General features: G+C 37.5%; 44 protein-coding genes, 3 tRNA genes and 1 pseudogene (1 of these 48 cut by a window edge). 29 read left to right on the top strand and 19 right to left on the bottom strand.

Annotation, left to right across the window (positions count from 1 at the left end; all coding sequences use genetic code 11):
• Positions 1 to 443: 443 nt before the first annotated feature.
• From BMX01_RS06735 to BMX01_RS06675, 13 genes are all read right to left on the bottom strand, one after another.
• Positions 444 to 863 carry a F0F1 ATP synthase subunit epsilon gene (locus tag BMX01_RS06735; protein ID WP_064082429.1) on the bottom strand — a complete coding sequence of 140 codons (420 nt, stop codon included), beginning with the start codon at positions 861 to 863 and terminating at the stop codon, positions 444 to 446.
• A gap of 39 nt (positions 864 to 902) precedes the next feature.
• Entirely contained in the window at positions 903 to 2,276 is a 1,374-nt protein-coding gene (gene atpD, locus BMX01_RS06730; protein ID WP_074647995.1) for a F0F1 ATP synthase subunit beta, read from the bottom strand.
• 15 nt (positions 2,277 to 2,291) lie between these two features.
• On the bottom strand, positions 2,292 to 3,158 hold the full coding sequence (gene atpG / locus BMX01_RS06725; RefSeq protein WP_064082431.1) for a F0F1 ATP synthase subunit gamma: 867 nt from the start codon (positions 3,156 to 3,158) through the stop codon (positions 2,292 to 2,294).
• Positions 3,159 to 3,181: 23 nt separating this feature from the next.
• The gene (gene atpA, locus BMX01_RS06720) at positions 3,182 to 4,723 is read right to left on the bottom strand and encodes a F0F1 ATP synthase subunit alpha (RefSeq protein ID WP_064082432.1); all 1,542 of its coding nucleotides are present in this window, start codon (positions 4,721 to 4,723) and stop codon (positions 3,182 to 3,184) included.
• Between the two features lie 12 nt (positions 4,724 to 4,735).
• Positions 4,736 to 5,269, bottom strand: a complete 534-nt coding sequence (gene atpH, locus BMX01_RS06715) for a F0F1 ATP synthase subunit delta (protein WP_064082433.1) — start codon at positions 5,267 to 5,269, stop codon at positions 4,736 to 4,738.
• A 13-nt stretch (positions 5,270 to 5,282) separates the two neighbouring features.
• Complete coding sequence (gene atpF / locus BMX01_RS06710; protein WP_064082434.1) at positions 5,283 to 5,753, bottom strand: F0F1 ATP synthase subunit B; 471 nt, start codon at positions 5,751 to 5,753, stop codon at positions 5,283 to 5,285.
• Between the two features lie 53 nt (positions 5,754 to 5,806).
• Positions 5,807 to 6,061 (bottom strand): F0F1 ATP synthase subunit C, encoded by a 255-nt coding sequence (atpE, locus tag BMX01_RS06705; protein WP_010944083.1) that lies wholly within the window; start codon positions 6,059 to 6,061, stop codon positions 5,807 to 5,809.
• Between the two features lie 120 nt (positions 6,062 to 6,181).
• Entirely contained in the window at positions 6,182 to 6,970 is a 789-nt protein-coding gene (gene atpB / locus BMX01_RS06700; protein ID WP_064082435.1) for a F0F1 ATP synthase subunit A, read from the bottom strand.
• A 25-nt stretch (positions 6,971 to 6,995) separates the two neighbouring features.
• Positions 6,996 to 7,379 (bottom strand): ATP synthase subunit I, encoded by a 384-nt coding sequence (locus BMX01_RS06695; RefSeq protein WP_064082436.1) that lies wholly within the window; start codon positions 7,377 to 7,379, stop codon positions 6,996 to 6,998.
• A 315-nt stretch (positions 7,380 to 7,694) separates the two neighbouring features.
• Positions 7,695 to 8,306 (bottom strand): 16S rRNA (guanine(527)-N(7))-methyltransferase RsmG, encoded by a 612-nt coding sequence (rsmG, locus tag BMX01_RS06690; protein WP_064082437.1) that lies wholly within the window; start codon positions 8,304 to 8,306, stop codon positions 7,695 to 7,697.
• Between the two features lie 104 nt (positions 8,307 to 8,410).
• Positions 8,411 to 10,303, bottom strand: a complete 1,893-nt coding sequence (mnmG, locus tag BMX01_RS06685; RefSeq protein ID WP_064083377.1) for a tRNA uridine-5-carboxymethylaminomethyl(34) synthesis enzyme MnmG — start codon at positions 10,301 to 10,303, stop codon at positions 8,411 to 8,413.
• Between the two features lie 544 nt (positions 10,304 to 10,847).
• Positions 10,848 to 11,360: a hypothetical protein gene (locus BMX01_RS06680; protein WP_064082439.1), complete on the bottom strand. Its 513-nt coding sequence runs from the start codon at positions 11,358 to 11,360 to the stop codon at positions 10,848 to 10,850.
• A 444-nt stretch (positions 11,361 to 11,804) separates the two neighbouring features.
• Complete coding sequence (locus tag BMX01_RS06675) at positions 11,805 to 12,569, bottom strand: hypothetical protein (protein ID WP_074647993.1); 765 nt, start codon at positions 12,567 to 12,569, stop codon at positions 11,805 to 11,807.
• 255 nt (positions 12,570 to 12,824) lie between these two features.
• Here BMX01_RS06675 and BMX01_RS06670 point away from each other — a divergent pair, with 255 nt between their 5' ends.
• From BMX01_RS06670 to BMX01_RS06650, 6 genes and pseudogenes are all read left to right on the top strand, one after another.
• Entirely contained in the window at positions 12,825 to 13,607 is a 783-nt protein-coding gene (locus BMX01_RS06670; protein ID WP_064082440.1) for an amino acid ABC transporter substrate-binding protein, read from the top strand.
• A gap of 137 nt (positions 13,608 to 13,744) precedes the next feature.
• On the top strand, positions 13,745 to 14,461 hold the full coding sequence (locus tag BMX01_RS06665; RefSeq protein WP_064082441.1) for an amino acid ABC transporter permease: 717 nt from the start codon (positions 13,745 to 13,747) through the stop codon (positions 14,459 to 14,461).
• Between the two features lie 33 nt (positions 14,462 to 14,494).
• Positions 14,495 to 15,253, top strand: a pseudogene (locus tag BMX01_RS06660) (amino acid ABC transporter ATP-binding protein).
• A gap of 136 nt (positions 15,254 to 15,389) precedes the next feature.
• Positions 15,390 to 15,533, top strand: coding sequence for a hypothetical protein (locus tag BMX01_RS07830; RefSeq protein ID WP_158077650.1), 144 nt, complete (start codon positions 15,390 to 15,392; stop codon positions 15,531 to 15,533).
• On the top strand, positions 15,530 to 17,131 hold the full coding sequence (locus BMX01_RS06655; protein ID WP_064083376.1) for a sigma factor-like helix-turn-helix DNA-binding protein: 1,602 nt from the start codon (positions 15,530 to 15,532) through the stop codon (positions 17,129 to 17,131). Before BMX01_RS07830 ends, BMX01_RS06655 begins: the two co-directional genes overlap by 4 nt.
• Positions 17,132 to 17,193: 62 nt before the next feature.
• Positions 17,194 to 17,496 carry a hypothetical protein gene (locus BMX01_RS06650; RefSeq protein WP_064082443.1) on the top strand — a complete coding sequence of 101 codons (303 nt, stop codon included), beginning with the start codon at positions 17,194 to 17,196 and terminating at the stop codon, positions 17,494 to 17,496.
• A gap of 51 nt (positions 17,497 to 17,547) precedes the next feature.
• Here the strand turns inward: BMX01_RS06650 and fmt are convergent, their stop codons facing one another.
• A complete protein-coding gene (fmt, locus tag BMX01_RS06645) occupies positions 17,548 to 18,498 on the bottom strand; it encodes a methionyl-tRNA formyltransferase (RefSeq protein WP_064082444.1) in 951 nt (316 codons plus the stop codon).
• Between the two features lie 155 nt (positions 18,499 to 18,653).
• Between fmt and BMX01_RS06640 the strand changes: the two genes are divergently transcribed.
• The 15 genes from BMX01_RS06640 to BMX01_RS06575 all read left to right on the top strand — a co-directional run bounded on the left by BMX01_RS06640 (position 18,654) and on the right by BMX01_RS06575 (position 35,472).
• Complete coding sequence (locus BMX01_RS06640; RefSeq protein ID WP_064082445.1) at positions 18,654 to 20,114, top strand: potassium transporter TrkG; 1,461 nt, start codon at positions 18,654 to 18,656, stop codon at positions 20,112 to 20,114.
• A 107-nt stretch (positions 20,115 to 20,221) separates the two neighbouring features.
• Positions 20,222 to 20,623 carry a large-conductance mechanosensitive channel protein MscL gene (mscL, locus tag BMX01_RS06635; RefSeq protein ID WP_064082446.1) on the top strand — a complete coding sequence of 134 codons (402 nt, stop codon included), beginning with the start codon at positions 20,222 to 20,224 and terminating at the stop codon, positions 20,621 to 20,623.
• A gap of 250 nt (positions 20,624 to 20,873) precedes the next feature.
• Entirely contained in the window at positions 20,874 to 23,789 is a 2,916-nt protein-coding gene (gene hgbA / locus BMX01_RS06630) for a TonB-dependent hemoglobin receptor HgbA (protein WP_074647992.1), read from the top strand.
• Positions 23,790 to 23,922: 133 nt separating this feature from the next.
• Positions 23,923 to 26,523, top strand: coding sequence for a DNA mismatch repair protein MutS (mutS, locus tag BMX01_RS06625; RefSeq protein ID WP_064082448.1), 2,601 nt, complete (start codon positions 23,923 to 23,925; stop codon positions 26,521 to 26,523).
• Positions 26,524 to 26,666: 143 nt separating this feature from the next.
• The gene (gene rsfS / locus BMX01_RS06620) at positions 26,667 to 26,981 is read left to right on the top strand and encodes a ribosome silencing factor (RefSeq protein ID WP_064082449.1); all 315 of its coding nucleotides are present in this window, start codon (positions 26,667 to 26,669) and stop codon (positions 26,979 to 26,981) included.
• 40 nt (positions 26,982 to 27,021) lie between these two features.
• Positions 27,022 to 27,489 carry a 23S rRNA (pseudouridine(1915)-N(3))-methyltransferase RlmH gene (gene rlmH, locus BMX01_RS06615; protein WP_064082450.1) on the top strand — a complete coding sequence of 156 codons (468 nt, stop codon included), beginning with the start codon at positions 27,022 to 27,024 and terminating at the stop codon, positions 27,487 to 27,489.
• A gap of 16 nt (positions 27,490 to 27,505) precedes the next feature.
• The gene (gene mrdA, locus BMX01_RS06610) at positions 27,506 to 29,467 is read left to right on the top strand and encodes a penicillin-binding protein 2 (protein ID WP_064082451.1); all 1,962 of its coding nucleotides are present in this window, start codon (positions 27,506 to 27,508) and stop codon (positions 29,465 to 29,467) included.
• The gene (rodA, locus tag BMX01_RS06605; RefSeq protein WP_064082452.1) at positions 29,460 to 30,584 is read left to right on the top strand and encodes a rod shape-determining protein RodA; all 1,125 of its coding nucleotides are present in this window, start codon (positions 29,460 to 29,462) and stop codon (positions 30,582 to 30,584) included. Before mrdA ends, rodA begins: the two co-directional genes overlap by 8 nt.
• Positions 30,585 to 30,715: 131 nt before the next feature.
• A complete protein-coding gene (locus tag BMX01_RS06600) occupies positions 30,716 to 31,270 on the top strand; it encodes a septal ring lytic transglycosylase RlpA family protein (RefSeq protein ID WP_064082453.1) in 555 nt (184 codons plus the stop codon).
• A 94-nt stretch (positions 31,271 to 31,364) separates the two neighbouring features.
• On the top strand, positions 31,365 to 32,546 hold the full coding sequence (locus BMX01_RS06595) for a serine hydrolase (RefSeq protein WP_064082454.1): 1,182 nt from the start codon (positions 31,365 to 31,367) through the stop codon (positions 32,544 to 32,546).
• Positions 32,547 to 32,661: 115 nt separating this feature from the next.
• Entirely contained in the window at positions 32,662 to 32,955 is a 294-nt protein-coding gene (ybeD, locus tag BMX01_RS06590; protein ID WP_010945745.1) for a DUF493 family protein YbeD, read from the top strand.
• A gap of 41 nt (positions 32,956 to 32,996) precedes the next feature.
• The gene (locus BMX01_RS07865; protein ID WP_010945744.1) at positions 32,997 to 33,140 is read left to right on the top strand and encodes a hypothetical protein; all 144 of its coding nucleotides are present in this window, start codon (positions 32,997 to 32,999) and stop codon (positions 33,138 to 33,140) included.
• 22 nt (positions 33,141 to 33,162) lie between these two features.
• Complete coding sequence (gene lipB / locus BMX01_RS06585; RefSeq protein WP_064082455.1) at positions 33,163 to 33,837, top strand: lipoyl(octanoyl) transferase LipB; 675 nt, start codon at positions 33,163 to 33,165, stop codon at positions 33,835 to 33,837.
• 94 nt (positions 33,838 to 33,931) lie between these two features.
• On the top strand, positions 33,932 to 34,924 hold the full coding sequence (gene lipA / locus BMX01_RS06580) for a lipoyl synthase (RefSeq protein ID WP_064083371.1): 993 nt from the start codon (positions 33,932 to 33,934) through the stop codon (positions 34,922 to 34,924).
• Positions 34,925 to 35,043: 119 nt separating this feature from the next.
• Positions 35,044 to 35,472 carry a DUF417 family protein gene (locus BMX01_RS06575; protein WP_064082457.1) on the top strand — a complete coding sequence of 143 codons (429 nt, stop codon included), beginning with the start codon at positions 35,044 to 35,046 and terminating at the stop codon, positions 35,470 to 35,472.
• Positions 35,473 to 35,576: 104 nt separating this feature from the next.
• Here the strand turns inward: BMX01_RS06575 and purL are convergent, their stop codons facing one another.
• The 3 genes from purL to hslV all read right to left on the bottom strand — a co-directional run bounded on the left by purL (position 35,577) and on the right by hslV (position 41,593).
• The gene (gene purL / locus BMX01_RS06570) at positions 35,577 to 39,473 is read right to left on the bottom strand and encodes a phosphoribosylformylglycinamidine synthase (RefSeq protein WP_064082458.1); all 3,897 of its coding nucleotides are present in this window, start codon (positions 39,471 to 39,473) and stop codon (positions 35,577 to 35,579) included.
• Between the two features lie 189 nt (positions 39,474 to 39,662).
• Positions 39,663 to 40,988 (bottom strand): HslU--HslV peptidase ATPase subunit, encoded by a 1,326-nt coding sequence (gene hslU, locus BMX01_RS06565; RefSeq protein ID WP_172592913.1) that lies wholly within the window; start codon positions 40,986 to 40,988, stop codon positions 39,663 to 39,665.
• Positions 40,989 to 41,071: 83 nt separating this feature from the next.
• Entirely contained in the window at positions 41,072 to 41,593 is a 522-nt protein-coding gene (gene hslV / locus BMX01_RS06560; protein WP_010945739.1) for an ATP-dependent protease subunit HslV, read from the bottom strand.
• A gap of 252 nt (positions 41,594 to 41,845) precedes the next feature.
• Here hslV and mutY point away from each other — a divergent pair, with 252 nt between their 5' ends.
• The 7 genes from mutY to ffh all read left to right on the top strand — a co-directional run bounded on the left by mutY (position 41,846) and on the right by ffh (position 47,546).
• On the top strand, positions 41,846 to 42,934 hold the full coding sequence (gene mutY / locus BMX01_RS06555; RefSeq protein WP_412556282.1) for an A/G-specific adenine glycosylase: 1,089 nt from the start codon (positions 41,846 to 41,848) through the stop codon (positions 42,932 to 42,934).
• Positions 42,935 to 42,937: 3 nt separating this feature from the next.
• The gene (locus tag BMX01_RS06550; protein ID WP_064082461.1) at positions 42,938 to 43,222 is read left to right on the top strand and encodes an oxidative damage protection protein; all 285 of its coding nucleotides are present in this window, start codon (positions 42,938 to 42,940) and stop codon (positions 43,220 to 43,222) included.
• A gap of 3 nt (positions 43,223 to 43,225) precedes the next feature.
• Positions 43,226 to 44,329: a membrane-bound lytic murein transglycosylase MltC gene (mltC, locus tag BMX01_RS06545; protein ID WP_064082462.1), complete on the top strand. Its 1,104-nt coding sequence runs from the start codon at positions 43,226 to 43,228 to the stop codon at positions 44,327 to 44,329.
• Positions 44,330 to 44,456: 127 nt separating this feature from the next.
• Positions 44,457 to 44,532 (top strand) — tRNA-Phe (locus tag BMX01_RS06540).
• A 5-nt stretch (positions 44,533 to 44,537) separates the two neighbouring features.
• A tRNA-Asn gene (locus BMX01_RS06535) sits at positions 44,538 to 44,613 on the top strand.
• Between the two features lie 208 nt (positions 44,614 to 44,821).
• Positions 44,822 to 46,030 carry an MFS transporter gene (locus BMX01_RS06530; RefSeq protein ID WP_064082463.1) on the top strand — a complete coding sequence of 403 codons (1,209 nt, stop codon included), beginning with the start codon at positions 44,822 to 44,824 and terminating at the stop codon, positions 46,028 to 46,030.
• 130 nt (positions 46,031 to 46,160) lie between these two features.
• Complete coding sequence (gene ffh / locus BMX01_RS06525) at positions 46,161 to 47,546, top strand: signal recognition particle protein (protein ID WP_064082464.1); 1,386 nt, start codon at positions 46,161 to 46,163, stop codon at positions 47,544 to 47,546.
• A gap of 79 nt (positions 47,547 to 47,625) precedes the next feature.
• Here ffh and mioC read toward each other — a convergent pair whose 3' ends face one another.
• Together mioC and BMX01_RS06515 are read right to left on the bottom strand one after the other, a co-directional pair.
• A complete protein-coding gene (gene mioC / locus BMX01_RS06520) occupies positions 47,626 to 48,081 on the bottom strand; it encodes an FMN-binding protein MioC (RefSeq protein WP_064082465.1) in 456 nt (151 codons plus the stop codon).
• A 116-nt stretch (positions 48,082 to 48,197) separates the two neighbouring features.
• Positions 48,198 to 48,292, bottom strand: a tRNA-Sec gene (locus tag BMX01_RS06515).
• A gap of 72 nt (positions 48,293 to 48,364) precedes the next feature.
• Here BMX01_RS06515 and selA point away from each other — a divergent pair.
• Positions 48,365 to 48,736, top strand: partial view of an L-seryl-tRNA(Sec) selenium transferase gene (selA, locus tag BMX01_RS06510; protein ID WP_064082466.1) — the beginning only. 1,011 nt of this gene lie beyond the right edge of the window; 372 of the gene's 1,383 nt are visible here — the first part of the coding sequence; its start codon is at positions 48,365 to 48,367; its stop codon lies beyond the right edge, outside the window.

Raw genomic sequence — 48,736 nt, 5'->3', positions numbered from 1 at the left:
TTCACTTGAAAGTAAAACAAAAGGAATTAAATTAATATGAATTTCTAGTTTAAGCACTTATTAAGACTTCAAGTTTTTATAAAACATATAAAATTAAGTCAATCAACAAGTGCCCACACAGATTGTCTGATTCGTTGTTAAAGAGCAAAATAAAACGACGCACCGCTCAATCTAGCTTAACAGCTCACAACGGTGCGTCGTTGTGTGTCGCCCATTATAGGATATCTTTCCCTTTTTGCAAATACTTTTTTTTGAGAAAAATTAAAAAAATTGATTGCGTGCATAAACTTACGCCATTTTGCTGCTTTTGCTAGCAAAAAATGATTATTTCCTATCAGGGTACGTTAATATAAAATAGTATTACGATATGTAGTTTCTCAATTAATGCTATAAAAAATAAAAAACCCAACTTAATTAAAAGTTGAGTTTTTTAATTAATATAATTAACGTTTTTTAGTTAATTTTGAATTTACAATTTCATAAACATGTAGTTTTGCAATTTCACGAGCAAGTTTAGCTGATAATTCCGCATTATTTGTTTTACTAAGCGTATATTCAGCTTTACGTTTTGCAGCAAGAATACGTTGTTGATCTAATTCTTCACCACGAATTGCAATATCAGCAAGAACAGTTACGATTGTAGGCTGTACTTCTAAGAAACCACCTGATACATAAATAAACTCTTCTTTATTATCTTCAAGGGTATATTTAACCATACCTGGTTTTATTGCTGTTAATAAGGGGGTATGTCCAGCATAAATACCTAATTCACCTTCAACACCACTTACACGTACGCTAACCACTTGACCATTAAAGATTTGTTTTTCCGCACTTACTATTCTAAGTTCAAATTGAGATGCCATTTTGTTCTCCTTTAGTCCCTAATTCGGTTTAGGGAACAATTACATCTTGCTCGCTCTTTCCACAACTTCGTCGATTGAACCTGCCATATAGAACGCCTGTTCTGGGATATGATCAAATTCACCTTCTAAGATGCCTTTAAAACCGCGGATAGTATCTTTTAGAGATACATATTTACCTGGTGAACCTGTAAACACTTCAGCAACAAAGAATGGCTGTGATAAGAAACGTTCGATCTTACGAGCACGGGCAACGACTAACTTATCATCTTCAGATAGTTCATCCATACCTAAAATTGCAATAATGTCTTTTAACTCTTTATAACGTTGTAATGTACCTTGTACACCACGCGCTACATTATAATGTTCTTCCCCTACTACAAGTGGGTCTAATTGACGGGAAGTAGAGTCAAGAGGATCTACAGCTGGGTAAATACCTAATGAGGCGATATTACGGCTTAATACCACTGTTGAATCTAAATGAGCAAAAGTTGTCGCTGGTGATGGATCTGTTAAGTCATCCGCAGGCACGTAAACTGCTTGTACTGCCGTGATTGAACCAGTTTTAGTTGAGGTAATACGTTCTTGTAATACACCCATTTCTTCTGCAAGGGTTGGTTGATAACCTACCGCTGATGGCATACGGCCTAATAAAGCAGAAACTTCTGTACCGGCTAAAGTATAACGATAAATATTATCTACGAAAAATAATACATCACGACCTTCATCACGGAATTTTTCAGCCATAGTTAAACCTGTTAACGCAACACGTAGGCGGTTACCTGGTGGTTCATTCATTTGACCATATACTAGTGATACTTTATCTAATACATTAGAATCCGTCATTTCATGATAAAAATCATTACCTTCACGAGTACGCTCACCTACACCAGCAAAAACCGAATAACCTGAGTGCTCAATAGCAATATTACGGATCAATTCCATCATATTAACGGTTTTACCTACACCAGCTCCACCAAATAAGCCGACTTTACCACCTTTTGCAAATGGACAAATTAAGTCAATAACTTTGATACCGGTTTCAAGTAATTCAGTACTATTTGACTGTTCTTCATAATTTGGAGCCGCACGATGAATATCCCAACGAGCTTCTTCGCTAATAGGTCCTTTTTCATCAATTGGTTCGCCTAATACATTCATAATACGGCCTAATGTTTTAGTGCCTACAGGAACTTGAATAGGGTTACCTGTATTTACAACCTTTAAGCTACGCTTTAAACCATCTGAGGTACCTAATGCGATACAACGTACTAAACCACCACCTAATTGTTGTTGAACTTCTAAGGTTAAACCTGATTCAACTTTTAAAGCATCATATACTTTTGGTACTGCATCTTGCGGGAATTCAACGTCGATTACCGCACCGATAATCTGTACAATTTTTCCTGTTGCCATTACCTATTTTCTCCATTAAATTGCAGCAGCACCTGCAACAATTTCATTTAATTCATTTGTAATACTTGCTTGACGAGCTTTGTTATACACTAATTGTAACTCATCAATTAATGCTCCCGCATTATCTGTTGCGGCCTTCATTGCTACCATTCGAGCGGCTTGTTCAGAAGCAAGGTTATCGACAACTGCTTGATATACCTGTGTTTCTAAATAACGAACAAGTAAACTATCCAATAATACTTGTGGGTTAGGCTCGTAGAGATAATCCCAAGAACCTTTTGTTTCTAATTCGTCATTTTCTAATTTAGGTAACGGTAGTAATTGTGCAATAACTGGTTTTTGTGACATTGTATTTTCAAAACGATTATAAGCAATACAAACCATATCCACTTCACCATTGCGATAAGCATTAATCATTTCATTAACTGCACCAACAATACGTTCCATTTCAGGTGAATCACCTAAACCTGTAATATGAGCCCTAACTTTTAAGCCAATAGATTGGTAAAAGCTTACTCCCTTTGAACCTACTAAGCCAAGTTCAACACTAACGTCTTTATCTTTCCACGCTTTAAATTCATTCAAGGTTGTCTTGAATAAATTGATATTAAGACCACCACATAAACCACGGTCGGTAGAGATAACTAAATAACCTACTTTTTTAATATCACGCTCAATTAAAAACGGGTGCTTATAACCAATGCTTCCTTTCGCGATATGGCTAATTACGTTACGGATCGTCTCTGAATATGGACGACCTGCTGCCATACGCTCTTGCGTTTTACGCATTTTAGAGGTAGCCACCATTTCCATTGCTTTCGTAATTTTTTGCGTATTACGAACACTTGCAATTTTGGTTCTAATCTCTTTAGCACCTGCCATAATCTCTCTCCGCTAGTTTTGGATTACCATGCACCATTCTTTTTGAAGTTTTCAACGATTGTTTTTAATTCTTGCTGAATTGAATCGTTGAAATTACCTGATTTAGCTAAATCCTTCATAAAGTCTGCATGATTACTGTTAGCGTAAGCAAGTAAAGCAGATTCAAATGAACTAATACGTTCAAGTTCTACATCATCTAAATAACCGAATTCTGCCGCAAAAAGGACTAATGCTTGTTTACTGACAGGCATTGGTGCAAATTGTTTTTGTTTTAGTAATTCAGTTACTTTTTGACCATGTGATAGCTGTTTACGCGTAGCATCATCAAGATCCGAGGCAAATTGTGCGAAAGCAGCTAATTCACGATACTGTGCTAATGCAGTCCGGATACCACCTGACAATTTTTTGATCACTTTTGTTTGTGCTGCACTTCCCACACGTGATACAGAAATACCTGGATTCACCGCAGGACGAATGCCTGAGTTAAATAAGCTTGACTCTAAGAATATTTGACCATCAGTAATTGAAATTACATTTGTTGGAACGAATGCAGATACATCACCTGCTTGAGTTTCAATAATTGGTAAAGCAGTTAAAGAACCGGTTTGACCTGTTACAGCTCCATTGGTAAAACGTTCTACATATTCAGCATTTACACGAGCCGCACGCTCAAGTAAGCGAGAATGTAAATAAAATATATCGCCTGGGAATGCTTCACGACCTGGTGGACGGCGTAATAGTAGTGAAATTTGACGATAAGCTACCGCTTGTTTAGATAAATCATCATACACAATGAGTGCGTCTTCACCACGATCACGGAAATATTCTCCCATCGCACAACCTGAATAAGGTGCAAGATATTGTAATGCTGCAGATTCAGAAGCAGATGCAACCACGACAATCGTATTTGCTAACGCACCATGCTCTTCTAATTTACACACTACGTTAGCAATAGTTGATGCTTTTTGACCAATGGCTACATAGATACATTTAATGCCTGAATCTCTTTGTGCAATGATAGCATCAATTGCTAATGCTGTTTTACCTGTTTGACGGTCACCAATGATTAATTCACGCTGACCACGACCGATTGGCACCATTGAGTCCACTGCTTTATAACCAGTTTGTACTGGTTGATCAACAGATTGACGATCAATTACACCAGGCGCAATCACTTCAACTGGTGAGTAGCCATCATTATCGATTTCTCCTTTACCATCAATTGGCTGACCTAATGTGTTTACCACGCGCCCTAATAAACCTTTACCTACAGGCACTTCTAAAATACGACCGGTACATTTAACAGTCATACCTTCAGCTAAATCAGCATAAGGCCCCATTACAACCGCACCTACAGAATCGCGTTCTAAGTTAAGTGCAATTGCATAACGATTGCCCGGTAATTCAATCATTTCGCCTTGCATAACATCAGCAAGTCCATGTATGCGAATAATACCATCGCTTACTGAAACAATTGTTCCGGTGCTTTGTGCTTCGCTTACCACATTAAACTGGGCAATGCGTTTTTTAATCAATTCACTAATTTCAGTTGAATTTAGTTGCATTTTTTATTCCTCTTACAAGCTCAACGCTTGAGTTAAGCGATTTAACTGACCGCGACTTGAGCCATCGATAACGATATCATCATATTTAATAATAATACCAGCAAGTAATGTGCTATCAATTTCGGTTGTTAAACGAACTTTTTGCCCTAAGCGTTTTTCCATCGCCTTGGCGATTTTTTCTTCTTGTGCTTGACTTAATTCGGTTGCTGAAACGACAATCACCTTTTTAATCGCTTCATACTCAGCATGTAATGCGTTAAAGCGGTTAAAAACTTCAGGTAAAATAGCTAAACGCTTATTTTCAGCCATTACGCGAATAAAATTTTGCCCATATTGATCAAGTTGGTCATCACAGATTTGAAGAAAAATTTCTGAAATCTGACTGCTTGCAAGAGATGAAGTAATATATTCTACTACTTGTTCATTTTCAGCGACTAATGCTGAAAACTGTAACATTTCTTGCCATTTATCCAACTGACCTTGCTCTAAAGCAAAATCAAAAGCTGCTTTAGCATAGGGGCGAGCTACTGTACTTAATTCTGACATCTGCCCCACCTTGTTATAATTCTGCAACGAATTTATCTATAATGTCATTATTTACTGCAGTATCTACTGAGCGACCAACAATTCTTTCTGCTCCAGCTACAGCTAATGCTGCCACTTTTTGACGAAGCTCTTCTTGAACACGCTTACGCTCACTATCTATTTCCGCATGCCCTTGTTCAATGATACGTTGGCGCTCAACTTCAGCATCTGCTTGCACAGACTCTAAAATTTCATTACGACGTTTTGTTGCTAAATCAATAATTTTTTGTGCTTCTTCTTTTGCTTTAATGATTTCTTGCTCAGCTAAAACTTTAGAATCAGCTTGTTCTTGCTTCGCTTTTTCAGCAGATGCTAAAGCATTCGCAATATTTGCTTGACGCTCTTCGATCACTTTAATAAGCGGTGGCCATACATATTTCATACAAAACGCAACAAATAGTGCGAATGCAATAAGTTGACCAATTAGTGTTGCATTTAAATTCACAACGCCCTCCTAAAAGTCGGTTAAGTTATTCAACTAAATAACGGAAGCTCGACTTATTTCAATAAATCAATGAATGGGTTCGCGAAGATGAAAAGTAAAGAAATACCAACCGCGATCATTGCGATAGCATCTAAAAGACCTGCAACGATAAACATTTTAGTTTGTAAACTACTAGCTAATTCAGGCTGACGAGATGATGATTCTAAGAATTTACCACCTAAGATAGCAAAACCAATCGCTGTACCAAGTGCAGCAAAAGCTAATAATAGTGACGCACCAATAATTGTTGCTGTGATTACTGATTCCATAATGTTCTCCATTAAGATTGAGGAATTAGCCAAAAGGCTAGGTTGTTAATAAAAAAGTAAAGTTTAAGCAGTCCATTTTTAGTAAAATTTCACAAAATAACAACCGCTTATGGGGTTCGTTTAATGATCCGCTTTATTATAAGCGATACTCAAGTAAACAATCGTTAGCATCATAAAAATAAAGGCTTGTAGAGTGATCACTAATATGTGAAAAATAGCCCAAACTAAATGCAATGGGATACCTAATGCTTGAAGTGCAAAGTTATCAGCCATATACATAACTGCAATAAGGATAAAAATTAACTCACCTGCATACATATTTCCAAATAAACGGAATGCTAAAGAGATTGGTTTTGCAAGTAATGTTACTGTTTCAAGAATAAAATTGACGGGAATAAATGCCCAATGATTAAAGGGATGAAGCGTGTATTCTTTTGCTAAACCATTAAAACCTTTAGATTTTACAGTATAGAACAAAATTAAACCAAATACACAAATAGACATACCTAAAGTGGCACTAATATCGGCTGTTGGTACGGCACGCAGGTAATGAATACCAAACATATTTGCTAATTGTGGCAAGAAATCGACCGGGACTAAGTCAATCGCATTCATAATAAAGACCCAGCAAAAAATTGTGAGTGCTAATGGTGCAATCATATGACGGGGCCCGTGGAAATTATCTTTTACTAATCCGTAAACCCATTCAACCACTATTTCCACTAAACATTGCAGTTTACCCGGTACGCCGGTGGTTGCATTTTTCGCAACGCGAGAAAATACAACTAAAAAAAGCACACCTGCAACAAGCGAAAAGAAAAGTGTATCTAAATGAACAGCCCAAAAGCCATCGCCAGAGGACAAAAAGCTTAAGTGGTGACCGATATATTCTGCCGTATTTCCAGCCATAATGTATCCTTTTTAAAATAGAAATTTAGTTAGTTCGTTTTTGTAATACAAATGGAATAACGTTGTTGAGTAACAACGCTACAAAATAACCTACAAAAAATAACACCCTATGAAGATCAGGTATCAATTTAAAAGCGGCTACCACCAATAAAATAGTCGCAAGCCATTTCAGCCCTTCACCACGATAAAAAGCGGCCATTTTTGACTGATTTTTTGCAGATTTTTTAAAGAAAATCCAATAGACAAACAAGCAATATGGTAAAAAACTAGCTAGGCAGCCTCCTAACCAAGAGAAGATTAAGGAACCTTCTAAAATCAGTAACATACAAAAAATGGCAAATAAAATGCCACTTTCAAGTTTTAATGCCATTAAATAATGCTGTTTGGCTTTATTGATTACAGCTGACATTTCAGCCCTTCTTAATTATATTTAACTAAGCACTCAGCGCTATTACATAAAAATATGTATGAAATTATACTTCACAAAAACTGAGTTTCAAAACAAAAGCACTATATATTACACTATCTTTTCAAAAAATATAAAAAAAATATTACAAAATATTACATTTAAATTAAAAGTAAAAAGATACTGAATATAATAGCAACACATTGTTATATTTTAATACAATTATTCAACAATTTCATACAAGTAAGTAATGGTTTACTCAGTATTATAAGCCTGCTTAATGCGGTAGAAAATGTGGTTAATCTTACAAAAATTAATCTATTTTGCTAATACAATTAAATGGCGCTCCCCCACTAACTGAGGAACATTAAGTTTTATTGCGTAAACTAATTTAATCGGCTTTTGAACCGCTTGCAATTCAGCGCCGTCATACACACCTTTTAACGCATAAAACTTTCCGCTATCGTTAGGTAAGGCATAACACCAATTCAACATATCATCTAATGAAGCAAACGCACGACTTAATACGCCATCAAACTGACGTGCAGTGTATTGCTCAACCCGACTAAGCACCGGTGTAACATTCGTAATGGCTAATTCACGTAATACTTGTTTGATAAAAGTAATACGTTTACCTAAGCTATCTAACAAGACAAATTGTTTATCTGGATTAGCAATCGCTAACGGAATACCCGGCAATCCCGGACCTGTACCAACATCAATAAAAGATTGCCCTTGAAGATGAACACTGACGACTAAACTATCCATAATATGCTTAACTAGCATTTCTTCTGGATCGCGCACTGAGGTCAAATTATAAGCCTTATTCCATTTATGTAATAAATGTACAAAGCCAATCAGTTGTTCTTTTTGCCTTTCAGTTAACTGAATATCTGCCTGCACAAGCAATCGGTCTAATTTTTGTTTCATTTTACAAATTCCTTCATCTTTGTTTATTTGGATAAAAACAAATAAGAACGGCTGGGCTCACTAAAAAAGTGAGCAAGCAATCCACTTACTCACTTTACTTAACATTATAGCTCGCCTCGCTTGAGCATTCCTTGCTTTTTCAAATTGACTAACAAAATTGAAATAGCAGCTGGAGTGATACCTGAAATACGGCTTGCTTGCCCTATTGAAATAGGACGATGTTGCATTAATTTAGCGCGAACTTCATTAGATAAGCTATCAACTTTATTATAATCAAATTCAGCCGGAATTAAGGTGTTTTCATGGCGTTTATGTCGCTCAATTTCACTATATTGATGTTCAATATAGCCTTGATACTTAATTGCGATTTCCACTTGTTCTGCCGCTTGCCGATCGTCTAATGCTGGAGCAAAAGCAGCTATTTCGGTCAATTTAGCATAGTTAATTTCAGGGCGACGCAATAAGTCTTCACCATTTACTTCACGGGTTAATGGTGAATTTACTAATTGATTAACCGCATCTAAATAGGCTGATTGTGGATGAATCCATATTTGTTTTAGCCGTTCACGCTCACGTTCGATATTTTCCATTTTTTGATTAAAACGTTGCCAACGCGCTTCATCAATCAGTCCTAATTGGTGTGCGATTGGTGTTAAACGAATATCTGCATTATCTTCGCGTAAGAGCAAGCGATATTCAGCCCTAGAAGTAAATACACGATAAGGTTCTTTGGTACCAAGCGTACAGAGGTCGTCAACTAATACTCCCGTATAAGCAACATCTCGAGTAGGGAACCAACTCGGCTTATCTTGTACTTGTAAGGCGGCATTAATACCCGCTAATAAGCCTTGTGCAGCGGCTTCTTCATAACCGGTAGTGCCATTAATTTGTCCCGCAAAGAATAAGCCTTCAATCGCTTTAGCTTCTAAGGTTGGCTTTAAATCACGCGGGTCAAAATAGTCATATTCAATCGCATAACCCGGTTTAATAATTCGAGTATTTTCTAAACCCTTCATTGAATTAACAATCGCCATTTGTACATCAAAAGGTAAACTTGTTGAAATACCATTTGGATACACCTCAATGGTCGTTAATCCTTCTGGCTCAAGGTAGATCTGATGTCCATTACGATCACCAAAACGCATAACCTTATCTTCAATCGATGGGCAGTAACGCGGACCGATCCCCTCAATAATTCCGGTATACATAGGGCTTCGATCTAAATTAGCCCGTATAATATCGTGTGTCTGATGATTTGTATGGGTGATATAGCAAGGAATCTGGCGCGGGTGTTGGCTAACCTCCCCCATAAAAGACATGACCGGTAAGACTTCATCTCCGGGTTGTTTGGCCAATACCTCAAAATTAATGGTACGTGCATCTAAGCGTGGTGGTGTACCGGTTTTTAAGCGATCTACACGTAAATTGAGATCGCGCAATCGATCTGCTAATCTAGTCGCAGCAGGATCGCCTGCTCGTCCCCCTGCATAATTGTCTAAACCAATATGGATCTTCCCCGCTAAAAATGTTCCAGCGGTTAAAATCACCGTTTTGGCTTTAAAAGTTAGCCCCATTTTAGTGACAACACCACTGGCGCGATGATTTTCAACTAAAATATCAACCACTTCTTGCTGAAAAATAGCTAAGTTTTGCTGATTCTCTAATGCCGTACGCACAGATTGACGATAAAGAACACGATCCGCTTGTGCACGTGTTGCTCTTACTGCCGGCCCTTTTGAACTGTTTAGTGTGCGAAATTGGATCCCTGCATGATCTGTTGCGATGGCCATCAAACCACCCATAGCATCAATCTCTTTAACTAAATGGCCTTTACCAATACCACCAATTGCAGGATTACAAGACATTTGCCCTAACGTATCCACATTATGAGTGAGTAATAATGTTTTTAATCCCATACGTGCTGGAGCAAGCGCTGCTTCTGTACCCGCGTGCCCACCGCCGACCACAATGACATCGTAATGTTCAGGATAAATCATATTTTTTGCCTATTTTTTATATATTCGGTGCCAAAAGAAAAGAGCGCTATTCTACCCTAAAAAAATAAGATCAGGGAAATCCATTTTAATGCGATCGATAAGGGCTAAAATGAAGATCTTGAGATCGCTTATCATAATATAGATCTATATTTAAAGATCTTTATTATGATTATTATAGGGAATGACATATATTGAGGATAAGTCATATTTAATAAATAAAATCAATCAGTTAAATACTAATGTTAGCTGTATAGAGCTTGCTATTTAAACCGAGCTTAATTGTGGATAAACGGTTAAGTTATCCACAGGCCTCTGGAAAGGCTAACTTATCCTTAACTAGATCTCAAGTTACTCATAACCATTTTTCATGTTATCCACAGGCCTTTTTAATTAAATAAATGGCTAATAAATTAAGCAAATGTGCTATTTATATATTAACGCATTGCTGAAAAAGATCGTTTAAAATTAGTAACAATATGGAAGTTTAGGCTTAACACATAAAAAAAGCCGCTTAACTAAGCGGCTTTTTAAAGAGGTAGGTATGTTAGAATTTGAAACCAACAGATAAACGAATTGCATCGTTGTTATACGATGATTTACCATTAATAGTATGTTTATCTTTTGTTAGTTTTTCGTAGGTGCCGTAATGATTTTTGTATAGACCCGTTCCATTATAAACGATATTTGCATGGGTTCTATAATAGCCGATTTCAGCTAACAAGTTTTTATACTCAGCACCTACCGCTAAACCATAATATAAGCCATTTTTAGCTTTTATATTAACTGGGAAAAAAATTGATTCAGGAACACCTGAACGTCCAGCATTGATATATTTTGAGTCTAATGAATAATAGGTATTTTTAATTTTATTAAAGGAATAACCTAGATCACCTTTAATATAAAGGTTTATCTCTTTATGCCCGTTAAGCTTAAAGTTTTGTTTTAATGTTAAGTAGATCGGTAATGAAGAATAACGATTTACTTTATATTGTTCATTACCCAACCAAAAACCAAAACCATTAGGTCTAGGTTTTTGGTTTTGATAAGATTCTGCCAACCAACTTTTAGCAAAGTTAAAGCCTTTACGTTTTATAAAACCAATGCCTAGCCCTAGTTCGGTATTCGGTGCGATATTACGCGTGGCTTCTAACGATAATGCTATTGATGGATTAATATTTTTAATTGGTGTTAATGTTCCAAATTGAAAAGTTGAAAAGTGAGAGTAAATATCGGTCCTACTTTACCGTAAAGGTGTACATCGTTAGTTTTTGCTAACGATAGAGCAGGGATGATTGAAAGTGCTAAGACGAGAGATTTAATTTTCATTAGAGTTCCTTTTATATTTTGTATTGTAAATACTCAATGCAAGTTTAATACCTTTTTATTCAACAGGCTAGTAAAAATGTAATTAAAGCGTCAGCTTTACAGTTGAAGCTTTAATTTTGTTGATTAATATATAAAAAAAGCCGCTTGATTAAGCGGCTTTTGGAGGGGGGAGGTATTAGAATTTGAAACCAATAGATAACCGAATAGCATTGTTGCTATAAGATGATGTTTTATTAATGTTATAGTCACGTCTTGAATCGGCTTGAGGAAACGATGGATCTATAAATTTACCATGCCCTTTATAAAAGAGTGAGACATTGGTTCTATAATAGCCGATTTCAGCTAAGAAATGTTTATACTCCGCCCCGACCGATAAACTATAGTATGAACCATTTTTCGCGTTCATATCGATTGGAGTATTGGTATATTCTTTTGGTAAATCTGAGTTATTAATAATTTCTGTGTGTAATGTATAATGGGTATTTTTAATTTTATTAAACGAATAGCCAAGATCACCTTTAACATAAAGTCTCATTTCATCATTAAGTCTAAAGTTTTGCTTTAAAATTAAGTAGATCGGTAATGAAGTGTAACGATTTATTTTATATTTTTCGTTACCTAACCATGAACCATTAGGGGTTTCAGCTTGATTATCATAAGAAGTCGCCCTCCACGTTTTAGCAAAGTTAAAATTCTTACGTTTTATAAAACCAACACCTAGCCCTAGTTCAGTATTAGGCGCGATTTTACCCGTGGCTTCTAAAGACAATGCTATTGATGGGTTAAGATTTTTAGACTGTGCGAGTGCGCCAAGTTGAAAGCTTGAAAAGTGAGAATAGATATCGGTTCCTATTTTACCGTAAAGGTGTACATTGTTAGTGTTTGCTAATGAAATAGTAGGGATGATTGAAAGTGCTAAGACGAGAGAGTTAATTTTCATTAAAGTTCCTTTTATATTTCGTGTGTAAATGCTTAGCTCAAGTTTAATCGCTTTTTATTTAGTATGCTAGTGAAATTGTAATTAATGTAAAGGGTGTTTTTTACAATATAATCGCAGTTTGGTTGATTAATAGATAAATTTAAGCGCTTACAATATTTTGCTAGTTATTATGCTTTTTAGTTATTTGAAGCGGGCTAATTTTTTGCTAATAATGCATTAAACACAACATAATTAACCACAATAAGGAGAGCGATTATGTTAAAAAAAATCGCATTCGCTACGTTTACTGCTATTAGCTTATTTACCTCAATGAATAGCTTAGCAAGCAATGATTTATTATCTAGGATTGATGCAAAAGGCACTATTAGCGTGGCTACTGAAGGCACTTACCCGCCATTCACTTACCATGATCAAACCGGTAAATTAACCGGTTATGATGTAGAAGTCACACGGGCAATTGCTGAAAAACTCGGGGTTAAGGTTGATTTTAAAGAAACACAATGGGATGCCATGTTAGCTGGTTTAAAAGCCGGGCGTTTTGATTTGGTTGCTAATCAAGTAGCATTAAGCACGCCTGAACGACAAGCAATGTTTGATTTATCCGACGCATATAGTTGGTCGGGCGCGGCATTAGTAGTTCGTGCAGATAACAGTCACGTTAAGCAACCAGCGGACATGCAAGGTATAAAAGTGGCACAATCATTAAGTTCCAATTATGGAGAATTAGCTGTTAAGAATGGAGCTAAAGTGATTTCGGTTGATGGTATGGCGCAAGCATTATTGCTTATTCAACAACAACGAGTGGAGGCTACCTTTAACAATTATTTATCCTTATTAGATTACTTTAACAAAAATCCTACGTCTTCGTTAAAAATTATTTGGCAAGATAGTGAACAATTAGGCGCTGGATTAGTGGTAAATAAAGGCAATCAAGCCGCATTAGCCAAAATAAATCAAGCTATTATGGCGTTACATCAAGATGGAACATTTAAACGATTAGGTGAACAATTCTTTGGAAAGGATATTAGCGTTAAATAATTATCCATATTATCTCAATAAGAGGTCATTTTTTCGCAAAACACTTGCAAAATATGAGCGCTTATTTTGTTTTTAGCCGTCTAGAGGTGTTTTATAATGTTATAATTGGCGAGAACTTTCGTTTTTAAGGGAAAATTGTGCTAGAAAACTTATTATTTCAACTGCCTTTTATGGACGAAGCACGGGTTAAATTAGTAATGGATGCTTTTTTGCCTATGCTACAGGCCATGGTGCTAGTTTCTATTCCATTAGCGATAGTGTCTTTTATTATTGGCATGATTATTGCGGTATTGGTGGCGTTAGTGCGTATAACCTCAGTCACAGGGATAATGCATCGCATACTATTAGTTATCATACAAGCGTATATTTCGATTATTCGCGGTACGCCAATGCTTGTGCAAATTTCGATAGTTTTTTATGGCTTACCAGCGTTGGGTTTTTATGTTGATCCTATTCCTGCCGCGATTATTGGTTTTTCATTGAATATTGGCGCTTATGCTTCTGAAACTGTTCGAGCTGCCATTTCAGCAGTCCCTAAAGGACAATGGGAAGCTGGGTATTCGATTGGTATGACTTATCTACAAACCTTCCGCCGTATCATTGCACCACAAGCAATTAGAGTGGCTATTCCTCCGCTAAGCAATACCTTTATTGGGCTATTTAAAGACACCTCATTAGCCTCCGTGGTAACGGTTACAGAAATGTTTAGAGTGGCACAGCAGATGGCAAATATGTCTTATGATTTTCTGCCTGTTTATATTGAAGCGGCGTTTATTTATTGGTGTTTCTGCTGGATACTTTTTGGTATTCAAGCACGTCTTGAACACCGTTTTGATCGCTTTATCGCTAAATAATGAACGCTTTCATCAACAACAGAGAGATGCAATATGATTAACATTAATAATATTCAGAAAAGTTTTGGTGATAATCTCATTTTACGTGGCATTGATCTTCAGATTGAAAAAGGGCAAGTCGTCGTAATCCTTGGTCCATCTGGCTCAGGTAAAACAACATGGTTACGTTGTTTAAATGCGTTAGATATGCCAGAAAAAGGCACTATTGAATTTACCAGAGAGCAACCTTTAACCGTTGATTTTACCGCTAAAGAGGTTAAACAACAGATTTTGGCATTACGGCGTAAATCAGGAATGGTTTTTCAAAACTATAATCTTTTCCCTCATAAAACCGTCTTAGAAAATGTAATGGAAGGGTCTATTTTTGTACAAGGTAAAAATTTAGCACAAGCAAAATTAGCCGCCCAACAATTGCTTGCCAAAGTCGGGTTAGCAGATAAAGCAGCGTTATATCCAAACCAACTTTCAGGCGGACAACAGCAATGGGTAGGGATTGCCCGTGCGTTGGCAATTCAGCCCGCACTAATGTTATTTGATGAACCGACTTCAGCATTGGATCCCTAGTTAGTGCAAGATGTATTAAATATAATGAAACAGTTAGCACAAGAAGGCTGGACAATGTTAGTTGTTACGCACGAAATTAAGTTTGCTTTAGAAGTGGCGGACAGGCTCGTTGTAATGGACCGAGGTGAAATTGTAGAGCAAGGTTCACCCAAAATGTTATTTGAACACCCTCAGCATGAACGAACTAAGCGCTTCTTACATCAGATTCGTAGTCATTTAGTCTTGTAAAGTAAGCTGTTTTATTAACCTCTTGCTGTGCGTATTTTCTCCCATTCACTTATAAATAAGTAGCCATTACATTATTGACAACTTTCTATTCTCAATATATAACGACAACTATGCTAAAAATTGGATCGGAGGGCTTATGTTACTGTGTGTCGATATGGCTAAAATGGCAAAAAATCAGGCGATGATCAATACCACATTATTAGAAGTAGATGGGCAAGATATTTTTGATTTTGAACCGTTGGTTACCTCATTTTTCATTCAGCAAGGTGTGCAAATGTGAGAGAGCTACTAAAACTAACATACCAACAGCTTTACTTTGAACCATCATTTTCCGCCGAAACCCTTTTTAAGACCTTTACGCAAATTAATCAATATCTTATCCATCATTTCCCAGTTACATTATTCACTCTATTTTACCCGCCTATTTTTGCAGAACGTGAAATTAAACTTACGTTAAAATACTTCACGGATTTACCGGTTCGAACTCTCAACCTTATCAAAAAACAGCCTATCAATACCGTTAAACAAGCACTTGATTTTATTTTTAGCGATTTAGCAACTTGTAAAGGAATCAGTCAAAAAACGGTAATTCACTCCCAAATTGAAGCCATTCGTCATATTCAGTTTTATAGCAATTTATCTACTCCCGATTTTGATAAGCTGATTTTTCAAGACGTTATTTTTATAGCGCCACAACCATCATTAATCGACCATTTCAAGCAAGTAATCACGCTATTTTTTACGAAAGTTTATCAAAGTAAGCATAAAGAACGCGATCGGCAAATTTTATTTCGTCGTTACGGTTTAGAAACACATTCAATTGAAACGTTAGAGCATATTGGTGATTCATTAGGCTTAACACGAGAAAGAGTTCGGCAAATTTCGAATATGTTAGAAGAACAATTGCAACTGTTTTTACGAGGGGAATATCGTATCAATAAGCCAGCCACTAAGCGCTTAGATAATTCAGTGATCGATTACTATTACCAAATTACGCAAAAATTAACTCAACACCATTTAATCACACGTTCTCAATTTCCCGAATTTTTTCAAGAACAACATTACAGTCTATTACTGATGCATATTTTGGGCTATCAACAAATTTATCGGCAGTTACATCACTATCATTTTAAGGATTATTTTTTTACCAATTTAGCCAAAGATCAGCTCGATTATATTTTAGAAAATATCCAACGAGCGTTATATGATGAATTTAAAGATATACAACTTGAGACTGTTTTAGATTATTTTGACACCCTAGCGATCGATTTTTTATCAGTAACTGAATTATGTTTATTATTAGATAATTTGGTCGGCATTCGGCTTGAGCGTGGCAAAATACATCGTGAAATCAATACCTACCGTAATTTTGGCGATATTGTTTATCGCTTATTATTAGAAAAGCAACAACCAACCTCCTTGAAAGCGATAGCGCATTTAATGATTGAAAAAATGGGAGCATTGCGTGATGAAGAACGACTAGTCCGCAGTATTGCATCGCAAATGTCGCAAGATCCTCGTTTTTCGCCGATGGGTAAAAGTGGGGTTTGGACGTTAACTGAATGGCATATTGCCAATAAGAATATAAAAACGTTAATTGTTGAATCCCTAACAAAATATGGCTTATTAAGTCAACAACAACTATTTGAATTGATTAAGCAACAACGAAAAGTATCAATGAATTCAATCAAAATTTATTTATCTGAAGCAGAATTTGTATGTGAAGATAAATTATGGCGATTACGACGCCCAAATGAACCGATTATTTTGAAAATGAAACGTAAGTTGCCAAATAATCAGCAATTCTATCAATTGATCTTAACCTTTTTTAATGATAATGATCAGCAAACTACACCATTAACGGAATTAATTACTTAGCTAGCCAAACAGACTATAAAGCGTCGAGTATTCGACAAAAACTAAAGCAATTTAATGGTAATGTGTTGGAATACCTAACGCCAGATATAAATAATAATGTATTCGTTCAATTAAAAGCGAGCGAACATTCACTTATCGCCTTTCATCAAGATTTGCGCCACCAAATTCAACAACATATTCGAGAAATCCTAGCAGAACTATCCGAACCGCTGACTAAAGGAGAATTATATCAATATGTATTAGCCAGAATTAATTGTATTAAACAAACCTTTTATGCTTATTTGGCGGAAATGACCGATATTGAACAGTATAAACAAGGCAGTAAATATTATGTTTGTGCTAAAAAAAGATCAAATGGAGAGTAAAAATCCCCCCGCGTAGCGTAGAGATTAAGCAGAGGAATGATTGTGCTTAAATTATAATTGCTTACCCAAACTAAACCAGTTTGCTCTACCGTTTAAGAAATCTTGTACTGACATAGGTTTTTTGCATTGTGGTTGCAATTGAGTAATATTTAAAACACCTTCGCTTGTCGCAATTTGAATTCCATTTTTATCTACTTGTAATACCGTGCCTACAGCGTGATGCTGATGTGCTAATACGGTGGCTTGATACACTTTCACATGTTGTTCCACACCTTCTACTTCAACAGTTAAAAAACTTATTGGCCACGGATTAAAAGCACGTATATTTTGTGCTAACTGATAAGCGGGCAAATTCCAATCTAATTTTGCTTCTTGTTTGGATAGCTTTTCTGCATAGTTGGCTAACTGATCGTCTTGTTTTTCAGGTTTGAACTGCTGTTCAGTTAACCCATCTAAAACTGCTAATAATGCCGGCGGTGCCAATTGGGCTAGTTTCATATATAACGAAGCCGAGGTTTCGTCTGCTTCAATTTTTGTGCTAACTTTATGTAACATATCACCGGTATCTAAGCCCGCATCCATTTGCATAATCGTTACCCCCGTTTCCTGATCACCCGCCCAAATCGCACGCTGAATAGGTGCTGCACCGCGCCAACGTGGTAATAATGAACCATGTACATTTAAACAACCATAACGCGGAATATGGAGAACGGCTTCGGGGAGAATTAATCCGTATGCGACTACAACCATTACATCCGCATTTAATGCATTCAACTCGGCTTGTGCTTGTGGATTGCGCAATGATTTTGGCTGATAAACAGGAATATTATGCTGTAATGCAAGTTGTTTAACTGGGCTTGCTTGCAATTTTTTGCCTCTTCCTGCAGGTTTATCCGGTTGAGTATAAACCGCCACGATATTGTGTTGAGAAGCTAATAAGGCTTGTAAATGTTGTGCGGCAAATTCAGGTGTGCCTGCAAAAATAATATTTAATTTTGACATGGTTAAGATTGAGTGCAGTGAATAGGTGGCATTATTTTAGCAGAAAATGAGCACTTATCTTGGCTATTTTACCGGCTTTTTCTACTTATCTTTGCTGAACTTGCTAAAATTCAGTAAAATTTAACCGCTTACTAGCTACGTTATTAGAGGTATTTTTGCAATTACTAACTATTATTCGCATTATTGGTATTCTTGTGATGAGTTTTTCCATCACAATGTTATTACCTGCTTTTATCGCACTGATTTATGGTGATGGTGGCGGGCGCGAATTTGTACAATCGTTCTTATTAACCTTCTCAGTCGGCGCATTTTTATGGTGGTTTTGTCGAGAGCATAAATATGCATTACGTTCACGTGAAGGTTTTTTAATTGTCGTGCTTTTCTGGGTAGTGCTAGGTTTGCTTGGAGCGGTGCCATTTATTATTTTAGATAATCCAGATTTAAGCTTAAGCGAATCAATTTTTGAATCCTTTTCAGGCTTAACCACCACTGGTGCAACAGTGATTACGGATTTAGATAGCTTGCCAAAAGCCATTTTGTTTTATCGGCAATTCTTACAGTGGTTAGGCGGTATGGGAATGATTGTACTTGCCGTAGCAATTATCCCATTGTTTGGCATTAGTAGCGTACAACTTTATCGCGCAGAAAGCTCTAATCCATTACGCGATAAATCATTACCGCGGATAACCGAAGTGGCTAAGATTTTATGGATTATCTACTTAGGATTAACCCTTTGCTGTGCGGGCGCTTATTATTTACTGGGAATGAACCTATTTGATGCGGTTTCACATAGCTTTTCCACGGTCGCAAATGGCGGAATGTCAACCCATAATGACGGATTAGTTTATTTTAACAGTAATAAGATTTATCTAGTAACCGCCTTATTTATGCTGATCGGAGGCTGTAATTTTGGCTTACATATTTCATTAATTTATCAGTATGAACGCCGTTATAGTATTGTGAAGCATTATTGGCATAACCCTGAATTTCGCTTCTTTTTTATCAGCCAATTGATTTTTATTGCACTTTTTTCATTTGGTTTATACCTAGCGTATAATTATTCTTTTAATGATGCGATATCCAAAGGCGCAATACAATTAACCTCAATGTCAATGACGTCAGGTTATACCATTTTTGATATCAATACATTACCGCCCGTTTTAGGGCTATTATTAGTATTCAGTGCGATTTGGGGCGGTTGTTCAGGCTCAACTTCCGGTGGTTTAAAAACCATTCGTGTATTAGTATTATGGTTATTACTGAAAAAAGAATTAAATATGTTAATTCACCCCAACTTGCAAAAAACGATTAAAATTGGCGATCAAGTATTACCCATTAGCACCCAAGAACGGATTTGGGCATTTTTAATAGCCTCTATTTTTGTGTTCTTGTGTTTTGTGTTCGCAGCCATTCTATGTGGAATGGGAATTGGTGATGCAGTAGGCGCGGTTTTAGCAACCTTAACCAACGCCGGGCCAGGATTAGGAATGGTAAGCGGTAATTTTTCAGGCGTTTCGGATAGCGCTAAATACATTTTTTCATTAGCAATGATTTGTGGACGTTTAGAAATTTTTTCATTACTAATTATTTTTACGCCCTATTTTTGGAAAGATTAACGTCAATATTAATTGTCAGTTTCATTAAAAAATGAATATAATATTAATGTTTGTCTTATGATTATTTAATTAACGACTCAATGATGAGTAAATATTAAGGAAAAGCAATGAGTATTTTAAAAGAATTTCGTGAGTTTGCTGTAAAAGGCAACGTTATGGATATGGCTGTCGGGGTAATCATCGGTGGTGCATTTGGTAAAATAGTGTCTTCATTGGTCAGTGATGTGATTATGCCACCAATCGGTTGGTTAATTGGCGGCGTGGACTTTAAAGATCTTGCTATTCAAATTGCACCCGCCAAAGAAGGTGCAGAAGCCGTAATGTTAAAATATGGCGCCTTTATCCAAAACATATTTGATTTCTTAATTATCGCAATTGCAGTATTTTCAATGGTTAAAGCTATTAATTCACTTAAAAGACCGGCAGAGGTTGCAGAAGCACCCGCGGTAGCCAAAGGCCCAACTCAAGAAGAATTATTAGCAGAGATCCGTGATTTATTAAAAAAATAATACGACCGCATCTCAGGATAGCAACACAAAATAGCGAGCATTTAGCTCGCTATTTTTTTACTTTTTTTTGCTGATTGATTGTCAATATAACTTAAGTTGTCATTATATTAAAAACATTAGTATTTATTTTCATTTATTGCTTGAGCTTTTTTGTAAAATAAATAAAATACACAAGATGTTTTTGATAATCGTTTTTATTAAAATCAAACTTACATAACTTCACTAATACTTAACATTTAAGGAATACGTAATGAAAACGAATAAACTCTCAGCGATTACTCTCTGTATTTTGGGGTATGCTCACACGGTTTATGCCGAAAGCAATATGCAAACAGAAAAATTAGAAACTATTGTTGTTTCGTCGGAGGACGACTCGGTACATAACAAAAATGTAGGTGAAATCAAAAAAAATGCTAAAGCGCTCAGCAAACAGCAAGTTCAAGATAGCCGTGATTTAGTCCGTTATGAAACCGGGATAACCGTAGTAGAAAAAGGTCGCTTTGGTAGCTCAGGTTATGCTATTCGTGGTGTTGATGAAAACCGTGTTGCGGTAGTGGTTGATGGCTTACACCAAGCTGAAACGATTTCATCACAAGGGTTTAAAGAATTATTTGAAGGTTACGGCAATTTTAATAATACCCGTAACGGTGTAGAGGTTGAAAACTTAAAACAAGTGGTCATTCAAAAAGGTGCAGATGCTATTCGTACAGGTAGCGGAAGCTTAGGCGGAACTGTTTCATTTGAATCTAAAGATGTACGCGATTATTTAATCGATAAAAATTACCATTTTGGCTATAAAACTGGCTACTCAAGTGCAGATAATCAAAAATTACATAGCGTGACTGCAGCTGGCCGTTATAGCGATTTTGATTTATTAGCCGTACACACCCAACGCCACGGCAATGAATTACGTAATTATGGGCATCGCCATTATGATGGATCAGTCGTTCGTAAAGAACGTGAAAAAGCCGACCCATATAAAATTACTAAACAAAGCAGCTTAATTAAAATAGGCTATCAATTAAATGATACCAACCGCTTTACCCTAGGCTATGATGATAGTCGTAATACCAGCCGAGGTACTGATTGGTCTAATGCATTTACCTCTTATAATGGTGGGCCATTTTTAAAAGATGTACGCCATACTCATGATAAAAGTAACCGTAAAAATATTTCTGTTGTCTATGAAAATTTTGATACTAATGACTTTTGGGATACACTCAAAATTACCCATAATCACCAGAAAATTAAATTGAAAGCTCGTTTAGATGAATATTGTGACGTTAATGGTGAAATTGATTGTCCTACTATTGCTAACCCTTCTGGGCTATACATTAATGATAAAGGGATATTTTTAGATAAACATGATGGTAAAATTACACACAAAAAAGAGGGAGAGTTTAATAACTATTTTGATAGCAAAGGTAAAGAAGTAAGAGTTAAAGAATTTAATGTAGATAGCATTTTAATTAATTGTGATCAATATGATTGTTCTAAGCCCATGCAATTATTATCAAGTACAAATAATGGATATGGCAATTCCCCTAATGAATATAAATATATAACTTATGAGCTATCTGAAAAAACTATGAATAATGGCAATGGGAAATATGCTGTATTAGAAAGCCGTGGTGAAAATAAAAAATTTAGCCGTGTGTATTTACCTAGCGAAAAAGGTTATGTAGAAAATCAATGGAGAGATCGTGATTTAAATACTGATACTCAGCAGTATAATATAGATTTAACTAAAAGCTTTAAGCTAAAAAGTGTAGAACATAATGCGACTTATGGTGGTTTATATAGCGAAGTTAAAAAAAGTATGATCAATAGGGCTGGCTATGAAGCCTATAATAGGCAGTGGTGGGCAAATATCTTTTTTGGTGAGGAAAACGGTAAACCCAATAAATGTCAACCATATAATGGGAATAGTTTTACAACTTTATGTTCTCATGAAGATAGATTATTTAGTTTCTTAATTCCAGTTAAAACTAAAACAGGCGCGTTATATGTGACGGATAAAATTAAGCTAAATGATAAGGTTAATTTAGATTTGGCATACCGTTATGATCGTATAAAACACGACCCTAAATATATCCCTGGTACTACACCTAAATTACCGACAGATTTGATTTTAGGGCGTTTTATTGAATTGAAACCTAAGAATACTTATGCTACACAAGATGAAAAAAATGAGAATGCGGAAAAAAATGCGGTTTATTTAGCATCGAAAAAGACCAAGTTTTCAGCTAACTCTTATAGTGCCACCTTTAGTTTTGACCCAATGGATTTCTTGAAAATCCAAGCAAAATATGCCACAGGTTTTAGAGCACCAACTTCAGATGAGATTTATTTTGTATTCCAGCACCCTTCATTCTCTATTTATCCAAATTTAGATTTAAAAGCGGAAAGATCTAAAAATAAGGAAGTGGCAATTACGTTACATAAGCAACAAAGTTTCTTAACAGTCAACCTATTCCAAACAGATTATAAAGATTTCTTAGATTTGGCCTATTTGAAAAAAGGTTCGTTACCTTATGGTAATGGCGGTAGTCAATTAGAAACTTTACTTTACCAAAATGTTAACCGTGATAAAGCACGCGTCAAAGGGCTTGAAGTTAATTCTAGATTACATTTAGGTGATGTTTGGGGCGTATTAGATGGCTTTAATTTATCTTATAAACTTAGCTTACAAAAAGGCAGAATGAGTAGCAAAGTAGGTGAAGAAGGTAAACAAAGAGATACTAATAAGTTGGATACCCCAATGAATGTGATTCAACCTCAAACACATGTGGTTGGGCTAGGTTATGAACATACACAAGAAAAATTTGGGGTAGATATGTATTTAACACACGCAAGTGCTAAAAAAGAAAAAGATACCTTCAATATGTTCTATGATGGAAAAGATCAAAAAGACCAACACATTAAATGGCGTAGTGATAGCTATACGTTAGTCGATTTAATTGCTTATATTAAGCCAGTTAAAAACGTGACATTGCGTGCTGGGGTGTATAACCTTACAAACCGTGAATATGGCACTTGGGATAGCATCCGTTCTATCCGTCCATTTGGTACAACTAACTTAATTAATCAAAAAACAGGTAAAGGGATTAAACGCTTTAACGCACCGGGACGTAATTTCCGTGTGAATGCAGAGATCACTTTCTAATCATTAGGATTAATAAATTTAAAAGGGCACTTCGGTGCCCTTTTTTGTTAACGATTTCTCAATTTGATGAGTATTTTATAGTGCTTTAATTTGCTAAACTAAGGCTAACTAGGTCATTTAGGATGATAACTTGATGAATAAAGATGTTTCACAACATACTCCGATGATGCAGCAATATCTGCAATTAAAAGCGCAACATCCCGATATTTTGTTATTTTATCGAATGGGGGATTTTTACGAACTTTTTTATGAAGATGCTAAAAAAGCTGCGGTGTTATTAGATATTTCATTAACCAAACGGGGGGCCTCTGCTGGTGAGCCAATCCCAATGGCAGGTGTGCCTTATCATGCAGTGGAAGGCTATTTAGCTAAACTAGTGGCACTTGGTGAGTCGGTGGCAATTTGTGAGCAAATAGGCGAAGTGGGGGCTTCAAAAGGACCGGTCGAGCGTAAAGTAGTGCGGATTGTAACGCCGGGGACTGTCAGTGATGAAGCCTTATTACCTGAACGACAAGATAATTTGGTGGCGGCTATTTGCGAGCAAAAAGGTGTTTTTGCGATTGCTACATTAGATATGACTTCCGGGCGATTTTTGATCAGTGAATTAGCCAATAAAACGGCTTTAATGGCAGAATTACAGCGTGTAATGCCGGCAGAAATACTATATCCAGAAGACTTTGCTTATATACCCATGTTAAATAATTATAAGGGGTTACGGCGGCGTCCTTGTTGGGAATTTGAGTTGGTTACTGCAATTCAATTATTAAATAGACAATTTGGCACCCAATGTTTAGATGGTTTTGGTGTTCAACAAGCAAAAGTTGCGTTGTGTGCTGCCGGCTGTGTTTTACATTATGCACAAGAAACACAACGTACTGCTTTACCGCATATTAATAGCATTCATCTCTCGCAAGATAGTGAAATGGTGTTATTAGATGCCGCCACCCGTAGAAATTTAGAGCTAACTCAAAATTTAGCGGGCGGTACAGAAGCAACGCTTGCTTCGGTATTAGATAAATGCGTTACGCCAATGGGCAGCCGTTTATTAAAGCGGTGGATTCATCAACCGATTAGGCAATTAGATATCCTAAAAAGCCGACAAGATATGATCGCTACTTTGCAACAATACGAGCAAATTGAACCACTTCAGCCTTTGTTGCGTAATGTGGGCGATATGGAACGTATTTTGGCGCGCATTGCTTTGCGTTCTGCACGTCCTAGAGATCTAACTCGGTTACGAACAGCATTGGCACAACTGCCTTTGATTGCAAAGTGTACGCAAAATTTGGGCGCTTGTTTGGCTGCATTATTGACCAAAATTGCTGATTTTAGTGAGTTATATACCCTGTTAGAACAGGCTATTATTGAAACACCGCCACAGTTAATACGAGATGGTGGGGTAATCGCGGAAGGCTATCATGCAGAATTAGATGAATGGCGTACATTGTCTGCGGGGGCGACACAATATTTAGATAATTTAGAAATTCGTGAGCGTGAAAGTACCGGTATTGATACGTTAAAGATCGGTTTTAATGCTGTACAAGGTTATTACATTCAAATTAGCCAAGCGCAAGCACATAAAGCACCTATACATTATGTTCGCCGCCAAACATTGAAAAATGCTGAGCGGTATATTATCCCTGAGTTAAAAAACTATGAGGATAAGGTGTTAAAGGCGAAAGGTGCAGCACTTGCATTAGAAAAGCAACTTTATGAACAGTTGTTTGATTTAATTATGCCGCATTTGGGCGCGCTACAGCAAACGGCAATGGCATTATCTGAATTAGATGTGCTAGTGAATTTGGCTGAGCGGGCAGAAAGTTTGCATTATGTTCGGCCCTCTTTTAGCTTGCAACGTGGTATTAATATTAAAGCCGGGCGACATCCGGTGGTTGAACACGTGATGGTGGAGCCATTTATTGCTAATACGGTTTTTTTGAATTCACAACGACATTTACTGATTGTTACCGGGCCAAATATGGGCGGTAAAAGCACTTATATGCGTCAAACGGCTTTGATTTGTTTAATGGCGTATATCGGCAGTTTTGTGCCGGCTGAAAGTGCTGAAATTGGTGTGATCGATCGTATTTTTACCCGCATTGGTGCTAGCGATGATTTAGCCTCTGGTCGTTCTACTTTTATGGTTGAGATGACTGAAATGGCAAATATTCTGCATCAAGCTACTGCGCAAAGCATGGTTCTGATTGATGAAATTGGGCGTGGCACTTCCACTTACGATGGGTTAGCTTTGGCGTGGGCGTGTGCTGAATGGTTGGCGAACAAAACACAATCATTGACATTATTTGCCACTCACTATTTTGAATTAACCAGTTTACCTAGTCAGTTAAAAGGCGTGGCAAATGTTCATTTAGATGCGTGTGAATATAATGATACGATCGCCTTTATGCATAGTGTACAAGAAGGGGCGGCAAGCAAAAGTTATGGCTTGGCGGTAGCCGCATTAGCGGGGTTGCCAAAACAGGTGATAGCCTTAGCAAAACAACGTTTAGTGCATTTAGAAGAAATTTCACAACAAACTAAAATGGCTCAACAGCATCCGCAAGCGGATTTATTATTTACGGTGGAAATGCCAGAAGAGGAAAAAATGGCACCGCTTGCAACGGTTGAGAGTGCGGTAGAGCTTGCCTTAAGAGCAATAACACCTGATGAATTAACACCTCGTCAGGCGTTAGATGAGCTATATCGCTTGAAAAAATTATTAGCGTCTAGTTGAATTTAACTATAGCTTATAGCGGTTATTTTTGTAAAAAAATTTGCCAAAATGACCGCTTTCTTTTTGCTTTTCTTCGATTGTGAAAAAATTATGCTAAAATTTGCGCATTATACTTTTAAATAACTTAACTAAGAGAAATTAACGTGGAACAACATGTAATCGAATTTTTAACAACAACTTTAGATGATTTAAAAGCTCAAGATATTTTAGCCATTGATGTTCGTGGTAAATCAAGTATTACTGATACAATGATTATTGCTACCGGTACTTCAGTACGACACGTTTCTTCTACGGCTGAGCGGTTGATTATAGAAGCAAAAAAAGCCGGTGTTGGGGTTTTAGGTGAAGAAGGTCGAGCTGTGGCGGATTGGGTGGTGGTCGATTTTGGGCAGGCGATAGTGCATTTATTACAAGCCGATGCACGTGAGCTTTATCAGCTAGAAAAACTTTGGCGTTAACAGTTAAAGCACGAGAGTTACTTTTTCTAGGCTTATTAAGATGAAAATACAACTGATCGCGGTCGGCACAAAAATGCCAGTATGGGTGAAAAACGGCTTTGAGGAATATCAGCGCCGTTTCCCAAAAGATATGCCGTTTGAATTAATTGAAATTGCCGCAGGTAAACGAGGTAAAAATGCGGATATTAAACGTATTCTCGAACAAGAAGGCAAAGCAATGTTGGAGGCAGCGGGTAGAGCGAAGATAGTTAGTTTGGATATTCCAGGTAAACCTTGGACTACTGAACAATTAGCAACACAGTTAGAAAGTTGGAAAAGTGACGGGCGAGATATTTGCCTATTAATTGGTGGCCATGAGGGGCTTTCTACAGAATGTAAGCAAGCTGCTGAACAAAGTTGGTCGCTTTCCCCCTTAACATTACCTCATTCATTAGTGCGTGTGATTGTGGCGGAGAGTTTATATCGAGCTTGGTCGTTAACCACTAATCACCCTTATCATCGAGAATAGTGGGCAACGAGAGAGTATGTTGGGTAAATTGACTGCCACTCGAATACTGCAAAAAGTGCGGGATACTAAAGCAGAAAGTAATCTGTTTGCACGTCGCGCATTGATTGCTTTTTTCTTTGTTTTAGGATTAACCAGTGTATTAATCACCAACCTTTACCACTTGCAGGTTATTCATTATGAAGATTATCAAACACGTTCAGACGGTAATCGAATTAAATTATTGCCTGTACCGCCTACGCGTGGCTTGATTTATGATCGTAATGGCAAAGTATTAGCTGAAAATATCACTTATTTTGGTTTGTATATTATTCCTGAGAAAACTACCGATATTACACAGACTTTACTTGAGTTAAAGGAAATTGTCGGGCTAACCGATGAAGATATAGAAGCGTTCTATAAAGAGAAAAAACGCACCTCACGTTATTCCCCTATTTTATTAAAAGGTAACTTAAGCGAAGAACAGATAGCGCGCTTTGCGGTTAATCAATACCGCTTCCCGAGTTTAGATGTGCTAGCATACTATAAACGTAATTATCCATACGCTGAAACGCTAACACATGTTTTAGGTTATGTAGCTAAGATTAATGAAAAAGATAAGAAAAAGCTTGAAAAAGAGGGGAAGTTTGGCAATTACGCCGGTTCGTATGATATTGGTAAATTAGGTATTGAGAAATACTATGAAGACCAATTGCATGGTCAAACTGGTTTTGAAGAAGTTGAAATTAATAATCGTGGCAAAGTCATTCGTAAGTTACGTGATCAAGCTGGTGTCGCAGGAAGCAGTATTCGGTTGAGTATTGATGTTGAATTGCAACAATACATTCAATGTGTGTTGGAGACCCAAAAAGGGTCAGTTGTGGTGCTTGATCCGCGTGATAGTAGTATTTTAGCGATGGTTACTAACCCTAGCTATGATAATAATTTGTTTGTTGGCGGTGTGTCGGGAGCGGATTATAAGAGATTGCTTGAAGATCCGGCGCGTCCACTTTATAGCCGTGCAACGCAAGGCGCTTATCCGCCCGCGTCAACGGTCAAGCCATTTTATGCGGTAATGGGCTTAGCTGAAGGCAAAATTACGCCCTATACCACGGTATATGATCCTGGTTTTTGGATTTTTCCTGGCTCAACGCAACGCTATCGAGATTGGAAAAAAGGCGGGCATGGCTCAATTAATGTTAATAAGGCAATCGCTGAATCTTCTGATACTTTTTTTTATCAGCTAGCTTATGATACCGGCATTGATAAAATGGCAGAGTGGATGGCTAAATTTGGCTTTGGGCAGAAAACGGGAATTGATTTGTTTGAGGAATCTTCAGGCGTTTATCCAAACCGAACGTGGAAGCAGAAGCGGTATAAAAAGGCTTGGGTGCAAGGCGATACTATTCCGGTCGGTATTGGGCAAGGCTATTGGATTGCGACTCCGTTACAATTAGCTAAGGCGATGGCCATTTTAATTAATAATGGCCGTGTAAATACACCGCATTTAATGCTAGAAATTATTGATAGCGATAAAACAGAAGCCTATAAAGATCCTGTGCTTTATGATGATATTAGAGGCGTACCAAAGCGCTTTTGGCAAGTTGCAAAACTAGGTATGTATAATGTGATTAATTCACCAAATGGTACAGGTAAAAAAGCGGGCGGTTCTTTTTATCAAGCCGCGGGTAAAAGTGGTACAGCTCAAGTATTTAACCTTAATGGTGCAAAATATAATAAAGATACATTGAAAAAAGAGTTACATGACCATGCTTGGTTTATTAGTTATGCTCCTTATGAAGATCCTAAAGTAGCGGTCGCGATTATCTTAGAAAATGCAGGTGGCGGTGGTGCTAATGCGGCACCGGTTGCTCGACAAATTATGGATTTTGCCTTAACGCATACTTTTAAACAACATTCAGACAATGTAGCTCAACCCGTTCAAACCATAGAAAAAACACAACCGCTTGAGCGAAAAAAGGATAAAGTGAGTAATGAATAGAGCTGTCAAAAAAGTTTTTTGGAAGATTTTTTCGCTTGATTTATGGTTATTATTAGGGCTGTTAGCCATTACGGGCTATGGTTTATTGGTGCTATATAGTGCTAGTGGTGCCAGTGAAAAAATATTCACTAACCGAGTGATTCAGATTTCATTAGGATTAGTGGTTATGTTGTTTATGGCAATGATTCCCCCACGCTTTTATGAACGTATTTCTCCTTATCTTTATCTGGTTTGCATTGTGATGTTGGTATTGGTCGACTTAGTCGGCGAAACAAGTAAAGGCGCACAGCGTTGGCTGAATCTTGGATTTATCCGCTTTCAGCCTTCGGAAATTGCGAAATTAGCTGTGCCGTTAATGGTCGCAACTTATTTAGGTGCAAGATCATTACCTCCAAGTTTGAAAGATACGTTTATTGCATTGATGATTATTATATTTCCAACTTTGTTAGTCGCTGCACAACCTGATTTGGGAACTGCAATCTTAGTGTGTGCTGCTGGTATTTTTGTGCTTTTTTTAGCTGGATTAAGTTGGAAATTAATTAGTATTGGTGGCGTTTCTTTAGCAGCATTTATTCCTGTTATGTGGTTTTTTTTGATGCACGATTACCAAAAAACACGGGTAATGACGTTAATTGATTCTGAAAAAGACCCGCTAGGGGCTGGGTATCATATTATTCAATCCAAAATTGCGATTGGCTCCGGTGGATTACATGGTAAAGGTTGGATGGAGGGAACGCAATCGCAACTTGAGTTTTTACCAGAACCGCATACCGACTTTATTTTCGCCGTATTAGGTGAGGAACACGGTATGATGGGCGTACTAATTTTATTAGTGATCTATTTATTTATTATTGCTCGGGGCTTAGTTATTGGTGCTAAAGCAAATTCTGCTTTTGGTCGCCTTATTTCGGGCGGTACAGCATTGTTATTTTTTGTTTATGTTTTTGTAAACATTGGCATGGTAAGTGGTATTTTACCGGTAGTTGGTGTACCCTTACCGCTCTTTAGTTATGGCGGAACTTCTTACGTGACGCTGATGGCTGCTTTTGGATTAATGATGTCGTCTTATGTACATCGTAAAAGTATGCAAAGCAGTAATCCATATAGTAGACTTTAATCTTTCTGGTTTTTATCGAAAGCAAGAACTTTTGTTTTTTAGTGGTATCAAAAGAAAGATAAATAGCCATTACTGTGATAAAGGCGTAAAACACATCGTTACAGATATACGATATCTAATGAGGAAAACTTATGCGATTACGTAAAATGGTAACCCTGTTGTTAGCTGGATTCTTAACCTTCGGAACATTGAATTCTGTTGCAACGACCAAAGACGTAAAAAATACAGAAGTAAAAAAATTAACCGCTTCTGAAATAGATAAAAAAGAAATACTTAAAGTAAAACGAACAATTGCTTTAAAAAAAGCGAACAATAAATCGCTGAAAGAACAGCATAAAAATAGCTTGCGTAGCCATTATCAATCGGGTATTGCTAGTTATTATGGTGATCAATTTAATGGTCGTTTAACCGCTAATGGTGAGCGGTTTAGTAATAATGAAATGACAGCAGCCCATAAAATATTACCGTTTGGCACGTTACTTGAAGTGACTAATGTGCGTAATGGACGTTCGGTTATTGTGAGAGTGAATGATCGTGGGCCTTATTATGGATCACGTATTGTTGACTTATCTAAAGCGGCAGCTATTGAGCTTGGAATGAAAAGAGCGGGGCTGGCGAAAGTGAAATTAGCGGTCCTTAATAAAAATAAAAAAGGTAATAATACTTCTGTTAATGAAGATATTTAGCTTAATCCGCTTATGTGAGGTTAATTAGGGTTTATTGAATATCAATAAGCCCTTACTTGTATTATCTGTCATTTTTTAAAACGTTGGATTTTGTATGAAGAAAAGATTATTTACATCAATCAGCCTTGTTGCATTAGCTTTTTCCCACTCAGCAGTGGCAGTAGATGCAAGTGTTGAATTTGGTATTTCAGCACCACAATTAAATGCGCAAACTTATGTGTTAATGGACTATAACTCTGGTGCGGTATTAGCAAGTTTAAATCCTCAACAACGTCAACATCCTGCATCATTAACTAAAATGATGACGAGTTATGTTGTCGGTGATGCGATTAAACAAGGTAAAGTAAAAAACAGTGATATGGTCACAGTAAGTGAAAATGCTTGGGCTCGAAAATTTCCGGGTTCATCATTAATGTTTTTAGACTTAAATACCCAAGTGTCTGTAGCCGATTTAATGCGAGGCTTAATTATTGTTTCAGGTAATGACGCTGCGGTTGCATTAGCGGAACATACTTCAGGTTCGCAACAAGAGTTTATTGATCAAATGAATAAATTTGGTCAACAGTTTGGTTTGAAAAATACGCATTTTACAACGGTACATGGTCTAGATGAAGAGAGTCAATATTCATCCGCTTTAGATATGGCTATTATTGGTGCTCATGTTATTCGTGATCAGCCAGAAGAATATAAAATCTACTCTGAAAAAGAATTTAAATATAATATTAAAAAACCGCAACCGAATCGTAATGGCTTATTATGGGATAAAACGATGAATGTGGACGGTATGAAAACCGGTCACACTAATCAAGCGGGCTATAATTTAGTTGCATCAGCTACTGATAGTAATACGCGTTTGATTTCTGTCGTGATGGGCGTGCCAACTTATAAAGGTCGTGAAGTTGAAAGTAAAAAGTTATTACAATGGGGCTTTGCTAATTTCGAGACGGTTAAATCATTGCCTGCGGGTCAAACTGTTTCAGAACAAGGCATTTACTATGGTGAAAGCAATAAAGTTCAACTTGGTACGTTAACGGATGGTTTTGTCACGATTCCTAAAGGCAAAACAACAGATTTGAAAGTTCGCTATGAGTTAACACCTAAACATTTAGAAGCGCCATTAACTAAAGGTCAAGTTGTGGGGAAAGTGATTTATCAATTAGACAGTAAAGATATTGCGGTACACGATTTGCAAGTATTACAAGAAGTGAAAGAAACGGGGCTTTTAGGCAAAATATGGGATTGGTTAGCATTAACCGTAAAAAGTTTATTTGACTAGTATTACAGGCTTGTAATATAAAATCATTCCCATATTTGAATGAATAAAAAAGCGGTGTGATTTTGTGCAACTTTTGTCAAATTACACTGCTTAGCATTAGTAAAAGGAGAAAAATATGCCTCAAGCGATTAATTTGAAAGATTTACCACAAGCTAAACTAAAAGATTTATTAGAGTTTCCTTGTGCATTTACTTTTAAAGTTGTTGGTATTCATCGAGAAGATTTAGTGGAAGATGTCGTTGCGATAACGCAAGTTCACGCTAAAGGGGATTGTAATCCACGTCAACAGCGGAGTTCGAAAGGGACTTATAATTCTGTTTCAATTGATATTATTGCAGAGCATATTGATCAAATTGAAACACTTTATCTAGAATTAGCTAAAATTACCGGGGTTAGGATGGTACTTTAGTTAATGATCAATATTATCAACCGATATGGAGAAATAGAAAAATGAAAAAAATAGTATGTATAGTAATTATTGTGTTGGCTTTATTTTTATTTGTAAAACCAGCGGTACAAAATTTTATAGAAGAAGATCAATGTTTAGATTTTGGCGGTAGTTACAATCAACAAACAAAAATGTGTGAAAAATAATTAATATAGCTAACCATATTTCATGAACCATTTAATTATCCGCCAACTTGGCATACAACCTTATGAGAAAATCTGGCATCAAATGCAAGATTTTACTGATCAGCGTGATGAACATAGTGCTGATGAGATTTGGCTTGTTCAGCATCCAGCTGTATTTACACAAGGTTCAACGGGTAAATCTGAGCATTTGCTTACTTCAAGCCATATTCCTGTCGTGCAGACCGATCGGGGGGGGCAAATAACCTATCATGGAGAAGGTCAGCAAATAATGTATGTGTTGATTGATATTAAACGCCTCAAAGCGCAAGGCAAAGATATTTCAGTCAGAGAATTAGTTACCGCTTTAGAACAATGTGTGGTCAGAACGTTGGCAAATTATGGTATTGAAGGATATCCAAAACCTGATGCACCGGGGGTTTATATTGAGGGGAAAAAAATTTGTTCATTAGGGTTACGTATTCGTAAAGGGTGTTCATTTCATGGGTTAGCCTTTAACGTCAATATGGATTTAACGCCGTTCAGTCATATTAACCCTTGTGGTTATGCGGGCTTAGAAATGACCCAACTAAAAGATTATATCAGTGAAGATAATGCTCAATGTAAATTGGTTGCTTCAAAATTAGTTGCTCACTTTTGCAACATTTTTGGATATAATAGCCAACAAATTACTAATAAATCAGAAATTCAAGCCGTATAGGCTTGTTTTTGAATGAGTGCAAAAAGATATAAAAATAACCGCTTATAGACGCATATTCGCGTCTTAAATTTTTTATAAGAGTAATAAAAAGAGAATGACAACAGCAATCGGTAAAAAACCAACTAAATTAGAACCATTTAAAATGGAACGCGGTGTAAAATATCGTGATGCGGCAAAAACTTCAGTGATTCAAGTCAGGAATATTGACCCAGACCAAGAATTATTGAAAAAACCTGAGTGGATGAAAATCAAGTTACCGACTAATTCAGCGAAAATTGATAGCATTAAATATGGTATGCGTCGCCACGGTTTACATTCAGTTTGTGAAGAAGCATCTTGTCCAAATTTACATGAATGTTTTAATCATGGTACTGCCACTTTTATGATTATGGGCGCAATTTGTACTCGTCGTTGTCCGTTTTGTGATGTTGCGCATGGTAAGCCATTACCACTTGATCCCGATGAACCTCGTAAAGTTGCCGAAACAGTGCAAGATATGAAATTAAAATACGTGGTAATTACGTCGGTCGATCGTGATGATTTGGCCGATCGTGGTGCAGCACATTTTGCGGCTACAGTGCGAGAAATTAAAGCATTAAATCCTGAATGCAAAGTCGAGATTTTGGTCCCGGATTTTCGTGGTCGAGTAGAACAAGCGGTTGCTATTTTGAAACAAAATCCGCCCGATGTATTTAATCATAATTTAGAAAATGTGCCACGTTTATATCGCGAAATTCGCCCGGGAGCGGATTATAAATGGTCATTAGAATTGCTTAAAATTTTCAAACAAGAGTTCCCTAATATTCCTACTAAATCAGGCTTAATGGTTGGATTGGGCGAAACAAACGAAGAAATTTTAGCGGTTATGCAAGATTTACGTGATCATGGGGTGACGATGTTGACCGTTGGTCAATATTTACAACCAAGCCGTCATCATTTAAGAGTAGAACGTTATGTTCCGCCTGCTGAATTTGAAATGTTTCGCAGTGAAGCTGAAAAAATGGGATTTGAACACGCTGCTTGCGGTCCATTTGTTCGTTCTTCTTATCATGCAGATTTACAAGCGAAAGGCGAGCTGGTTAAATAATAATCTTAAAAAGCATAAAAGCCCTCTACTAGATAGAGGGCTTTTTTAATTTTTACGTAAGGCATTGCTTGTTTAATTGTCTTTATCTATATAATGAATTATTTTGATTAGGAGACATTATGCATAATTTAATTGTACGCTTTCAAAAATCTGAATGGGATATGCTTATTTTACGCTTAACGATTTTTGTAGTATTTATCATTTTTGGCATATTTAAATGGTTTGATTTTGAAGTAGAGGCTTTAAAACCAATTATTGCAAACAGTTGGTTAAGTTTTCTGTATGATTGGTTAGGATTTCATGGCGCTAGTTATTTACTAGGTGTTGTGGAAGGTATAACTTATTTGAGTTTATTATTTGGTATTTCAAGACCTAAATTAGGTATTGTTGGAGCTTTAGGGACCTTAGTAACAGGTATAGTTACCTTAAGTTTACTGCCGCAATTAGGTTTTAACTCTTTTATTTTTAAAGATATTTTACTTATTGGTGGTGGTTTAGTCTTACTGAAATATGATTTAAATCGAGCGTTTCCTTTAGTAGATAAATAAGTACAAGCGGTCATATATACCAAGTATTCCATGTTCTTGGGTGAAAATGGAATACTTGTTTTTTTATATGTTGGTTACCCTAATAGGAGGTAACCTAACCTATTTTACTTCAATGCGAATCGTGCATTTCTAAATAATCGCATCCAAGCCCCATCTTCGTGCCAATCTTCAGGGTACCAAGAGTTTGATACAGCTCGATAAACACGCTCTGGGTGTGGCATCATAATAGCGACACGACCATCTAAATTTGAGATAGCGGTGATGCCGTCCACTGAACCATTTGGATTGGCTGGATAGACTTCTGTTGGATGACCATTGTTATCAATATATTGAGCGATAACTAAATTTTGTGCTTTTAAGCCAGCTAATTGTTCAGCCGATTTAAACTCAACTTGCCCTTCCCCGTGTGATACGGCTATTGGCATATATGAGCCTGCCATGCCATTAAACCAAGCCGAATGAGTGTCATTGATTTTGACTAATCCTACACGGGCTTCAAAGCGTTCAGATTTATTACGGACGAAACGAGGCCAATTTTCTGTGCCCGGGATAATTTCAGCTAGATTAGACACCATCTGGCATCCATTACATACCCCTAAGGCAAGTGTATTTGGATTGGCGAAGAATTGGCTAAATTGTTCTCGTAACATTGGATTGAATAAAATAGATTTTGCCCAACCACCACCTGCGCCTAGTACATCACCATATGAGAATCCACCGCATGCCACTAAAGCATTGAAATTGGCTAGATGATGGCGTCCTGCCATTAAATCTGACATATGTACGTCAATCGCATTAAAGCCCGCTCGATCAAACGCAGCGGCCATTTCATAATGACTATTTACGCCCTGTTCGCGTAAAATCGCGATTGTTGGTTTGACGCCGGTATTAATAAATGGAGCAGCAATATCTTGATTGACATCGTAAGTTAAGAATGCAGACAAGCCTTTGTTATTTGGATCTTTTTTGGTCGCAAATTCTTGATCGGCACATTCAGGGTTATCACGTAATCGTTGCATTTTGTGGGTTAATTCAGCCCAAATCCCGCGTAATTCAGAACGTTTTTCATTGAGAATTTTTAGATTGCCTCGGCTAATAATGAAGCGATCGTCAGCATAAACATTACCTAAGTCTTTAGTTAAACCAAGTAAATTGTGCTCGGTTAAGATTTCACGTACGCGGTGAAGATCGGTATCTTTTACTTGAATGACAGCGCCTAATTCTTCATTAAATAACACGGCTAGATCGTTATCACCAAGTGCGGCAATATCTATTTCTACGCCACAATTGCCAGCAAATGCCATTTCAGCAATCGTGGTAATTAAACCACCGTCTGAACGGTCGTGGTAAGCCAGTAATTTATCTTCAGCTACTAATGTTTGCATTGCATTGTAGAAATTTTTCAGCTGAGCAACATTTACTACATCGGCGGGTTTATCGCCTAATTGTTTATAAACTTGTGCCAATGCGGTAGCACCTAAGCGGTTATTTCCTTCCCCTAAGTCAATTAAAAATAAACTAGATAAGCCCTTATCTGTGCGTAATTGTGGAGTAACGGTTTTACGGACATCTTCAACCCGAGCAAAAGCGGAAATAACCAAAGAAAGCGGTGCGGTAACAGCTTTTTGTTCGCCATTTTCTTGCCAAGTGGTACGCATTGACATTGAATCTTTACCGACTGGAATCGTTAAATCTAACGCTGGGCAAAGCTCTTCACCTACCGCTTTGACCGCTTCATACAAGCCAGCATCCTCACCAGTATGGCCGGTAGCGGACATCCAGTTTGCTGATAATTTAATACGTTTAATATCACCTATATAGGTACCAGCTATATTGGTGATCGATTCTGCGACCGCTAAGCGTGCAGATGCAGCAAAATCTAATAATGCAACCGGTGCTCTTTCGCCCATTGTCATTGCTTCACCGTGATAACTGTCTAATGACGCAGTCGTTACCGCAACATCTGAAACCGGGATTTGCCAAGGCCCTACCATTTGATCGCGTGCGACCATACCTGTAACAGAGCGGTCTCCAATAGTGATCAAAAACGTTTTTTCTGCTACGACAGGCAGGCGTAATACTCGATGAAACGCTTCTTTTAGTTGAATTGGTTGCTGATCAAGCGGTGGATTTTTAACGCTTTTTGATGAAACATCACGGTGCATTTTAGGTGTTTTACCTAATAATACATTCATTGGTAAATCAATAGGCTTGTTCGCAAAATGTTGGTCAGCTAAGGTTAAGTGTTCTTCTTCTGTAGCTTCACCGATAATGGCATAAGGTGCGCGTTCTCGTTGACAGAGCGCTTCAAAGGTTGCTAATTTATCAGTGGCAACGGCTAATACATAACGCTCTTGCGATTCATTACACCAAATTTCAAGCGGTGACATTCCCTTTTCATCACATAAGATTTTACGTAAATCAAATTTGCCACCACGGCCACCGTCGTGAACTAATTCTGGCATAGCATTGGATAAACCACCGGCACCGACATCGTGTATGAAGGCAATCGGATTATCTTCACCAAGTTGCCAACAACGGTCGATAACTTCTTGACAACGACGTTCCATCTCGGGATTTTCACGTTGTACGGACGCAAAGTCTAAATCTTCTTTAGACTTACCAGAGGTCATTGATGAAGCAGCACCACCACCTAAGCCGATGTTCATCGCTGGTCCACCTAATACAATTAGTTTGGCACCCACTGGAATTTCACCTTTTTGTACATGTTCCGCACGAATGTTGCCGATACCTCCTGCTAGCATAATTGGTTTGTGGTAACCTCTTACTTCTTCGCCTGCAAAACTATTTACTTTTTCTTCGTAAGTCCGGAAATAACCTAATAACGCGGGGCGACCAAATTCATTATTAAATGCGGCACCACCTAATGGACCTTCTAGCATAATATCTAATGCAGAAGCAATGTGAGTGGGTTTTGACAGATCATTTTCCCACGGTTGTTTAAAATCTGGGATCACAAGGTTAGAAACGGAAAAGCCAGTTAAGCCCGCTTTAGGTTTTGCGCCTCGTCCTGTTGCTCCTTCATCACGAATTTCACCGCCTGAACCGGTAGCCGCTCCAGGGAAAGGAGAAATAGCGGTTGGGTGATTATGGGTTTCTACTTTCATTAGAATGTGTGCATCTTCTTGGTGAGCACGATATTGACCATCTTCATCAGGGAACCAACGACCAACTTTTGAACCTTCCATTACGGCTGCATTATCTTTATAGGCAGATAATACGTGTTCTGGTGTTTTTTCGAAGGTGTTTTTAATCATTTTAAACAATGATTTGCTCTGTTTTTGACCGTCGATTTTCCAATCAGCATTGAAGATTTTATGGCGACAATGCTCAGAGTTTGCTTGAGCAAACATATATAATTCAATGTCATTTGGATTACGCTTTAATGCGGTGAAATTTTCCACTAAATAGTCAATTTCATCATCAGCTAAGGCAAGACCTAAATTCTGGTTGGCTTCAACTAATGCTTGGCGGCCGCCGGTTAAAATATCAATGGTAGTAAAAGGTTTAGCTTCTTGTTGAGCAAAAAGATCGGTTGCTTGTGATGAGTGGTCTAATACTGTTTCAAGCATACGATCGTGTAACAACCCTTTTAATGTTTCCATTTGTGTATCTGTTGGTTGTTCATAAAACTCAAAATAATAAGCTAAACCACGTTCAATACGATTAATGGTCGTTAAACCACAATTATGTGCAATATCAGTTGCTTTTGAAGACCAACTAGAAATAGTGCCTATGCGAGGCGTGACAATTAAGCAAATGCCATTAGGTTCGTGTTCGGTAAGTGTTGGACCATAGTGTAATAACTCTTGGAGTTCTGCATTTTCATGGTCAGTAAGCGGCCTATTTAAATCAACAAAGTGCATATATTCAGCATAAACTGTGTTGATTGAAAGGTTATGTTGGTGCAGTTTTTGTTTGAGTTGATTTAAACGAAATTCAGAGAGGGCTGGAGAGCCACGAAAAGTTTTTACAGTCATTGTTAATTCCGTAGTGGATAAATAAAAAAATTAGTGGCTATTATAACGGATCAAGCAAACGATTGCATTGCAAAAATGCAAGAAAAATACCGCTTATTTAGCAAAAATTGGCTTTTTTAATCGCATAAAAAACCGCAATAAAAATTGCGGTTAATCTTGTTACTGTCGTACAGTCAAATATTGGGAAAATTATAAAATAAAGCGACTTAAATCTTCGTTTTCAACTACATCATTTAAAGCCGTTGCCACATATTTTTCATCAATCACAATGTGTTCACCCGCGCGTTCATTAGCATCAAACGAAATACCATCCATTAAACGCTCTAATACGGTATGTAAACGACGAGCACCAGTGTTTTCAGTTTTTTCGTTGACTCGGAAAGCAGATTCGGCTATTTTACTAATAGCATCTTGGGTAAACTCAATCGTAACACCTTCTGTTTTCATTAGTTCTCGATATTGCAAGGTTAATGAAGCATTCGGTTCAGTTAAAATACGTTCAAAATCAGCTTTGGTAAGCGATTTTAATTCAACGCGAATAGGTAAACGGCCTTGTAATTCGGGTAATAAATCAGATGGGCGAGCGATTTGGAATGCCCCAGAACAGATAAATAAAATATGATCGGTTTTAACCATACCATATTTGGTATTGACGGTTGAGCCTTCAATAATGGGTAATAAATCACGCTGAACACCTTCACGCGATACATCGCCACCAGAATTACCGCTTTTTTTACAGATTTTATCAATCTCATCAATGAAAACGATGCCGTGTTGTTCAACGGCTTCAATGGCTTGTTGTTTAAGTTCTTCCTGATTAACTAATTTTGCCGCTTCTTCATCTAACATTACTTTTAACGCATCTTTAATTTTCATTTTGCGTTTTTGGGTTTTATTAGGTGACATTCCTTCAAATAAGGATTGAAGTTGCGAAGTCATCTCTTCCATACCGGGTGGTGTCATAATTTCAACATTGACTTGAGAGGCGACATCAATATCAATTTCTTTGTCATCTAAACTGCCTTCACGTAATTTTTTGCGGAAAATTTGACGGGTTGAGGCATTATCGGTTTCTTGAACGTTGCCCCACTGATCTTTCGCAGGTGGCAATAATACGTCTAAAATACGATCTTCTGCTGCATCTTGTGCGCGTATACGATTTTTTTCGACCGCTTGTTCTTTAACTAACTTCATCGAAACTTCAGTTAAATCTTTAATAATAGAATCGACTTCCTTGCCAACATACCCCACTTCCGTGAATTTGGTGGCTTCTACTTTAATGAATGGTGCTTGAGCTAATTTCGCTAAACGGCGAGCGATTTCTGTTTTACCAACCCCGGTTGGCCCGATCATGAGAATATTTTTGGGCGTAACTTCTTGGCGTAAATCTTCCGATAATTGCATACGACGCCAGCGGTTACGTAATGCAATGGCGACAGCACGTTTAGCTTCAGTTTGGCCGATAATATGAGCATCTAATTCCGACACAATTTCACGAGGAGTTATTGACATAATTTTGATCCTAGCTGATAACATTCGTTGTTACGAATGGTGAAAAATTAAAGACATGGGGTAATAACCGATGCCATTATAAAAAGTTAGACTTCTTCGATAACATGATTGTGATTTGAGTAAATATCAATATCACCCGCAATTTTGAGCGCTTCTGCAACGATCTGTTTAGCGGTTAAATTATTTTCAGTGCGTAATAATGCTAATGCTGCAGATTTTGCGAAATTACCACCAGATCCGATGGCTAACACGTCTTGTTCTGGTTCAATTACATCGCCGGAGCCAGATACAAGTAAAAATTCTGATTCATTAGCGACAATCATCATGGCTTCTAATTTACGTAAAGCGCGCTCTGTACGCCATTCTTTAGCCAGTTCAACGGCTGATTTAACTAAATGGCCTTGGTGTAGCTCTAATTTTTTCTCGAATAGATCACGTAAAATAAAGGCATCGGCAGTAGAGCCAGCAAAACCGGTAATGACTTTATCTTTGTATAAGCGCCGAACTTTGCGTACTGTGCCTTTTTCTACGCAATTGCCTAATGTTGCTTGTCCATCGCCACCAATAGCCACTTTGCCATCTTTGCGAACACATACGATAGTTGTCATGTTAAATCCTTCTTTTAGCATTTTAGCAAAAACAGAATAATATTTGGGGCGTTAGCACGCTTTTTTCAAGGGAAAGCGGGCAGATTTCATCAGTAGCATGTGATTGATGTTAAATATTGACTAAGCATAATGAGTGCGAAATTTTTGTGAAAATAGACCGCTTACAGTATCATAAACAGTGTTATTTATTGGTTTTTGAAGAAGTTTGGTGTGAAACAATCTCCTTTCCCTTTGGCTCAAGCAACAGTTGAAATGCCTTTTGCACAAGCAGTATTAGCTTGGTTTAAACAATATGGTCGGCACCATTTGCCGTGGCAAAAAAATAAAACGTTATATAGTGTGTGGTTATCTGAAGTTATGTTGCAACAAACGCAAGTTGCTACTGTCATACCTTATTTCGAACGCTTTATGGCGCGCTTTCCTACGGTGATTGATTTAGCGAATGCTGAAATTGATGAAGTATTACATTTGTGGACAGGCTTGGGCTATTATGCACGTGCACGTAATTTACATAAAGCCGCGCAACAAATCCGTGATCAATTTGCTGGCCAATTTCCGCGTGAGTTTGATCAGGTTTTGTCGTTGGCAGGCATTGGTAGAAGCACGGTAGGTGCCATTTTATCTTCAGTGTTAGATGCGCCTTATCCCATCCTAGATGGCAATGTAAAGCGGGTATTATCACGAGTTTTTCTTGTTGAGGGATGGAGTGGCGAAAAAGCGGTTGAAAATAAATTATGGTTATTAACTGCCCAAGTTACACCGAATAGACAGGTCGCTGATTTTAACCAAGCAATGATGGATTTAGGCGCATTAATTTGTAATCGCAGTAAGCCAAAATGTGCAATTTGTCCACTTGAAACGCAATGTGAAGCCGCGCGTTTGGCTGTATGGGATAAATATCCTGCTAAAAAGCCCAAAAAACAATTGCCTGAGCGACAAACCTATTTTCTGGTGGTTAAATCAGGTACACGCATTTTATTGCAACAGCGTGCAGCAAAAGGACTATGGGGGGGATTATACAGTTTTCCTCAGTTTGAAGATTTTGACACCATTAAGCGGACTATTTCAGCTAAAAATTGGCAAATTTCCCAGCAATTAATTACTTTTAGGCATACATTTAGCCACTTTTATTTGGATATTACCCCTATTTTGGTCGATTTAGAAGCACAACATTCTGTGCAAATGCCACCGCTTGTGGCACAAGAGCCGGTGAGTGATTATTGTAAATCTGTATCTTCAAGTGAGAATTATTGGTATGATTTACATGCGACTAATGAAGTTGGCTTAGCTGCGCCGGTGAAAAAAATTTTAGATGAACTTAGTTTGACGTATAAGGAATAAAAAATGGCTCGTATGGTATTTTGTGAATATTTAAAACAAGAAGCAGAAGGCTTAGACTTTCAATTATATCCAGGTGAATTGGGTAAACGCATTTTTAATTCAATTAGTAAACAAGCGTGGGCTGAATGGATTAAAAAACAGACAATGCTTGTGAATGAGAAAAAATTAAATATGATGAATCCAGAACACCGACAATTACTTGAAGCAGAAATGGTGAACTTTTTATTTGAAGGTAAGGACGTCCATATTGATGGATATGTACCGGTTCAAACCAATACTAAGGCGTAGTGCATGAGAAAATATGCTAAATATTTACCCTTTTGTTTGGTTGTTCCGTTTTTAGCGGCTTGTAGTAGTAAGTCAACTATATCTGCAAAAGGTAAAAAAATTAAATCACCCTTTAATTATTTATCTAAAGATACCAATGGATTAGATATTTTAACCGGTCAATTTTCGCATAATATTGATGATATTTGGGGCAGTAATGAATTGTTAGTCGCCAGCAAAAAAGATTATGTCAAATATACGGATAAATATTACACACGTAGCCATATTTCATTTGAAGATGGATTGATTACCATTGAAACGCTAGGTAACCAAAATCATTTACGCAATAGCATCATTCATACTTTATTGATGGGAGCAGATCCGCGCGGTATTGATTTATTTAATTCAGGCGATACACCAATCAGTAAAAAACCATTTTTAGCGCGTCAGGTTAAAGATCAATTTGGGCGTGATATTATCAATGTTGCGATTGCAAACGATTTTGCTAGTCACTTGTTACAGCATCAATTAAAAACACGCCGTTTACAGAATGGGCGGGCAGTCATTTACGTAACCATTAAAATGGTGGCTGATCACGTTGAAGTGCGAGCAAGAAAGTATTTGCCTTTAGTTCGCAAAATGGCGAAACGTTACGGCATTGAAACAAGCTTAATTTTCGGCATTATGGAAGTAGAATCGTCCTTTAACCCGTATGCAGTCAGTTATGCAAATGCTATCGGTTTAATGCAAGTTGTGCCGCGTACCGCTGGGCGGGATATTTTCGTTCGTAAGGGAATGAGTGGCCAGCCTGATCGTGCTTATTTGCATGATCCTGCTAATAATATTGATGCGGGTACATTGTATTTAGCCATTTTACGCAATGAATATTTAGACGGGATTAATGATCCGGTTTCAAAACGTTATGCGATTATTTCTGCTTATAACAGTGGTGCGGGCGCTGTTTTAAAAGTGTTTGACGCAGATCGAACTTCTGCATTTAATCGTATTAACCAATTGTCTTCTGATGCGGTTTATCGTGTTTTAGCTACGGCTCATCCATCTAAACAAGCGCGCAATTACTTAAATAAAGTGTCTAAGGCACGTCAAAAATATATAAATATTCGTTAAGCGGTGTTGCTTTTTTTAGCGTAAAGTATAAAAAAAATACGCTTAAACGTTGTTTTTTATGATTTTTGCAAAAAATATTTGACGAGTTGCAGATAAATAAGCATAATCCACTCCGCAACAAAGTGTTGCCTCGATAGCTCAGTCGGTAGAGCAGGGGATTGAAAATCCCCGTGTCGGTGGTTCGATTCCGCTTCGAGGCACCATCAATTCCTCCTTAGTTCAGTCGGTAGAACGGTGGACTGTTAATCCATATGTCGCTGGTTCAAGTCCAGCAGGAGGAGCCATATTTCTAAGCCCTGAGAGTAGTTATTATTCTCAGGGTTTTTATCTTTAGAGAGAGTTATTTGGATATTTTCGTTCATTTGCTTTTACTATATTGAAAAATAATTTAACTCAGCGTAAACTCTTTTTGTTTTTATAACATTCTCATCTTATTACTTTTCTATTAATTTTCTTTAATTGCTACCAGCGAGTAGCGAAAGGACAACAAATATGAATTCTCATGTAAATAGTTATGGCTGGAAAGCCTTAATTGGATCAGCGGTCGGTTATGCAATGGACGGTTTTGATCTTCTTATTCTTGGTTTTATGTTAACCGCAATTTCGGCAGATTTAGCCTTATCCCCTACGCAAGCGGGCTCATTAGTGACTTGGACTTTAATTGGTGCCGTTGCGGGTGGGATTATTTTTGGTGCATTAAGTGATAAATATGGCAGAGTACGTGTGCTCACGTGGACTATTGTGTTATTTTCTGTTTTTACAGGCTTATGTGCTTTTGCTCAAGGCTATTGGGATTTACTGGTTTATCGTGTGATTGCAGGCATTGGTTTGGGAGGAGAATTTGGGATTGGTATGGCTTTAGCGGCAGAAGCGTGGCCTGCTCGTCATCGAGCTAAGGCGGCTTCTTATGTTGCTTTAGGCTGGCAAGTCGGGGTATTAGCCGCTGCTTTATTAACACCATTTTTATTGCCCATTATTGGTTGGCGCGGTATGTTTTTAGTCGGTGTTTTCCCGGCTTTTATCGCTTGGTATTTACGGGTAAAACTGCATGAACCAGAAGTGTTTATTCAAAAAGTAAAGTTAGCCAAACCAACTAAATTAGAGTCATTTAAATTATTAGTTAAGGATTGGGCGACCACTAAAACTAGTTTAGGCATTGTTGTGCTCACCTCAGTCCAAAATTTTGGTTATTACGGTATTATGATTTGGTTACCTAATTTTTTATCGAAGCAATTAGGGTTTAGTTTAACTAAATCTGGGATATGGACGGCAGTTACTATCTTTGGAATGATGCTAGGTATTTGGATATTTGGGCAATTAGCGGATCGAATTGGACGTAAACCAAGCTTTATCCTGTTTCAAGTAGGCGCTGTGATAAGTATTTTTACTTATTCTCAATTAATTGATCCTACTCATATGTTGTTTGCCGGTGCGTTTCTAGGTATGTTTGTAAATGGTATGATGGGCGGTTATGGTGCCTTAATGTCAGAAGCTTATCCAACGGCTGCTCGTGCCACCGCACAGAATGTACTATTTAATTTAGGCCGTGCGGTTGGTGGGCTTGGACCTATGGTAGTTGGGGCAATTGTAGCGGTTTATTCTTTCCAAATGGCTATTATATTATTGGCCTCGATTTATCTGCTGGATATTTTCGCCACAATTTTCTTAATTCCAGAGTTGAAAGGCAAAGAATTAGAATAATTTGCGTTATTCAGTAATTTTTTTAGATCCGTCTTTATTTATGCAATAAAGGCGGTTTTTTTGTATAATGCTCGCATTTTACCGTATTTAAGCGGTTATATTTGATCAAAATTGGCTAAAAGAGAATACTATGTTTGAAAACTTATCGGATAGATTATCGAAAACGTTACGCAATATTACTGGTAAAGGGCGTTTAACAGAAGACAATATTAAGGATACGTTACGTGAAGTGCGAATGGCATTATTAGAAGCTGATGTTGCATTACCCGTGGTGCGTGAATTTATTAATAAGGTAAAAGAACGCGCATTAGGTGTTGAGGTGAATAAAAGTTTAACACCGGGTCAAGAGTTTCTTAAAATTGTTCAGAGCGAACTTGAAGCGGCGATGGGCGAAGCAAATGAGGAATTAAATTTAGCTTCGCAACCGCCTGCAGTTATTTTAATGGCAGGTTTGCAAGGTGCGGGTAAAACGACCTCTGTGGGTAAATTAGCTAAGTTTTTAAAAGAACGCCATAAGAAAAAAGTGTTGGTTGTTTCTGCTGACGTATATCGTCCTGCTGCGATTAAACAGTTGCAAACCTTAGCAGAAAGCTTGAATGTTGACTTTTTCCCAACTGAAACGAATCAACAGTCAACAGTGATTGCGCAAGAAGCACTTAAATATGCCAAGCTGAATTTCTTTGATGTATTGATTGTAGATACAGCAGGTCGGTTGCATATTGATACTGATATGATGACAGAAATTCAGCAATTACATCAGCTGTTGAATCCTGTAGAAACGTTGTTTACTGTTGATGCAATGACGGGGCAAGATGCAGCTAATACAGCTAAAGCATTTAATGAAGCATTGCCATTAACCGGGGTTATTTTAACTAAAGTTGATGGTGATGCGCGTGGTGGTGCGGCGTTATCTATTCGACAGATTACCGGTAAACCGATTAAATTTTTAGGTGTAGGGGAAAAAACAGATGCGTTAGAGCCTTTCCATCCTGATCGTGTGGCTTCTCGTATTCTTGGTATGGGCGATGTAATGTCTTTAATTGAAGATTTACAGCGTTCGGTCGATCAAGAAAAAGCGGAAAAAATTGCCCAAAAATTTAAGAAAGGGGATAATTTCACTTTAGAGGATTTTCGAGAGCAATTAATTGAAATGAAAAAAATGGGCGGGATGATGTCGATGCTTGATAAATTGCCGGGTATGAAGAATTTACCTACACACGTGAAAGATCAAGTTGATGATAAAATGTTTGTTAAAATGGAAGCGATCATTAATTCGATGACGTTAAAAGAACGTGTTCAGCCGGATATTATCAAAGGCTCTCGCCGTCGTCGTATTGCATTAGGTTCAGGCACACAAGTGCAAGATGTCAATAAACTATTGAAGCAGTTTGATGATATGCAACGTATGATGAAAAAAATGCGTAAAGGTGGTATGGCGAAAATGATGCGTGGCATGAAAGGTATGCTTGGTAGCGGTATGGGCGGTTTAGGTGGTATGTTTGGCGGTAAGCGTTAGCATAAATAATACTTAGGATAAGCGGTTGTTTTGTAAAAAATTTGTGCAAAACAACCGCTTTTTAGTTATTTATGATGGGTTAATGGGGGGATATCAGTGGTTCGACAAAAGTGGTTAACCATTTTTCTGCCGTTTCGTCGTGATCGAAATTTTGGCTGACGTCAATGCGGACAGATGGACAAACTTGCTTGGCTTGTTGAGCGGTTAATGTTTGTTCGACAATATCTACTGCATAGCAGAATGTGTCGTAATCAGAGCTCCCTAAACCAATAACCCCAAATTGCATTTGGCTGAGGTCTAATTGTTGGTGAGCAATATCTGCAAACAATGGTTTGATATTGTCAGGTAATTCACCCGCACCATGTGTGCTAGTGACTACAATTAATCGTGATTGGTGCTGAATATCGGTAATAGTCGGCTGATTGAATAATTCGACTTGGAAGCCTTGCTCGGTTAAGCAACTCTCAAGATGGTCGGCGACGTATTCTGCACTGCCTAAAGTACTGCCGGTAATAATGCAAATGGATTTAGTCATGATAAGATTCTCTAGAGATAACATAAAGAAAAAGCTATTTTAACGGATAGCACATGGGTGAAAATGATTCGTTTGCAGGTCTGTGGGTAAAAGAAAAAACAGCTTCATCAGCGGTTTGGCGGAAGTGAATGGGAGTCGAACCCACCCAAGCACGCTGGCGTCCTTAACAGGATTTGAAATCCTGCCGTCTCACCGGAGACGACTCACTTCCATTTTGTCTAGCAGTATTTTACTTTATTTATTAGAATTGTCCACGTTTCTCTCTTTTTATGAAAAAGTTGCTATGCAAAAATTATTGAGTGTTATTCCATCCGTAGATAAATTAATCAAGCAACCAGCAGGTATAGCCTTGATTCAGCAATATGGTCATCAAGCTTTTGTGGCACAAGCACGCCAAGTTATTGACAGCTTGCGACAGCATATTTTAACGCATCAATCTTTGCCTGTGGATCAGCAAGCGAATAATTTATTGTCTTTGATTGCAACAAATTTACAGCAGACGCAACAGATAGCAATGAAGAAGGTTTTTAATTTAACCGGGACGATATTGCACACGAATTTAGGCCGAGCAATTTGGTCAGAGGCAGCCATTACGGCTGCTAGTGATGCGATGCGACATCATTCAGCTTTAGAATTTGATATTGAGGCAGGCAAA

The organism is [Haemophilus] ducreyi, from assembly GCF_900109315.1.
Taxonomy (GTDB): domain Bacteria; phylum Pseudomonadota; class Gammaproteobacteria; order Enterobacterales; family Pasteurellaceae; genus Haemophilus_B; species Haemophilus_B ducreyi.
This window is presented reverse-complemented; position numbering and strand designations above follow the sequence as displayed.

Bases quoted from the DNA above. Each gene is read 5' to 3' on its own strand.
- BMX01_RS06735 (WP_064082429.1), bottom strand. From the start codon at position 863: ATGGCATCTCAATTTGAACTTAGAATAGTAAGTGCGGAAAAACAAATC.
- atpD (WP_074647995.1), bottom strand. From the start codon at position 2,276: ATGGCAACAGGAAAAATTGTACAGATTATCGGTGCGGTAATCGACGTT.
- atpG (WP_064082431.1), bottom strand. From the start codon at position 3,158: ATGGCAGGTGCTAAAGAGATTAGAACCAAAATTGCAAGTGTTCGTAAT.
- atpA (WP_064082432.1), bottom strand. From the start codon at position 4,723: ATGCAACTAAATTCAACTGAAATTAGTGAATTGATTAAAAAACGCATT.
- atpH (WP_064082433.1), bottom strand. From the start codon at position 5,269: ATGTCAGAATTAAGTACAGTAGCTCGCCCCTATGCTAAAGCAGCTTTT.
- atpE (WP_010944083.1), bottom strand. From the start codon at position 6,061: ATGGAATCAGTAATCACAGCAACAATTATTGGTGCGTCACTATTATTA.
- atpB (WP_064082435.1), bottom strand. From the start codon at position 6,970: ATGGCTGGAAATACGGCAGAATATATCGGTCACCACTTAAGCTTTTTG.
- BMX01_RS06695 (WP_064082436.1), bottom strand. From the start codon at position 7,379: ATGTCAGCTGTAATCAATAAAGCCAAACAGCATTATTTAATGGCATTA.
- rsmG (WP_064082437.1), bottom strand. From the start codon at position 8,306: ATGAAACAAAAATTAGACCGATTGCTTGTGCAGGCAGATATTCAGTTA.
- mnmG (WP_064083377.1), bottom strand. From the start codon at position 10,303: ATGATTTATCCTGAACATTACGATGTCATTGTGGTCGGCGGTGGGCAC.
- BMX01_RS06675 (WP_074647993.1), bottom strand. From the start codon at position 12,569: ATGAAAATTAACTCTCTCGTCTTAGCACTTTCAATCATCCCTACTATT.
- BMX01_RS06670 (WP_064082440.1), top strand. From the start codon at position 12,825: ATGTTAAAAAAAATCGCATTCGCTACGTTTACTGCTATTAGCTTATTT.
- BMX01_RS07830 (WP_158077650.1), top strand. From the start codon at position 15,390: ATGTTACTGTGTGTCGATATGGCTAAAATGGCAAAAAATCAGGCGATG.
- fmt (WP_064082444.1), bottom strand. From the start codon at position 18,498: ATGTCAAAATTAAATATTATTTTTGCAGGCACACCTGAATTTGCCGCA.
- mscL (WP_064082446.1), top strand. From the start codon at position 20,222: ATGAGTATTTTAAAAGAATTTCGTGAGTTTGCTGTAAAAGGCAACGTT.
- hgbA (WP_074647992.1), top strand. From the start codon at position 20,874: ATGAAAACGAATAAACTCTCAGCGATTACTCTCTGTATTTTGGGGTAT.
- mutS (WP_064082448.1), top strand. From the start codon at position 23,923: ATGAATAAAGATGTTTCACAACATACTCCGATGATGCAGCAATATCTG.
- rlmH (WP_064082450.1), top strand. From the start codon at position 27,022: ATGAAAATACAACTGATCGCGGTCGGCACAAAAATGCCAGTATGGGTG.
- mrdA (WP_064082451.1), top strand. From the start codon at position 27,506: ATGTTGGGTAAATTGACTGCCACTCGAATACTGCAAAAAGTGCGGGAT.
- rodA (WP_064082452.1), top strand. From the start codon at position 29,460: ATGAATAGAGCTGTCAAAAAAGTTTTTTGGAAGATTTTTTCGCTTGAT.
- BMX01_RS06600 (WP_064082453.1), top strand. From the start codon at position 30,716: ATGCGATTACGTAAAATGGTAACCCTGTTGTTAGCTGGATTCTTAACC.
- BMX01_RS06595 (WP_064082454.1), top strand. From the start codon at position 31,365: ATGAAGAAAAGATTATTTACATCAATCAGCCTTGTTGCATTAGCTTTT.
- ybeD (WP_010945745.1), top strand. From the start codon at position 32,662: ATGCCTCAAGCGATTAATTTGAAAGATTTACCACAAGCTAAACTAAAA.
- BMX01_RS07865 (WP_010945744.1), top strand. From the start codon at position 32,997: ATGAAAAAAATAGTATGTATAGTAATTATTGTGTTGGCTTTATTTTTA.
- lipB (WP_064082455.1), top strand. From the start codon at position 33,163: ATGAACCATTTAATTATCCGCCAACTTGGCATACAACCTTATGAGAAA.
- lipA (WP_064083371.1), top strand. From the start codon at position 33,932: ATGACAACAGCAATCGGTAAAAAACCAACTAAATTAGAACCATTTAAA.
- BMX01_RS06575 (WP_064082457.1), top strand. From the start codon at position 35,044: ATGCATAATTTAATTGTACGCTTTCAAAAATCTGAATGGGATATGCTT.
- purL (WP_064082458.1), bottom strand. From the start codon at position 39,473: ATGACTGTAAAAACTTTTCGTGGCTCTCCAGCCCTCTCTGAATTTCGT.
- hslV (WP_010945739.1), bottom strand. From the start codon at position 41,593: ATGACAACTATCGTATGTGTTCGCAAAGATGGCAAAGTGGCTATTGGT.
- mutY (WP_412556282.1), top strand. From the start codon at position 41,846: ATGCCTTTTGCACAAGCAGTATTAGCTTGGTTTAAACAATATGGTCGG.
- BMX01_RS06550 (WP_064082461.1), top strand. From the start codon at position 42,938: ATGGCTCGTATGGTATTTTGTGAATATTTAAAACAAGAAGCAGAAGGC.
- mltC (WP_064082462.1), top strand. From the start codon at position 43,226: ATGAGAAAATATGCTAAATATTTACCCTTTTGTTTGGTTGTTCCGTTT.
- BMX01_RS06530 (WP_064082463.1), top strand. From the start codon at position 44,822: ATGAATTCTCATGTAAATAGTTATGGCTGGAAAGCCTTAATTGGATCA.
- ffh (WP_064082464.1), top strand. From the start codon at position 46,161: ATGTTTGAAAACTTATCGGATAGATTATCGAAAACGTTACGCAATATT.
- mioC (WP_064082465.1), bottom strand. From the start codon at position 48,081: ATGACTAAATCCATTTGCATTATTACCGGCAGTACTTTAGGCAGTGCA.